Genomic DNA, 57,671 nt, shown 5'->3' with positions numbered 1-57,671 from the left:
ATACCGCGTTCGTGCGCGACCTTTATGGCCGCACCGGTGTTACCGTGCTGCCGGGCAGTTTCCTCGCGCGCGAAGCGCACGGCGTGAATCCCGGGCAGGGGCGCATCCGCCTGGCCCTGGTGGCGCCCCTGGCCGACTGCGTGCAGGCGGCCGAACGCATCGCCCATTTCGTACATACTTCCGTTTGATCAACCTTTTTTGAAAAGCTGAGCCGCTATGACTCTCGACCTGCAGACCACCATCGAAAAAGCCTGGGACGACCGGGCCAACCTGTCGCCTGTCGACGCCAGCGCCGAAGTGCGCGAAGCCGTCGAACACACGATCGACGGGCTGGACCTGGGCCGCCTGCGCGTGGCCGAGAAGATCAACGACGACTGGGTCGTGCACCAGTGGATCAAGAAGGCCGTGCTGCTGTCGTTCCGCCTGTACGACAACGCCATCATGGGCCAGGCCCCGCTGCAGTTCTACGACAAGGTGCCGCTCAAGTTCTCGGAATACGGCGACAACGCCTTCAAGCAGGGCGGCTACCGCGTGGTGCCGCCCGCCGTCGCCCGCCGCGGCGCCTTCATCGGCCGCAACGTGGTGCTGATGCCTTCGTACGTCAACATCGGCGCCTACGTCGATGAAGGCACCATGGTCGACACCTGGGCCACCGTCGGCTCGTGCGCCCAGATCGGCAAGAACGTCCACCTGTCCGGCGGCGTCGGCATCGGCGGCGTGCTCGAGCCGCTGCAGGCCAACCCCACCATCATCGAAGACAACTGCTTCATCGGCGCCCGCTCGGAAGTCGTGGAAGGCGTGATCGTCGAAGAGAACTCGGTGCTGGCCATGGGCGTGTACCTGTCGCAAAGCACCAAGATCTATGACCGCGCCACGGGTAAGGTCACCTACGGCCGCGTGCCGTCGGGTTCGGTGGTGGTGCCGGGCTCGCTGCCCTCGGCCGACGGCTCGCACAGCCTGGCCTGCGCCGTCATCGTCAAGCGTGTCGACGCGCAGACCCGCGCCAAGACCAGCATCAACGATCTGCTGAGGGCGTAATGGCGGCTTCGGTTCTGGATCTGGTCAAGGACCTGATCGCCCGTCCGTCGGTCACCCCGGCGGACGCCGATTGCCAGGCGACGCTGGCCGCGCGCCTGGCGCCGCTCGGCTTCACCTGCGAAACCATCGCCCAGGGCGGCGTCACCAACCTGTGGGCGCGCCGTGGCAGCACCGCGCCGCTGGTGGTCTTCGCCGGCCACACCGACGTGGTGCCCCCGGGCCCGCGCGAGAAGTGGGAAAGCGATCCGTTCGTGCCCACCGAGCGCGACGGCTACCTGTACGGCCGCGGCGCCGCCGACATGAAAAGCTCGATCGCGGCCTTCGTGGTGGCGGCCGAGGAATTCGTGGCGGCCAACCCGCGGCACGGCGGCTCGATCGCCCTGTTGATCACGTCGGACGAGGAAGGCCCGTCGATCGACGGCACCGCCATCGTCTGTGACGCGCTCAAGGCGCGTGGCGAGCAGATGGACTACTGCATCGTCGGCGAACCCACCTCGGGCGACGTGCTCGGCGACACCTGCAAGAACGGCCGCCGCGGCTCGCTGTCGGGCAAACTCACGGTCAAGGGCATCCAGGGCCACGTGGCCTACCCGCACCTGGCGCGCAACCCGGTGCACCAGCTGGCGCCGGCGCTGGCCGAGATCGTCGCGATCGAATGGGACCAGGGCAACGAATACTTCCCGCCGACCACGTTCCAGGTCTCGAACCTGAACTCGGGCACGGGCGCCACCAACGTGGTGCCGGGCGAGGCGGTGGCGCTGTTCAACTTCCGCTTCTCCACCGCCAGCACGCCGGAAGGCCTGAAGGCGCGGGTGCACGAAGTGCTGGACCGCCATTGCCTGGAATACACGCTGGACTGGGAACTGGGCGGCGAGCCCTTCCTGACCCCGCGCGGTTCGCTGACCGATGCGCTGGTCAAGGCCATCCGCGACGAGACCGGCGTGACAGCCGAGCTGTCGACCACCGGCGGCACGTCCGACGGCCGCTTCATCGCCAAGATCTGCCCGCAGGTCATCGAGTTTGGCCCCTGCAACGCCACGATCCACAAGGTCAACGAGCGTATCGAACTGGCCTCGCTGGATCCGCTGAAAAACATCTATCGGCGCACGCTGGAAAACCTTCTGCCCGCCGAATAAAAAGCCTCTCATGTATCAATCCGCCCGCCAAGAACTGCTGACCCTGCGCGACCTGATCCGCTACGGCGTATCGCGCCTGAACGCCGCCCAGGTGGCGCTGGGACACGGCAGCGACAACGCCTGGGACGAGACGGTCTATCTGGTCCTGCACGCGCTGCACCTGCCGCTGGACACGCTGGAGCCCTTTCTGGACGCCCGCGTGCTCACCGAGGAACGCAACCGCGTGCTGGAGCTGATCGACCGCCGCGTCACCGAGCGCGTGCCGGCCGCGTATCTCACCAACGAGGCCTGGCTGCGCGGGCATCGCTTCTACGTGGACGCGCGCGTCATCGTGCCGCGCTCGCCCATCGCGGAGCTGCTGGACGAAGGCCTGTCGCCCTGGGTGCAGGACGCGCAGGCCGTCGACAGCGTGCTGGACATGTGCACCGGCTCGGGCTGCCTGGCTATCCTGTCGGCGCTGGCCTTCCCCTATGCCCAGGTGGACGCCGTCGACGTGTCGCCCGGCGCGCTGGAAGTCGCCCGCCGCAACGTCGACGACTACGGCCTGGGTGATCGCCTCGCGCTGTACCAGAGCGATCTGTTCGACAGCCTGCCGGAACGCCAGTACGACGTCATCGTCTGCAACCCGCCCTACGTCAACAGCGGCTCGATGGACGTGCTGCCGCAGGAGTACCGCCACGAGCCACACCTGGCCCTGGCCGGTGGCGCCGACGGCATGGACCTGGTGCGCCGCATCCTGCAGGCGGCGCCGCGCTATCTGTCGAAGAACGGCGTGCTGGTGCTGGAAATCGGCCACGAGCGCGATTTCTTCGAAGCCGCCTTCCCTGAACTGTCGCCGGTGTGGCTGGATACGGAAGCAGCGTCCGACCAGTTGCTGCTGCTGACCCGCGAGCAGTTGACGACGTGATCCGCGCCTCTGGATTGACCCTGCGTCGCGGCACCAAGGTGCTGCTGGACGACGCCGAATTCGTGGTGCACCCGGGCGAACGCGTCGGCATCGTCGGCAAGAACGGCGCCGGCAAGTCGTCGCTGTTCGCGCTGCTGACCGGCGCGCTGGACCTGGACGCCGGTAACCTGGCGCTGCCGGCCGGCTGGCGCATCGCCGGCGTCGAACAGGAACTGCACGCCGACGACCGCCCCGCGCGCGAATTCGTCATCGACGGCGACACGCCGCTGCGCGCGCTGCAGGCGCGCCGCGCCGAACTCACCGACGACCAGGGCACGCAGATCGCCGAGGTCGAAGCGGCGCTGGTGGAGGCCGGCGCCTGGAGCGCGGCCTCGCGCGCCGAACAGCTGCTGGCCGGCCTGGGCTTCAAGCCGGCCGAATGGAGCCAGCCGGTGGCGAGCTTCTCCGGCGGCTGGCGCATGCGCCTGGCGCTGGCGCGAGCGCTGATGGCGCCGTCCGAACTGCTGCTGCTGGACGAGCCCACCAACCACCTGGACCTGGACGCCATGCTGTGGCTGGAGAAATGGCTGGCCGCCTATCCCGGCACCGTCATGCTGATCTCCCACGACACCGAGTTCCTGGACGCGGTGGCCAAGTCCATCCTGCATTTCGATCACGCCAAGCTGGTGCGCTACCGCGGCGGCTACGGCGACTTCCTGACGCAGCGCGCCGAGCGCCTGCGCCAGACCAACATCGCCTACGAACGCCAGACGCGCGAAGCCGCGCGCCTGCAGGGCTTCATTGACCGCTTCAAGGCCAAGGCCTCCAAGGCCAAGCAGGCCCAGAGCCGAGTCAAGGCGCTGGCCCGCATGCAGGTGCTGGCGCCGCTGCACGCCGAGGCCGGCATCGACATCCGCATTCCCTCGCCCGAGCAGGTGCCGGATCCGCTGCTGACGCTGGAGCACCTGTCGGCCGGCTACACCGACGCGGCCGGCAATGAGGTGCCGATCCTGCGCGACGTGACGCTGATGGTGCGCGCCGGCAGCCGCGTCGGCGTGCTGGGCGCCAACGGCGCCGGCAAGAGCACGCTGATCAAGACCCTGGCCGAGGAACTGCCGGTGCAGGCCGGCGAACGCCGCGCCTCGCGCGGGCTGGCGATCGGCTACTTCCACCAGCACCAGCTCGACATGCTGGACGTGGACAGCACGCCGCTGGCCCACCTGGCGCGGTTGTCGCCGGAAACGCGCGAGCAGGAATTGCGCAACTACCTGGGCGGCTTCGGCTTCTCGGGCGACACGGTCAACAGCAAGGTCGGGCCAATGTCGGGCGGCGAAAAGGCCCGCCTGGCCCTGTCGCTGATCGTCTGGCAGAAGCCCAACCTGCTGTTGCTGGACGAGCCCAGCAACCACCTGGACGTCGAGACGCGCGAGGCCCTGGCCGCCGCGCTGGCCGAGTTCGGCGGCAGCATGCTGCTGGTCTCGCACGATCGCCATCTGCTGCGCACCACCGTGGACAGCTTCTGGATCGTGGCCGACGGCGCCGTGCGCGAATTCGACGGCGACCTGGAGGACTATCGAGATTGGCTGGCGGCCCGCAACGCCGGCGAACGCGCCGAGGCCGCCCGCGAAAACGCCGAGAACGGCGAGGCCGTGATCGACCGCAAGGCGCAACGCCGGGCCGAGGCCGAGCAGCGTCAGCGCCTGTCGGCGCTGCGCAAGCCGCTGGAAGCCAAGCTCGCCAAGGTCGAGACCGAAATGGAGAAGCTGCGCGTCAAGCTGCAGGCGCTGGACGGCGTCATCGCCGATCCGGACCTGTATTCCGACGCGCGCCGCGCCGAACGCCAGAAGGTCATGGCCGAGCACGGCGAACATGGCAAGCGCCTGGAAACGCTGGAAGAACAGTGGCTCGAACTGCAGGGCTCGCTGGAAGAAATCGAGCAGGGCGAAGCCTGAGCCGCGGGTGGACGGCTGGCGCCGTCCGCCCTTTCCCTTGGGGCGCAACATTCAATAACAATAATAATTATCATTTATAATTTGTCGCGAATCTGACTCTATCTGGCGCGAGGCGTCAGCGACATGTCTTCGCTTACCGACGTATTCCTCCGGCATTACCGCGAAGTGCTGGGCTTTCTGGCCATGCGCACCGGCTCGCGCGACGTGGCCCAGGACTGCGCCCAGGACACCTGGATCAAGCTGGCCGAGTTCCAGGACAAGACTCTGCCGGACAACCACCGGGCCTATGTCTTCCGCGTGGCGGCCAACATCGCCACCGACTGGCATCGCCGCCGGGGACGCGAACTGACCCTGGCCGCCGACTATGCCGCCGCGCAACCGCCCGCCTTCGAGGCCGACACGCTGGAGGTGGCCTCGGCCAACCAACTGCTGCGGCGGCTCGAAATCGCCCTGCTGCGCCAGCCGCGCCGCAGCCTCGACGTCTTCGTCCTGCATCGCCACGAAGGCCTGACCTACCGCGCCATCGCCGAACGCTTCGCCATCTCGGTCAGCGCGGTCGAGAAACACATGATGCGCATCCTGCTGGCCTGCGACCGGGCGCTATCGGCGTGAGCAAGACTGCCGCCCGCGGCAACGTCACCTCCGCCGACGAGCAGGCCTCGCGCTGGGTCATCCGGCACAGCGGCCAGCCCCTGGACGCGCAGGCACAGGCGGAATTCGAAGCCTGGTACCACGCCGATCCCCGCCATGCGGCCGCCTTTGACCGCCTGGCGCGCGTGTGGCGCCGCATGGGCGAGATCGACCGTGGCAAGCTGGCGGCACGCCCGCCTCGCAAGCGCCGCACCCTGCTGACACTGGCCGTCGTCACCGCCACTGGCATGGCCTTCTATTCCCTGCGCGACTTCCAGCCCGGCGCCGACTACGCCAGCGGCACGCAACCGCTGCGCGTCGCCCTGCCCGACGGTTCCCGCGCGATCCTTGACGCGCATTCGGCCATCGCCGTGGACTTCGGGCCGGGCAAGCGTGAGGTGCGCCTGCTGTCTGGCCAGGCCCTGTTCGAAGCCACGCCCCGCGGCGCCGATGGCCCCGCCTTCACGGTCGTCACGGCCAACGCCAGCGCCACGGCCCTGGGCACGCGCTACACGGTCGCACGCGACGCCGACGCGACCCGCATCACCGTCTACACGCACCAGGTGGCGGTGCAATGCCTGGCCTGCGCCGACGCGCAAGCGCGGATCCTGGAACCCGGCCAACGCATCGCCGTCACCGCCGCCGGCATGGTCCTCGCCCCGGCGCCGCGCGAATCCGCGCCTGCCTGGAGCGAAGGGCTGCTGGCCTTCAACGACACCGCGCTGCCCGAGGCGGCCGCGCAGCTGGCGCGCTACACCGGCAAGCGCATCGTGGTGATGGGCGAGCTGGCGCGCGGCACCCGCGTCTCCGGCACGGCCGGCATCGCCGATCCCAAGCGCGCGCTCGATCTGCTGCTGGCGCAGACCAAGGTCCGCATCACCGACCTGCCCGGCCTGCTGATTCTGCGCTGAAGGCTTGCCCCCGGCAGGCTTGGCGGGACCGCGCAATCTCCATCGCAGACATCGCCGGTTCCGCAAGATCCTCTTTTCCCGCTTGTCCCGCGCTCTGTGCCGCTGCCTTCACGCGTCTTCAATCGTCGGTATTTTCAATTGGTAAATAAGAATCAATATAAATTATTCATCTATTTTGCAATGAGGAGTTGCGTCCTACGCGGCGTCCTACGGCTGACATCAACACAGCGTAGGACGTTTTCATGCCTTTCCCTCTTGACCGCAAACGCCGGCCCAGCGCCTCGGCCGTTCTTCTTTGCGTCATGCTGGTCGTTACCGCCCCCGTCGCCGCCCAGCCGCCCGCTGGCACCATCGCGTACGACATTCCATCGCAGGCGCTGGGCGACGCCCTGCTCACGCTCGGCCGCCAATCGGGCCTGGAGATCTCGTTCCCGCCGGCCGCCGTGGCGGGCAAGATGTCGCCCGCGCTGCGGGGCGAATATTCCGCCCTGCTGGCGCTGGACCGCCTGCTTGCCGGTTCCGGCCTGGCGCTGCGCGCCGACGGCCCGGGCCGCTACATCGTCTTCATCGACAAGCCCCATCCCTTCTCCACCTCGCGGCTGGAGCCGGTGCGGGTCTACGGCGAGCAGGCCGGCGAACGCATCTACAGCCAGGAAGAGATCGCAGAAACGCCGTCGTCCAACCGCGACCTGAGCACCCTGGTCGCCAGCCACCCGGCGGTGCGCACCAATCCGGGCGCCAGCGGCTCGCAGAACCGCGGCTCGCTCAACGTCGAGGACATCTCCTTTCACGGCGCCAGCCCCTACCAGAACCTGTTCCAGATCGACGGCATTGACGCCACCAACCGCGTCGACCCGGCCAGCAAGAACCTGAACCTGCAGGTCGGCAACGTGCCCAGCAATCCGCAGTCGTACTTCATCGACACCAGTCTGCTGGAAGCCGTGCGCGTGTACGACAGCTTCGTGCCGGTCGAATATGGCCGCTTCACCGGCGGCGTGGTGGATGCGCGGCTGCGCCGTTTTTCCGGCGAGAACCACTTTAAGTTCGACTACCGCTGGAACACCTCGAAGATGACGCGGCAGCAGGTGTCCGAGGGCGAGGAGAACAGTTGGGCGCGGGGCCAGCCGGGCTATTCCCCCGAATGGAAGAAGCGTTTCTACTCGGCCGTGGGCGATTTCGCCTTCAACGACAAAGCCGGCGTGGTGCTGGCCATGTCGCGCCGCGAATCCGACATCACGCGCTGGAACATGGGCGTGGACGACAAGGGCCAGCCGCAGCAAGGCCAGGACACCTACCGCGACCGCATCGACAACTTCCTGGGCAAGTTCAGCGTGCGCGCCAGCGCCGACACCACCGCCGACCTGACGCTCAAATACAGCGACCGCAGCGAAACCCTGTCCAGCTACCTGTTCCGCGACACCCGTTGGGACAACAACCACGGCGCCTACGGCCTGAGCGGCAACGTGGACCACCTGTTCCAGGGCGGCCGCGTCTCGCTGCAGGCCGGCTGGGACCATGCCACCAGCGATCGCCAGTCGGTCGGCGATGAACTGGTGACCTATCAACCCTACAGACTGCCGCAATACACCGCGGGCGGCTTCGGCAAGGAGCAGACACGGCAGGACACCTGGACCCTCAAGGGCCGCGTCGATCTCGACCCGGTACGCACCGGCATCTTCACCCACAGCCTCTACGCGGGCGCCGACCTGCAGCAGATCGACGCCGGCTTCAAGCGCTTCCAGGATTCGTATTCGTTCCGCCGCGCCTACAACAACAAGGGCACCTACCAGGACTTCAGCAAGGTCCACTACCTGCCCGGCACGGTCAACGTGAAATACAGCATGGCCAGCGTGTACCTGTCCGACCGCATCGAGTGGCAACGGTTGGCGCTGGATGCGGGCGTGCGCTACGACCGCGAGACCTTCCTGGGCAACACCAACCTGTCGCCGCGCACGCGCTTGGAATGGGACGTGCTGGGCTCGGGCGACACGCTGCTGAGCGCGGGCTGGTCGCGTTACTACGGCAGCGAGGTGCTGGAAACCGCGCTGGAAGCCGAACGCAGCCGCCTGCGCCGGCAGGTGCTCGACAGCAAGGGCAAGCCCGTGACCGACGGCGGCAAGGAATACTTCGTGGACTACCGCGGCCTGCGCATGCCCTACGACGACGAATGGGCAATCTCGCTGCGCCAGCGCATGGCGGGCATCGAGGGCCAGCTCAGCTACGTGCACCGCAATGGCCGCGACCAATGGACCAAGAGCGGCACGCAGGCCACAGGCTACACCTACAACAACGACGGCTTTTCCACCACCGACGGCGTCAGCCTGACGCTGCGCACGCTGGAGCCCTGGCGCCTGGGGCCGACGCGCTGGAACATGCAGGCATCGTGGAGCTGGCAGAAGCGCAAGACCAACGGCGACCTGGTCACGGGCTATACCGCCGATGCCCGCGATCCGGATGACCGGGTGATCTACAACGGCTCGGAGATCCGCGCCATCGACCTGCCGCCCAGCACCTTCTACCAGCCCCAGGTCGCTACGCTCACGCTGATCGGCGCCTACCCGCGCGCCGGCCTGACCTGGAGCAACAAGCTGAACTGGCGCAGCAAGCGCGACGCCACCATCTACGTCGGCGTCGACCCGCGGCCGGATTACCTGGACCGTTACGAGTCCGGCGAACTGCCGTCGTACTGGACCTGGGACACCAAGCTGGCATGGCAGCCGACCTTTGCGCGCAACCTGGAATTCACGGTGGAGGTGCTGAACCTGCTGAACCGCATGCCAGCGGTCACGGCCAGCAATCCCAACCTGAAGACCAACCGCAGCACGTTCCAGTCGGGACGCGAGCTGTGGCTGCAGGTGGGATATCGGTTCTGAAGCAAAGGCGAGACGGCGTACAGGCCTTCATCCGGTCTGACTTCGAAGGGTCGCATCGCCAATCCGCTGGCTTGGCGCTGAGGTACGCCGCCGTCCGCCGCGTCCTATGGCTGGTCTCCCTTCAGCCAAGGACGCTCGCATGCTCACCTCTTTCAATGGTCGAATCCGGCGCCATGCGCCCATCGCCGTCTTCTGCGCAGTGCTGGCCGTCGCCACGCCAGTCCAGGCCCGATCGCCCGATGTCGTCTCCTACGACATCCCGGCGCAAGCGCTGGGCGACGCCTTGCTGACGCTGGGCCGCCAATCGGGCCAGCAGATCTCATTCCCGCCTGCCGCCGTGGCCGGCAAGTTTGCGCCAGCCCTGCAAGGCGACTACTACACACTCCAGGCACTGAACCATATGCTGGCCGGTTCTGGCCTGGCGCCCCGCGCCGACGGACCGGGCCGCTACATCGTCTTCGTCGACCCGTCCAACCCATTCTCGGCCTCGCGGCTCGAACCGGTGCGGGTCTACGGGGAACAGGCCGGCGAGCGCATCTACGGGCGCGAGGAAATCGCCGCGGCGCCTTCTTCCAACCGGGACCTGAGTACGCTGGTGGCAACGCATCCGGCGGTGCGGACGAATCCAGGCGCGGCGGGATCGCGCAATCGCGGGTCGCTTGATGTCGAGGAAATCTCGTTTTTCGGCGCCAGCCCGTATCAGAATCTGTACCAGATCGACGGCATGGAGGCGACCAACCGGGTGGATCCTGCGAGCAAGAATCTCAACCTGAAGATCGGCAACGTCCCGAGCAATTCGCAGTCCTATTTCATCGACACCCGTTTGCTGGAGGAGGTCCATGTCCACGACAGCTTCGTGCCGGTGGAATATGGCCGTTTCACCGGCGGCGTGGTCGACGCGCGGCTGCGGCGCTTCTCTGGCAAGAACGAACTGAAGCTGGATTACCGCTGGAACACTTCCGGCATGACCCGGCAACGGGTCGCCCCCGGCGAAGAGAACAATTGGGCCCGGGGCCGGCCCGGCTTTTCGCCCCAATGGAAAAAGCAGTTCTACTCCGCCATCGGCGACATCGCGGTCAACGACAAGGCCGGCATGGTCCTGGCCATGTCGCAGCGGCAATCCCTGATCTCCCGCGCGGTCCTGGGCGTGGATGAAACGGGCAAGGGCCTTCTCTATAACCACAACAATTATCGCGACCGCATCGACAACTTCCTGGGCAAGTTCAGCGTACAGGCCAACGCCGATACCACCGCCGACCTCATCCTGAAATACAGCGACCGGCGCGAACGACTGGCCAGCGATCTGTTCCGCTACACCCATTGGGTCCATGATCATCGCGCCTATGGGTTGAGCGGCAACCTGGAGCACGTCTTCCAAGGCGGCCAGATCACCCTCAAGGCCGGCTGGGATCATGCCCTGAGCAATCGCCAATCGCCCGACAGCGAACTTGTGACCCATGTGGTATCGCCGCTACCCACTTACACCAGCGGCGGCTTTGGGCGCGAACAGACACAACAGGACACCTGGTCGATCAAGAGCCGCGTCGATCTCGATCCGCTGCGCACCGGCGCCTTCACGCACTCGGCCTATGCGGGCCTGGACCTCAGCCAGATCAATGCCGGATTCAAGCGCTTCCAGGACTCCTATTCCCTGAATCGCACCCACCACGCCGACGGCACGTACACGGACCGCAGCAAAACCCATCATCTCCCTGGCACCATCGATGTGAAATACCAAATAGAGAGCCTGTATATGGCCGATCGCATCGAATGGCGCGGATTGGCGCTGGACGCCGGCCTGCGCTACGACCACGAGCGCTTCCTGCACACCGGCAGCCTGGCGCCGCGCACCCGCCTGGATTGGGATATGTTCGGTTCGGGTAATACGCAGCTCAGCGCGGGCTGGTCCCGCTACTACGGCGCCGAAGTGCTGCAGACCGCGCTCTGGGCCGAGCGCCAGCGGCTGTCCCGCCTGGAGATCGACGGCAAGGGCAACCCCGTCGACCGTGGCGCCAGGCCCTATATGACGGAGTACGCGGGGTTGCGCATGCCCCATGACGACGAGTGGGCCATTTCGTTGCGCCAGCGCTTCGCCACCCTGGAAGGCAGGATCAATTACGTGCACCGCAACGGCCGGGATCAATGGACCCGGCGGCGCATCAGCAATGACGACCCCTACAGCTATCGCTACACCAACGATGGCGCCTCCATCACCGACAGCGTCTACCTGATGCTCGCGACCTTGGAGCCCTGGCGCCTCGACGCGACACGCTGGAACCTGGTGGCCACATGGAGCTGGCAGAAGCGCAAGACCAACAATGATCTGGTCGACGGCTACGACGGCGGCGCGCGCGATCCCGACGAGCGCGTCATCTACAACAACGCCGAGATTCGCGCCCTCGACTTGCCGCCCTCTTCCTTCTACCAGCCGCAGGTTGCCACATTGACCCTGATCGGCGCTTACCCGCGCGCCGGCATCACCTGGAGCAACATGCTGAACTGGCGCAGCCGGCGCGCGGCCACCATTTATGACGGCCGCGGCCCGGCGCCGGCGAACCTGGACCGCTACAAGTCAGGGGACATGGCGTCGTACTGGACCTGGGATACCAAGCTGACATGGCAGCCAAACGTCATCCCCAATCTGGAATTGACGGTTGAAGTGCTGAACCTGTTGAACCGCATGCCCGTTATCGCACCGAGCAATCCAAAAAGCAGAGTTGGTCCCGATGTCTATCAATCCGGACGTGAAATCTGGTTGCAGGCCGGCTACCGCTTCTGAGCCATAGCCAGCACACCTCAATCAACAAATGGAAATCCATATAGATTATTCATCGATCGCGCACTGAGGGAACGCCAGCGTGGATGCGTCCTACGTCTGACTTGAACGCGACCAGGAACGCACCGATGCCCTTGCGTGGCAAATCCAGGCACCGGCTGAACGCCGTGGCCACCCTGCTGTCCGCCGTTGCGCTGCCTCTGCTGCCGACGGCCCTGGCCGCCGCGGCGGGGCCGCCGCCCGACTCCCCGCCTGCCGGCATCGTCTCCGATGCCGCTTGCCACCCCTTGACGGGCTGGGATCTCGCCTGTCTGCGCGCACGCTATTCCGCCCCCGCTGCCTTCTGGCCCGCGCCCGCCATCGATGCCGGGGTGCGATGGAACGAATGGGCGCCCGTGCCGCCGGTCTCCCTCCCACCGCTGCAATGGACCGCCGCCAACCCCGGCCAGGCCGAACTGGCCGCCGACGTGGCGCGGCCGGCAATCGTGGCGTTGGGACAGATGCTGTTCTTCGATGCCCGCCTGTCGCGCAAGGGCCAAGTCTCCTGCGCCTCCTGCCACCAGCCGCAGCACGCCTTCACCGACGGCCTGCCGCTCGCGGTGGGCGAGGACAAGCTGATGGGCCGGCGCCGCTCCACGCCGCTATATGCCGCGCCGTTCGCGCCACGGCTGTTCTGGGATGGTCGCGCGGCCAGCCTGAAGGAGCAGGTAATGGGACCGCTACATGATCCACGGGAAATGAACCACGACGCCGCCGGGGCGGTGGCGCGGCTGCGGGAGACCGACATGTATCCCGCGCGCTTCCTGGACGCGTTCGGCGGCGCGACGGCGGTGTCTCCTCCAGCGACTGCATCGGCTTCATCAACAGTTGCGCCGGCTTCATCAGCGGCTGGCTCGACGACATCGGCATCGGCATCGGCATCGGCATCGGCATCGGCATCGGCGGCAATGATACCGGCAGCTCAAGCGCCTGCGGCATCGACCACGGCATCCGCCATCGACGCCGACCGCCTGGCGCGCGCACTGGCCGCCTACGTGGCGTCGCTGCGCCCCGAGAAGACGCGCTTCGATGAATTCCTGGCTGGCCGCGCCGATGCGCTGAACGATAACGAACTACTGGGCCTGCACCTGTTCCGCACGCAGGCGCGCTGCATGAACTGCCACAATGGCCCGTTGCTCACCGACCATCAGTTCCACAACATCGGCCTGTCGTTCTACGGCCGCCGCAACCAGGACCTGGGACGCTACGAGGCCACCCGCGATCCCGCCGACCTGGGCAGGTTCCGCACGCCGAGCCTGCGCAACGTGGCGCAAGCCGGCCCATGGATGCACAACGGCCTGTTCCCGGACCTGCGCGGGCTGCTGCGGATGTACAACGCTGGCATGGGCCGCGACGCCCCGCCGGCCGATCATCCCGACCCGTACGCGCCGCGCAAGTCGGAACACATCAAGCCGCTCGACCTGAGCCCGGCCGAGATCGACGCGCTGTTGGCGTTTCTGAAAGCCCTATAGCGGACGCCACCGGCTCCGCGTCGCAGGAACCACTTTCTGCCCGACAACAGAATCAGGTTGGGCGCAGGGCGCTTTTACGTCGAGGCGCGGCGCGGCCTCCCACGCGGCGGAAAATAGAATGGCCGCGGGTGAAGCCGCGGCCATGGAACTGCCGTTGCGCATGGTGACGGCGGCCAAGCAGGCCACCGGCCCCCCCACGCATCACGAGTAGGGACGCTCGCGCAACCGGGTGTGGTGATCGACCACCGTGTCGATCACTTCGCGCAGGATGGTTTCGGCCAGGGCCGGCGGCACGCCGGCCTCTTCGGCCAGGCGCCGGATGCGCTGGACCTGCTGGTCTTCGCGCACCGGATCCACCAGGTCCATGTCGTTGGCTTGCTTGAGCTCGCCGATCATGTCCGTGCAGCGAAAACGCACCCCCAACAGCAGGATGATCTGCTGGTCGATCTCGTCGACTTCGGCGCGCAACGATGCCAGTTCGGCTTTCGGGGAATCTTGATTGGCCATGTCTTTCAACCTTGAACGATATCCAGCTTGGCGATGCCCAGCGCCAGCGTCTTGGACCCGACATCGCGGAAATGGATTTCCGCCTGCGCGTCCTGCCCCGCGCCGCTCAGGCTGACGATGGTGCCGTCACCAAAACGGGCATGGTGCACGCCCTGCCCCACACGATACTGCTTGTCGCCGACGGTGACGCCGGAGGCCGTGCCGCGCGGTTGACGCGGCGCAATGGTGTTGGTTGGCTTGCGGCCGAAGGCGTCGCCGCGGTTGCCGTTCCAGCCGCCGCCGGCGCTCAGGGTCGGCGCCAGGCCGGCCTTGGGCGACAGCCACTTCAGGTGCTGCTCGGGGATTTCGTCGAGAAAGCGCGACCGCATGGCGTAGCGCGTCTGGCCATGCAGCATGCGGCTTTGCGCCAGACTGATGTACAGGCGCTGGCGCGCGCGGGTGATCGCCACGTACATGAGGCGGCGCTCTTCTTCCAGGCCGGACTGCTCCAGGATGCTGTTCTCGTGCGGGAACAGGCCTTCCTCGAGGCCGGTAATGAAGACGGCGTCGAACTCCAGGCCCTTGGCCGCGTGCACGGTCATGAGCTGCACGGCGTCCTGGCCCTGCTGGGCCTGGTTGTCGCCGGCTTCGAGCGCGGCGTGTGACAGGAAGGCCGCCAGCGGCGTCAGGCCGTCGGACACCACCGGCGCCGCATCGACCACGCCTGGCATCAGCGTGCTGGCGGTATCCTGCTGGGGCACCACGCCGGCGGGCATGCCGTCGTAGTTTTCCTCGGACGCGAACACCGCCGCGGCGGTGATCAGTTCGTTCAGGTTTTCGAGGCGCTCGGCGCCTTCGCGCTCGGCCTTGTAGTGCGCGTTCAGGCCGCTGGCCTCGAGCATGTGCTCGACCATTTCGGGCAGCGGCAGGTCGCGCGTTTCCTCGACCAGGCGATGGATGAGCTGGGCGAACTGGGCCAGGTTGGACCCGCCCTTGCCCGCCACCAGCGCCACCGCCGCGTACAGGCTGGAATCATGCGCGCGGGCCGCGTCGGCAAGCTGTTCCAGCGTGCGCGCGCCGATGCCGCGTGTGGGGAAGTTCACCACCCGCATCCACGAGGTGTCGTCGTGCGGATTGGCCATCAGGCGCAGGTAGGCGAGCGCGTGCTTGATTTCCTGGCGCTCGAAGAAGCGCAGGCCGCCATACACCTTGTAGGGAATGCCGGCCGAGAAGATGGCGTGCTCGATCACGCGCGACTGCGCGTTGCTGCGGTAGAGCACGGCGATCTCGCGCCGCAGGCTGCCTTCGTGGATCAGCGAACGGATCTCGTCGACGATCCATTGCGCTTCCATGCCGTCCGAGGGCTGTTCGATGACGCGCACCGGCTCGCCTTCGCCCTGGTCGGTCCAGAGGTTCTTGCCCAGGCGGCCGCTGTTGTGGCCGATGAGCGCATTGGCCGAATCCAGGATATGGCCATACGAGCGGTAGTTCTGCTCCAGGCGGATGACGGTGCCGTGCGCGTAGTCGCGCTCGAAGTCGGACATGTTGCCGACGTTGGCGCCGCGGAACGCGTAGATGGACTGGTCGTCGTCGCCCACGGCGAAGATCGCCGCGCCGCCGCCTGCCAGCAGCCGCAGCCACTTGTACTGCAGCGTGTTGGTGTCCTGGAACTCGTCGACCAGGATGTGGCGGAAGCGGCGCTGGTAGTGCTCGCGCACCGGCGCGTTGCGCGACAGCAGTTCGTAGGCGCGCAGCAGCAGCTCGGCGAAGTCGACCACGCCTTCGCGCTGGCACTGGGCTTCGTAGAGCTGGTAGATCTCGATCAGGCGGCGGCGGTGCGCGTCATAGGCTTCGACGTCGGCGGGACGCAGGCCCTCTTCCTTGGCGCCGTTGATGAAGCGCTGCACGTCGCGCGGCGGGTATTTTTCGTCGTCGACGCCATTGGCTTTCATCAGCCGCTTGATGGCGGCGAGCTGGTCGGTGACGTCGAGGATCTGGAAGGTCTGCGGCAGGCCGGCGTCGCGATGATGCGCGCGCAGCATGCGGTTGCACAGGCCGTGGAAGGTGCCGATCCAGAGGCCGCGCGTATCGATCGGCAGGATGGCCGACATGCGCGCCAGCATTTCGCGGGCGGCCTTGTTGGTGAACGTGACGGCCAGCAGCCCAAAAGGCGAGGCCTGGCCGGTTTGAATCAGCCAGGCCATGCGGGTGGTGAGTACCCGGGTCTTGCCGCTGCCCGCCCCGGCCAGGACCAGGGCGTGCTGCGGTTCTAACGTTACTGCGGCGCGTTGTTCAGGATTGAGCTTCTCTAGCATCATGCCGCGTAGCGGCGCAGACGTTGAGCGAATTGCTCGAGCCCGGCGATGCCGCTTTGCTGGGCGCGCTGGCACCAGGCCTGCAGGTCATGGAGGAGCTGTTCGCTGCTGGCGCTGGAGCTTTCCCAGATGCGGCCGAGTTCGCGGCGCATCTGCACCAGCGTCGACAGCGACTTGTTCTGGGCAATGGCCTTGTCCACGGCTTCGAGCTGTTCCGGTTGCAGGATGTCCTCGTTGCGGTGGATGGCGCGGCGCACCTTGTGCAGCTTGTTCCAGCCGCAGTCGGCGTTGCCGTCCTGGCGCGAGGCCTTCAGCTTGGCGAGTTCCTCGCGGGCGGCGCTCTTGATCACGTCCGCGTAGCGGGCCATGACTTCGTAGCGGTGCGTGATCACGCCCTGCAGCGTGCGCAGGTCGATGCCGGTCTTGGAATCATCCAGCTTGAGCTTGGGCGCGACCTTCTTGATCTTGGCCAGGCCCAGGAACTTCAGGATGTTGATGTAGCACCAGCCGATGTCGAATTCGTACCACTTGGCCGAGAACTTGGCCGACGTGCCGTGGGCGTGATGGTTGTTGTGCAGCTCTTCGCCGCCGATCACGATGCCCCAGGGGAACACGTTGGTGCTGGTGTCCGGGCTGTTGTAGTTGCGGTAGCCCCAGTAGTGGCCGATGCCGTTGACGACGCCGGCCGCCCAGAAGGGGATCCAGGCCATCTGCACCGCCCACACCGTGACGCCGATCGCGCCGAACAGGGCGATGTCGATGGCGAGCATGGTCAGCACGCCCCACAGGCTGTGCTTGCTGTAGACGTTGCGTTCGAGCCAGTCGTCAGGCGTGCCGTGGCCGAACTTGGCCATGGTTTCCTTGTTGTTGGATTCTTCGCGGTAGAGCTCGGCGCCGCGGAACAGCACCTTCCAGATGCCGAACAGGATGGGCGAATGGGGATCGCCTTCCTTTTCGCACTTGGCGTGGTGCTTGCGGTGGATGGCAACCCATTCCTTGGTGACCATGCCGGTCGTCATCCAGAGCCAGAAGCGGAAGAAGTGCATGACGGCCGGATGCAGATCCAGGCCCCGGTGCGCCTGGCTGCGGTGCAGGAAGACTGTGACGGACACAATGGTGATGTGCGTCATGACCAGGGTGAAAACGACGATCTGCCACCAAGTGGCTTGGGTCAGACCGCCGGCAATGAAGGAGAGGATGTAATCCATAAAGCTGTTATGAGCCTCGCTTGAAGAGTGCCTGAAGTTTAGCTTACCTTTGCCGCGTTATGACAACGCAGTTTCAAAATAGTTTTTGAGGGAAATCAAGGACTAAGCCCTGCTTTTGACCCGCTTTTGACCATTTGAAGGCAAGCCCGCGGCCGGGTCGGCGCCCCACCGGCAACGCCACTGGCGCCATCCGGGCGGGGAATCGTCGGCACATGGCCACTGGGTTTTGGCCGGCTATCGCCGTTAAAGTTCCTGTCAGGCTGGTCCGCTGCCTTGCAGTCGCCACGCGCCTGGCGCACACTTCGGTCCGCCGTCACCGTTACCACCGCCACACGATGTTCCGCAAAAAAACCCGTCCCTATTTTATCGCCACCCTGGCTGCCGCGATGGCGTCGCAGGCCGCGCCCGCTGGGGCCCAGTCGCTGAAAACCGGGGACATAGCCGTGCTGGCGTCCTATTACGAGATCCGCGGATCCGACTGCCTGGCCCTGCGCGCGCCCCGCGTCACCATCACGCTGCAGCCGCGGCTGGGTACCGCCAGCATCGTGCAGACGCGCGGCCAGTCCGGCAGTTCCGGACGTTGCGCATATAAGACAGTGCCAATCGCACAACTGGTTTATCAGGCCAACCAGCCCGGGTCCGATTCCCTGGCCTGGGAAGTGAAGTACCAGAACAAGACCATCGGCACCCGCCGCTACAGCGCCACGCTCGGCATCGCGCCGGCTCCTTGAACGAACCGGCGGCTTTCGCCGCGCCAGCCGGGCGCCGGCATCGGCCCATCGCCTGATCCGGCGCCAGCGCAGTCGGCCTCAAGACGGCCGGCCCCAAGGACCGGCCTCGCGTTCAGGCCACGGGCTTGTCCTGGTCGGAGGCGGCGGTGACGGGCGGCACCGCTTCGCCGTCCACGCTTTCGGTGGCCAGTGCGCCCTCTTCCGGCGGCGCCTCGGCGCCCAGGCCGGCATCGGTCTCGGCCGCCGCAACCGCCTTCTTGCGGCGCTCGAACACCGCGGCGAAGAAGCCATCGGTGCCGTGGACGTCCGGACGCAACTGGACGTAGGGCCCTTGCAGCTTCAGGCTCTCGCAACGGGCGGCCAGGATCTCGGCGGCGTCCAGGCGCTCGAAGTCCGGATGGCTGGCCAGGAAGCGTTCGGCCTGCACCTCGTTTTCCTCGGCGAGCAGACTGCAGGTGGCATACACCAGCCGGCCGCCGGGCGCCACGCAGCGCGCGGCGCTGTTGAGAATGCGCTCCTGCAACTGGCCCAATTCTGCCAGCGCCTCGGGATGCTGGCGCCATTTCAGGTCGGGATTGCGGCGCAGCGTGCCGATGCCGCTGCACGGCGCATCGACCAGCACGCGCTGAGCCTTGCCGGCCAGGCGCTTGACGCGGGTGTCGTTCTCGCTGTCGATCGCCACCGGCACCACGTTCGACAGGCCGCTGCGGGCAAAGCGCGGCTTGGCGCGCGCCAGGCGGGCGGCCGAGACGTCGAAGGCGTAGAGGCGGCCGGTCGAGCGCATCAACGCCCCCAGCAGCAGGGTCTTGCCGCCAGCGCCGGCGCAGAAGTCGATGACCATTTCGCCGCGGCGCGGCGCCACCAGCAAGGCCAGCAACTGGCTGCCTTCGTCCTGCACCTCGATGCTGCCATTCTCGAACTGCGGCCAGCGGTTGATGGCCGGACGGCCTTCCATGCGAATGCCCCAGGGCGAGTATGGCATGGCCACGGGTTCGTAGCGGCCGGCGCTTTGTTGCAGTTCAGCCAGCATGGCGTCGCGTTCGACCTTGAGCGGATTGACGCGCAGGTCCAGGCTGGCCTGGCGGTTGAGCGCTTCGATCAAGGTTTCGGGGCTTTCCATGGCGCCCAGGCGCTCGTCGAGCCAATCGGGGATGCTGCCGCGCACGGCGCGCGGCAGCGTCGCCAGGTCGATCTGCAGGACGCGCTGGAGCCATTCGGCTTCGGCCGGGTCCAGGCCTTCCTGCAGCGTTTCCTTGCCCAGAGTGGCGGCCAGGCCCAGGATGGCCAGGCGGCGCGAAGCCGGCCCCACGCCGCTTTCGCCGAACTGGCGGTAGCGGCGCAGGTGGCGCAGCACGTCGTAGACGGCTTCGGCCACTTCCGAGCGGTCGCGCGCGCCCAGGCCGGGATGACCACGCAGCCAGTGCGACAGGGCCGCATCGGCCGGGTAGGTCCATTGCAGGATCTCACCCAGCACGCGCTGCACCTGGTCGATGCGGCTGGCGGCATACGACAGGCGCGGCCGGTTGAATTGCGGCTTCTGCGGGGCGGCGTCACGCTGGCCCTGGCCTTCACGACGGTCGGAACCTTGGAAACGACGCTCGCCATCACGGCCTTCGCCACGCGGGGCGCCGTAGGACGGGCGCGAATCCGGGCGGCCCTGGCCTTCGCGGCGGTCCGAACCGAAGGAACCGCGCTCAGCGCCACGGCCTTCGCCGCGCGGGGCGCCGTAGGACGGGCGCGAATCCGGACGGCCAAAGCCTTCGCGGCGATCCGAACCGAAGGAACCGCGCTCACCGCCACGGCCTTCCCCGCGCGGAGCGCCGTAGGAAGGACGTGAATCCGGACGGCCGTAGCCTTCGCGGCGGTCCGAAGCAAAGGAACCCCGCTCACCACCACGGCCTTGGCCTTGGCCTTGACCTTCACGGCGGTCCGAGCCGTACGAGCCGCGCTCGCCACGCGGTGCGTCATAGGAAGGGCGCGGCGTCGGGCGGCCCGAGCCTTCGCGACGGTCGCCGCCGAAGGAACCGCGTTCGCCACGGCCCTCGCCGCGCGGCGCCTCATAGGAGGGGCGCGGGGCCGGACGGCTGTCGCGGCGCTCGTCGGGACGGCCTTCGCGGCCGCTGGCGGCGCGCTCGGGGCGTGGCGCGCGCTCCTGGGCGGCGCGGGCTTCACCCTTGGGGCGCGAGAAGAAAGAACGGCCGTCGCGCCCTTCAGTGGTGCGCGCGCCGGCGGCTGCCGGACGGGAACGCGGAGATTGAGGTTTGCTCATGGTGTATTCCAGTGGGGCGGACACATGCCGCCCGTTAAATGCGATTCAAGGGCCGTCGGCGGCCCGGCTGCGCGGCTGGCGTCGGCTCAGGCCGCCGCGGACCAGGTGAACAGGCGGTCAGGATCGCCCTGCACGTCCACCCGGTGGTCATTCGTCAGCGTAACCCGGCCCTCGGCCAGCCAACGCACGGCGGCTGGAAAAGCCCGGTGTTCGACCTCCAGTACGCGCTGGGCCAATTGCTCGGGCGTGTCGCCGGCCAGGACCGGCACGCAGCCCTGGGCGATGATGGGTCCGTGGTCCAGCACCGGCGTCACGAAATGCACGGTGCAACCATGCACGCGCACACCGGTGGCCAGCGCCTGGGCATGGGTATGCAAGCCAGGGAACGCCGGCAGCAGCGACGGATGGATATTGACCAGGCGGCCGCTGTAGCGGTTGACGAAGCCAGGCGTCAAAACCCGCATGAAACCCGCCAGGATGACGTAGTCCGGCGCATGCAGGTCGATTTCGGCGGCCAGCGCGGCGTCGAATGCTTCGCGGCTGGCGTAGTCCTTGTGGTACAGCGCCGCGGTGGCGATGCCCTGGGCGGCGGCCCATTCCAGCCCGGCGGCGTCGGGGCGGCTGGCGATCACGGCGGCGATGGTGGCCGGCCAGCCCTGTTGGCGACAGGCGTCGACCAGGGCCTGCATGTTGCTGCCGCGTCCCGAGATCAGGATGACGATGCGGCGCGTTGGTGTGGAGGTTTCCGGCAAGATGAGCAATCCAAATTGGGGATGACGAACAATCCCGTAACCCAAAATTGTAAACTCTCGCTCGTGAAACCACCGCTGCGCATCTACCGATCCCTTCCGCCGCTCGCCCAGCGCGCTCCCAGCGCGTTGACCATCGGCAATTTCGACGGCGTCCACCGCGGACACCAGGCCATGCTGGCGCGGGTCTGCCAGGTCGCGCGCGACCGGAACCTGACCCCGGCCGTGATGACCTTCGAACCCCACCCGCGCGAGTACTTCGCCACGCTCAACCAGCGGCCCGAGCTGGCGCCAACCCGCATTTCGGGGCTGCGCGACAAGCTGGCAGCGCTGGCGCGCTACGGCATTTCGCAAGTCGTGGTCGAGCGCTTCAACGCTCGCCTGGCCGAGATGTCGGCCAACGCCTTCATCGAGAACCTGCTGGTGCGCGGCTTGGACACCAAGTGGCTGCTGGTGGGCGAGGACTTCCGCTTCGGCCACAAGCGCAGCGGCGACATCGACCTGCTGCGCGAAGCCGGCCTGCGCCATGGCTTCGAGGTGCAGACCCTGGCCGACGTCACCGACCGCCACGGCCACCGCATTTCCAGTTCCGAGGTGCGCACCGCCCTGGCGGTGGGCGACCTGGACCGGGCCCGCCATCTGCTGGGCCACCCGTTCCATATCAGCGGCCACGTGATCCATGGCCAGAAGCTGGGCCGCACCCTGGGCTATCCGACCATGAACCTGCGGGTGGCCGAGCGCTGCGCGGCCCGTTCCGGCATCTACGTGGTGCAGGTCTACGGCCTGGCCGACCGCGCCCTGCCGGCGGTGGCCAGCCTGGGCGTGCGCCCGACCGTCGAGGACCGCGGACGCGTGCTGCTGGAAGCGCACCTGCTCGACGAGACCGTCAACGCATACGGTAAACTCGTGCGTGTCGAATTCCTGCAAAAGCTGCGGGACGAAGAAAAATTTCCTGACCTCCCTTCCCTGACTGCCGCCATCGCCGAAGACGCGCGAAACGCGCGCGCCTATTTTGCCGTTCATGGACTATAAAAAGACCCTCAACCTGCCCGATACCCCCTTCCCCATGCGGGGCGACCTCGCCAAGCGCGAGCCCGCCTGGATTGCGCAGTGGGAGGAAAACCACGTCTACCAGGCGATCCGCGCCGCCAGCCGCGGCCGTCCGCGCTTCGTGCTGCACGACGGCCCGCCCTACGCCAACGGTGACATCCACATCGGCCACGCGGTCAACAAGATCCTGAAGGACATCATCGTCAAGAGCCGCAACATGGCCGGCTATGACGCGCACTACGTGCCGGGCTGGGATTGCCACGGCATGCCGATCGAGATCCAGATCGAGAAGAAGTACGGCAAGCACCTGCCCGTGGCCGAAGTGCAGTCCAAGGCCCGCGCCTACGCGCTCGAGCAGATCGACCGCCAGCGCAAGGACTTCAAGCGCCTGGGCGTGCTGGGCGAGTGGGATCGTCCCTACATGACGATGAACTTCAGCAATGAAGCCGACGAGATCCGCGCCCTGGGCCGCATCCTGGACAAGGGCTACGTGTTCCGCGGCCTCAAGCCCGTGAACTGGTGTTTCGACTGTGGCTCGGCGCTGGCCGAGGCCGAGGTCGAATACGCCGACCGCGTCGACCCGGCGGTGGACGTGGCCTTCCCGTTCGCCGAGCACGACAGGCTGGCCAAGGCCTTCGGCGTGGACAAGGTCGACGACGGCGCCATCGTCATCTGGACCACCACGCCCTGGACCATCCCGTCCAACCAGGCGCTGAACCTGCATCCCGAAATCGAATACGCGCTGGTGCGCGTGTCGCCCGCCCCCAAGTTCGGCCCGCTGCTGCTGATCGCCCGCGACCGGGTCGAGGCCTGCCTGAAGGGCTGGAACCTGGAAGGCGAAGTCATCGCCACCGCCCCGGGCGCGGCGCTGTCGGGCATCGAGTTCCGCCATCCGCTGGCGCAGTTCGAAGCCGCCTACGACCGCAAGGCCCCGGTGTACCTGGGCGAGTACGTCACGGCTGACTCGGGCACCGGCGTGGTGCACTCGGCCCCCGCCTACGGTATCGAGGACTTCATCTCGTGCAAGGAGCACGGCATGAAGGACACCGATTTCATCAGCCCGGTCATGGGCGACGGCAAGTACGTCGACAGCCTGGCGCTGTTCGGCGGCCTGTCGATCTGGGACGCCAACCCCAAGATCGTCGAGGCCCTGAAGGAAGCCGGCGCGCTGATGCACGTCGAAAAGCACAAGCACAGCTACATGCACTGCTGGCGCCACAAGACGCCCATCATCTACCGCGCCACCAGCCAATGGTTCGCGGGCATGGACGTCAAGCCCAAGGACGGCGGCCCGACCCTGCGCGAATCGGCGCTGGCCGGCATCGACGCCACCGCCTTCTACCCGGCCTGGGGCCGCGCCCGCCTGCACGCCATGATCGCCAACCGTCCGGACTGGACCCTGTCGCGCCAGCGCCAGTGGGGCACGCCGATGGCCTTCTTCGTGCACAAGGAAACGGGCGCGCTGCATCCGCGCACCTCCGAATTGCTGGAACAGGTCGCGCAGCGCGTCGAGCAAGGCGGCATCGAGGCCTGGCAGACGCTGGACCCGCGCGAACTGCTGGGCGACGAGGCCGACCAGTACGAAAAGAACCGCGACACGCTGGACGTGTGGTTCGACTCGGGCAGCACCCACGCCACCGTGCTGGGCGGCAAGGACGGCGATTTCGCCGGCTCGCACGGCGCCGAACTGGGCTGGCCCGCCGACCTCTACCTGGAAGGCTCCGACCAGCACCGCGGCTGGTTCCATTCGTCGCTGCTGACCGGATGCATGCTGTATGGCCAGCCGCCCTACAAGGCCCTGCTGACGCACGGCTTCGTGGTGGACGGCCAGGGCCGCAAGATGAGCAAGTCGGTTGGCAACGTGATCGCGCCGCAGAAGGTCTCCGATTCGCTGGGCGCCGAAATCCTGCGCCTGTGGGTCGCCTCCACCGACTACTCGGGCGAGCTGTCGATCTCCGACGAGATCCTCAAGCGCGTGGTCGAAGGCTACCGCCGCATCCGCAACACGCTGCGCTTCCTGCTGGCCAACCTGGCCGACTTCGACGCCGTGTCGCAGTCCGTGCCCTACGGCGAGCTGCTCGAGATCGACCGCTACGCGCTGGCCATGACCGCGCAGATGCAGGCCGAGGTGCAGGGCCACTACGAGCGCTATGACTTCCACCCGGCGGTGTCGCGCCTGCAGACGTTCTGCTCGGAAGACCTGGGCGCGTTCTACCTGGACATCCTGAAGGATCGCCTGTACACCTCGAAGGTGGACAGCGTGGCCCGCCGCTCGGCCCAGACCGCGCTGCTGGACATCACTCAGACGCTGCTCAAGCTGATGGCGCCGATCCTGTCGTTCACGGCCGAGGAAGCCTGGAAGGAACTGGTCGGCTCGGCCCTGAAGCACCAGGCCGACGCCGCCCGTGTCACCATCTTCACCGAGGTCTACCACGCGCTGCCGCCGTTCGCGGACGCCGAGGCCCTGTCGTCCAAATGGGCGCGCCTGCGCGCCATCCGCGCCGAAGTCCAGCGCAAGCTGGAAGAAGTGCGCACGGCCGGCGACATCGGTTCGTCACTGCAGGCCGAGGTCGACCTGTACGCCAGCGGCGAAGACCGGCAATTGCTGGCCAGCCTGGGCGACGACCTGCGCTTCGTGCTGATCGTCTCGCGCGCCACCGTGCACGCCGGCGAAGGCGAGACGCGCATCGAGGTCACGCCGTCCAAGCACAAGAAGTGCGAGCGCTGCTGGCACTGGCGCCTGGACGTGGGCCAGGATCCGGATCACCCCGAGATCTGCGGCCGCTGCGTGTCCAACCTGTTCGGCTCGGGCGAAGCCCGCGACAAGGCCTGAGCATGGCCGGCCCGCAAGGCTCCGCCCCCGTGGCGTCCGCCGCCGCGGCCCCCGCACGGGTGGGCCGCTGGCTGGCCATCGCGCTGGCGATCGTCGTGATGGACCAATTGTCCAAGGTGTACTTCAACACCTCGTACCAGTATGGCGAACGCCTGAACCTGCTGCCGTTCTTCGATTTCACGCTGCTGTACAACCGCGGCGCGGCGTTCAGCTTCCTGGCGTCCGAGGAAGGCTGGCAGCGCTGGCTGTTCACCGGCCTGGGCATCGTCGCCGCGGTGGTCATCACCGTGATCCTGCGCCGCACCCGCGGCCAGCCGCGCTTCTGCCTGGCGCTGGCGATGATCCTGGGTGGCGCCATCGGCAACGTGATCGACCGGGTGGCGTATGGCCATGTGGTGGACTTCCTGCTGTTTTATTGGCGCGACTGGTACTACCCGGCCTTCAATGTGGCGGACATCGGCATCACCTGCGGCGCCGTACTGCTGGTGCTGGATGAGTTGCTGCGGGCCCGCAAGCGGCGCGCCTGACCCCTGTCTCCCGTCCCCCATCGAAACCCGGCCCCAGGCCGGGTTTTTTGCCTATTTGAGCCCCCCTGCACGCATCGCGAACGGCGCAATGCGGCAATGCGGAATAAAATCACTGTCCGTTCCCTGATTCGACGGCATCCAAACGCCGTCCGACGCCCATGCTCGACCTCGCCCGCAAACGCATCGTCCTCGGCCTGACCGGTGGCATCGCCTGCTACAAAATCGCCGAGCTGGTGCGGCGCATGACCGAACAAGGCGCCATCGTCGACGTGGTGATGACCGAGGCGGCCACGCACTTCATCACGCCCGTGACCATGCAGGCCCTGTCCGGCCGTCCGGTCTTCGTCGATGCCTGGGACCCGCGGGTGCCCAACAACATGGCGCACATCGATCTGACGCGCGGCGCCGACGCCGTGCTGATCGCGCCGGCCAGCACCGACTTCATGGCCAAGCTGGCCCACGGCATGGCCGACGACCTGCTGTCGACACTATGCGTGGCGCGCGCCTGCCCGCTGCTGGTGGCGCCGGCGATGAACCGCGAGATGTGGGCCAATCCGGCCACCCAGCGCAATGCGGCGCAACTGCGCGCCGACGGCATCACCATCCTGGGCCCGGCCGCCGGCGAGCAGGCCTGTGGCGAGACCGGCGATGGGCGCATGCTTGAAGCCCACGAGATCCTCACCGACCTGATCGCCTTCTTCCAGCCCAAGCTGCTGGCCGGCCGCCACGTACTGCTGACCGCCGGCCCCACCTCCGAGCCGGTCGACCCGGTGCGCGTGCTGAGCAACCGCTCGTCGGGCAAGACCGGCTACGCCCTGGCCCGCGCCGCGCGCGAAGCCGGCGCCCGCGTCACGCTGATCACCGGCGCCACCGCCCTGCCCGTGCCGCGCGGCGTCACCGCCCTGTCGGTGATGACGGCGCGGCAGATGCACGACGCCGTGATGGCCAGCGCCACCGACGCCGACATCTTCATCGCCGTGGCGGCAGTGGCCGACTGGCGCGTGAAGAATGTCAGCGACCAGAAGCTGAAGAAGACCAGCGAAGGCGGCGGCGCGCCGCAGATGGAATTCGAGCCCAACCCCGACATCCTGGCCGAAGTGGCCAAGCTGAAGGACGGGCCTTGGTGCGTGGGCTTTGCGGCAGAGACCGAGAAGCTGGCCGAACACGCCGAGGCCAAGCGCCAGCGCAAGGGCATTCCGCTACTGGTCGGCAACCTGGCGCACAAGGTGATGGACGCCGACACCACCGAACTGGTGCTGTTCGACGCGCAGGGCGCGCACCCGCTGCCGGCCGCCGACAAGCTGGACGCCGCGCGCCGCCTGATCGCCGAGATCGCGGCGCGGCTGCCGGCCTGACGCGAGCGCCTGCCGGCCCAATGAAAACGCCAGGCGCAGGCCTGGCGTTTTTTACTCGCGGCGCCGGCCGCATGCCGAGAACAGCGGGCGCGCGCTCATTGCGCGGGTCCAGGCTCGCGGCCGATGGTCTGCAGATGTCCCATCGAACCATAACGGCCTTGCAACGCATCCCATTCGGCGGCGTCGAAGAAGGTCAGGGCGCCCTGCCCGAACAGCTTGGCGACCTCGATGCAGAAACGCATTGCCACGTCGGCGTCGACCGCGTTGGTCACGCCGGTGGCGCAGCCGGGCACGGTGGTCTGCGCGGTCAGGGCCACCCCCACCACCGGCGCGCCGGTGGCGATGGCCGGCTGCATCAGTGAATTGACGTGCCACAGGCCGTTTTCGTAGGGAGTGATGTCCTGCGTGGTCAGCGGCAGCGTCAGGGGCAGTTCGCCGCTGACCCACTCCATTACGTCCAGCATGGTTTCCGGAATGCGCAGCAGGTAGCCCTGCCGGGCCACGGGCGTCAGCGCCACCCCGCGGCGGTTCACCAGGCGATTGCCGCGGGAAGTGTCGACCGAAAGGATCGCGTCCATGCGCGGATCGACTTCGTGCGCCATCATTTCGCGCATCGGGAAAGGAGAACGCATCATCGGCACGGGATGATGCGCACGGGTGCCGGCGCGTGGACAGATGTGGGTACGGATGCGCACCGTGCCGGGCAGCACATCGCCCTGACGCGCCATGGCCATGATCTTGAGCGCGGCGGCAATGGCGACCACCGCGCCGTCGCTGTCGGACACCAGGCCGGTAACGGCGGGACGCGCGCCGATGCCGCCCAGGCGACCGACGATGCCCAGTTGCGGCGCGTCGTCATCGACTCCCCGGATGACGATGGAGAGAAACTCGGTGGCGGCGCCATCACGCTCCAGCCGCGTGACCTCGACCTCGCAGTCGCCGGCCTCGCGCAGGCATTGCGCCACCGCCTCGCCCGTGACGCGGGCCGAGGACAGCAACTCGATGGCGTCGATGACCTGTTTCATGCCGGAAGCTCCAGCGGACCGGGCGTGAACACGCGCGGTTCGGCGCTGCCGATGAACAGCGGCGCATCGTGCGGACCGACCAGCGTAATGGTCTTGCCCCGCACGCGCAGCGCGGCGCCTTCGGGCAGGCCCAGCACCGGCATGGCTGGGTTCAGCGTGCAGAACTCGGCCAGGCGCTGCGCACGCGTTTCGCCGCGATGGCCGGGCGGGTGGGCGTTGGTGTAGTGCGGATTGATCTGGAAGGACAACAGGCCCAGCGCATCGAAGCCTTCGGGGTCGACGATCGGCATGTCATTGGTGGTGCAGATGCTGGGGCATGCCAGGTTGGACCCGGCGCTCCAGCCCAGGTAGGCGGCGCCTTCGCGCACGCGGCGCGCCACCACGCCCAGCAGGCCCTGGCGGCGCAACTGGCCAAGCAGGTTGAAGGTGTTGCCACCGCCGACGATGATGACGGCGGCCTGCTCCAGCGCGGCCAGCGGATCGGCAGCGCGGTGCAGCGGCTGGATGGCCAGGCCGGTGTCGGCCAGCGCCGTCGTCACCAGCGAGGTGTAGTCGTCCCAGCCGCGGGTGACACCGGCATACGGCACGAACACCGCCGGGGCGCCGGGCGGCAGGCCCGCGATCAGTTCGCGGATGTCGGGCAGCGCGTGCACCAGGTAGCCAGCGTCGCTGCTGGAATTGCTGAGAAGCAGAAGATTCATGAGTCAGGTTCCGTGGAATCGGTGAAATCGGGACGTCGCGCGGGCGCGGCCGGATCGGGCAATGCGGCCGGGCGGACGCGAAGTATCAGGCCAGCCAGTAGGGATCGTTCAACTCGCGGCCCAAGGCCGCGACGTGCCGCACCAGCGCCTCACGCAGCAGCGCCACGCGGGCGGCGTCGACCTGGAACGACACGAACGACAGACACAGGCCGCGCAGCTCTCCGCTGCCGGGGTCGCGCACCGCCGCCGCCACCGCGCCGATACCCGGCATGGCCTGGTCGATGACGATGCCGCACCGGTCGGCGCGGGTCTGCGCCACGCGCTGCGCCAGCTCGCCGACGGTGGCCGGGCAATCCTTGCCTTCCATCGGCAGCGGTCGCGCCGGATCGGCGCCATAGAGCGCATCGAACTCGTCCTGGGTCAGGCGCGACAGCAACGCCCGCCCCATCGCGGTGCCCGACGCGGCGCGGCGCGAGCCCGGCGGCGACAGCACCTGCACAGGGTGCGAACCGTTCAGGCGCTGCAGGACGACAGTTTCGCGCTGGTTCAGGGTGGACAGGTAAGCGGTCAGGCCGCTGTCGTCGGACAGGCGCGCCAGCACTTTGCGGCAGGCCTCGTCCAGCGGTGTCGCGGCCTGCCCGGCGCGCGCCACCTGCGCCAGCAGCGCGCCAGGACGATAGCGACGGGTGACCGTGTCCTGGTCCAGCAGGCCGTAATGCTGCATCTGGTTCAACAGGCGCGAGGCAGTGCTCTTGGGCATGGCCAGGCGCTGCGCCACGTCGGTGAAGCTCAGTTCCGCCGCGCCGCCCGCGTAAAGCGCCAGCACGCGCTGGACGCCATCGAGAATGCTCATCAATGTTCCATAAATCGGAACCAATGTTCCTTAATTTTGAACAAGAATAATGCAACGCCCGATTCCCGGTCAATACGCCATGGCGCCGGCGAACGCGTCAGCCGGAAGGCGCATTAATACCCCCGGCCAGGGCCCGGCTAGCGCGTGGCGGTCTGCGCCCATTGCGCCAGCGGCAACGGCGGCTGCGCATAGGGTATGCGGGCCAGCAGCAATTTCAATTCCGCCCAGCCGCCCCGCGCCCCCGGCCAGCGGGACGGCGTCACCGGCCGCCAGCCGCCGTCGGCGCCGCGCTCGGCCATCTTGAAGCGGAAGTTGTAGTGTCCTGCCATGCCCATGCGCAGGTCAGTCACCACCAAGGCATCGTCCAGCGCGTCGTAGCGCAGCCAATCGTCGGTGAACCAGCGCAGCCGCTGATGCAGCGGCACCGCGGCCAGCGCCTGGCCCAGTCCGGGATTGAGCGGCTGGCGCAGCCATTCCGGCGGATCGCGGTCGAACCAGCTACTGACTGCCTCGTAGTAATGACCATCGGGCGTCTTGGCGATGACCCGCCACAGCAGCGTATTGAGCGGCATCGGCACGGCGCGCAGCTCGCTCACGGCGATGCCCTGCGCCTGCATCGCCGTGCGTACCCGCTGCTCGGCGGCAATGCGGCCGGCCAGCCCGAATCCCAGATAGGCGGTGCTGAAGATCAGTGCCCCGGCCAGCAAGCGCCGGGCACGGCGTGTCATGCCCGCGATCACCGCATAGACCGCCGCCAGCAGCAACGGTACGGTATAGGCCGGATCGATGATGAAAATGGCCGACCAGCTCTCCGGTGTCGAGGGCAGCGGCCAGAACAATTGCGTGCCGTAGACGGTGAAGGCGTCCAGCACGGGATGCGTCACCAGGACCAGCCACAGTGTCAGGAACAGCCGCCCCGCGCTGTATGGCGCCTGCGGCCAATACTTGCGTATCAGCCAGGCCAGCAGCGCCGCCAGGCCGGTGAGCACGAAGATCGAATGCGAGAAGCCGCGGTGGTAGGTCATCAGCGACACCGGGTCCGGATAGCGCATCAGCACATCCAGATCCGGCACCGTCGCCAGCGCCCCGCCGTAGATCAGCGCCCGCCGGCCTTGCACGCGCCCCAGCAGCGCCCCCTGTATGCCCGCGCCCAGCACGGCCTGTGTAACCGAATCCATAGAACTCCGACGATAGCCTTCAGCGGACGGCGACGTTCACGCGCCGTCCATCATGCAGGCGTTAAGATACCCGATTGAATTCAGCTAATTTTCAACTTTCGCGCCATGGACCAATACATCGACAAGATCGGCGTGCTGATCGAGACCAACCAGGCCTGGGCCGGCCCCATCACCTTCCTGCTGACGCTGGGGGAATCGATGGTGCTGCTGGGGCTGTTCATTCCCGCCACGGCGCTGATGCTGCTCACCGGCGGCCTGATCGGCGCGGGCACGCTCGACCCGTGGAACATCATGGCCTGGGGCATCGCCGGCGCCATCGTCGGCGATGCGCTGTCATATGGCCTGGGCCGCTGGGCCGGCCCCAACGTACTGCGGCGCTGGCCGCTCAGGCAGCAGCGCACCGCCGTGGCGCGCGCCCGGCTGTTCTTCTACCGCTACGGCTTCGCCTCGGTGCTGATCGGGCGTTTCCTGGGCCCGATCCGCTCGACCATCCCGACCGTGGCGGGCGTCATGGGCATGGCCCAAGGCCGCTTCCAGATGGCCAACGTGCTGTCGGCGCTGCTGTGGATGCCGCTGATGCTGGCGCCCGGCTACATTACCGCGCGCAGCCTGGGCGCGGCCGAAAACGCCCAGCAGATCGCCATGATGATCGGCGCTGGCCTCTCGGTGCTGCTAGGATGCGGGCTTCTGGTCGCGATGATGCGCAAACGCCGGCAGCCGGCGCGGATCCGTCGCGGCAACTAGGGCCCCAGCGGAGAACAGCATGGCCATCGACATGGAGCCGAAAAACGGCGACTTCGCGCGCTACATCGAAAACCTGGCGCGCGCCGGCGGCGCCACACCTGGGCGGGTGCCGAGCAAGGCCGAGGCCAGGCGCCAGGCCGCGATGCCCGCGGCCGCGCCGATGCCCACGCCCGCCCCGGCACCCAGCCACGAGTCCCTGGACGACCTGACCTGGGGCAGGACGGCGCCGCCGCCGCTGCAATCGCGGCCCGCGGAGGCCATCCCCGACACCATCGCCCCCGGGCAGACCGATGCCGAGGCAGTCTCGCTGGCCAGGCGCGCGCGCCAGCGCAAGCAGGGCATCTTCCTGACCATTGCCGGCGCCGTGGCCGGCTGGGCGGCCGTCAATATTGCCTTCCGGGCGCTGCGCGCGCCGCGCTTCGACCTGGACGACTTCATGCCGGCAGTGTTCCTGGGTTTTTTCGCGCTGATGCTGTTCAAGGCGGCCGGCGGCGCGCGCGATCCGCGCAAGCGGCCGCTGGAAAAACTGCCGCCGTTCAAGGCCTCGTCGCACCGCAAGGACGGCTGACGCGCCGCGGTCGCGGCGGCAATGGTGCTAACATTTCCGCCGCCCTCGCACAGACCCATGAATACCGGAGTGAAAGTGAACAACGTTGTCGGATTGAACCAGGCCCAGGCGGCCACGATGCTGAAGCTGCAAGGCGACCTGAACAGCATGATCAATCCGGACTGGATCAACGGCGGCGCCCGCTTCCTGCGCGCCGCCTTCGTCGAATCGGCCGAGGCCCTGGAGCACTACGGCTGGAAGTGGTGGAAGAAGCAGACCATCGACCTGCCGCAGGTGCAGATGGAACTGGTCGACATCCTGCATTTCTACCTGTCGCATACCATCGTGCAGGCCCGCGGCGACGTCAATGCCGCTGCCGCCGCGCTGGTGGCCGACCTGGCCGGCCCGGCCTCGATCACGCTGGACGGCAAGAGCTACGCGCTGGCCAGCCTGGACGTGCCCGAACTGCTGGAACTGATCGGCGGCCTGGCAGTGTGCGGCCGCGCCAGCTTCAAGCTGCTCGAGCAGAGCATGACCGCCTGCGAGATGAGCTGGAACGATGCCTATACCCAGTACGTCTCCAAGAACGTGCTGAACATCTTCCGCCAACGCCACGGCTACAAGGAAGGCACCTACATCAAGATCTGGAACGGCGAAGAAGACAACGTGGTGCTGGCGCGCCTGCTGTCGCAGCACGACCCCGCCCGCGCCGACTTCGCGGACATCCTGCATCGCGAATTGGAAGCGGCCTATTCGCGCCTGTAGGCCCCAGTGCGCGCACCTGCCGCCCGTCCATGAAGAACGCCGCGTCACGCGGCGTTTTTCATGGACTGATTTGCGGCCGTCAGCGCTGGCCGAAGCGCGTCTCGCCGAACAGTTCCTTCAACTGGCGCGGCTGCGAACGCCAGTACTGGCGCGGCGCACTGACCTGGCCGCCCAGTTGCGCCGCGGCGTGCCAGGGCCAGCGCGGGTCATACAGCATGCCGCGCGCCAACGCCACCATGTCGGCCTGGCCTTGCGCCAGGATGTCCTCGGCCTGCTGCGCCTCGGTGATCAGGCCGACGGTGATGGTGGGCAGGCCGACCGCGCGCTTGAGGGCGTCGGCGAACGGCACCTGGTAGTTCGGCCCCACCGGGATCTTCTGCAGCGGCGACACGCCGCCGCTGGAGACGTCGATGAACTCACAGCCCAATTCCTTGAGCCGCAGCGCGAAGGCCTCGGTCTGCGCGGGGTCCCAGCCGCCCTTGACCCAGTCGGTGGCCGACACCCGCACGCCCAGCGCCACCGACGCCGGCGTCACCTCGCGCACCGCGCGGAACACTTCCAGCGGAAAGCGCATGCGGTTCTCCAGCGAACCGCCGTATTCGTCGTCGCGCTGGTTGGCCAGCGGCGACAGGAACTGGTGCAGCAGGTAGCCGTGGGCCGCGTGCAGCTCGATGGCGTCGAAACCCAGGCGGATGGCGCGGCGGGCGCTGTCGACGAACGCGTTGCGTACCCGCGCCAGGCCGGCGGCGTCCAGCGCGCGCGGCGCGGGCTCGGCGGCATTGTGGGGCAGCGCCGATGGCGCCCAGCCTTGCCAGCCGCCCTGCTCCGGCGGCACCAGTTGGCCGCCGTCCCAGGGCGCATGGCTGGACGCCTTGCGGCCGGCGTGTCCCAATTGGATACCGAGCTTGATGGGCGAGTAACGCCGTACTGCCTGCACCACGCGGCCGAGCGCGGCTTCGGTCTCGTCGGACCAGAGGCCCAGGTCGCCCGGGGAGATGCGGCCGTCGGCCTCGACCGCGGTGGCTTCGGTGAACAGCAGCGCCGCGCCCGACAGGGCCAGGTGGCCCAGGTGGATCATGTGCCAGTCGGTGGCTCGGCCCTCGTCGGCCGAGTATTCGCACATGGGCGCGATGACGATGCGGTTGGCCAATTCGACATTGCCGACTGACGTGGAACTGAAAAGATGACTCATGCGTAGGGCTCCGGGCGATGGACGCGGATGCACAGCATAGCGCCGGCCAGCGCCCGGCCCGCCAATCCCGACGCCCGCGTGGGGGCTTAAGGCGCTGCCCGCCTCATCTATTGCCCTTCGATCACGCTGTCCAGGAATTGCCGGGTACGCGCTTCCTTGGGCTCGCTGAACAGCGTCTGCGACGCGGCATCCTCGACAATGTTGCCGGCGTCGAAGAACAGCGTGCGGTCCGAACTGCGCTCGGCGAACTTCATCTGGTGCGTGACGATGATCATGGTCATGCTCTTGCGCGCGGACAGGTCGCGCAGGATCTGCAGGATCCCGCCCACCAGCTCCGGATCGAGCGCCGAAGTGACTTCGTCGAACAGCATGATCTCGGGACACATTGCCAGCGCGCGGGCGATGCCGACGCGCTGCTTCTGGCCGCCCGACAACTGCGCCGGATAGACGTCGAGCTTGTCGCCCAGGCCGACCATCTCCAGGTATTCCACCGCGCGCTCGCGCGCCTGGTCGCGCGGCAGGCCCAGCACATGCACCGGCGCCTCCATGGTGTTGCCCAGCGCTGTCATGTGCGGGAACAGATTGAAGTGCTGGAACACCATGCCGATCTTGCCGCGCACCTTGCGCAGGTGTTCGGAGTTGACACCCGCCGGGCGGCCCTGGGCGTCGGTCCACATCGATTCACCATCGATTTCGATGTCGCCGCTGGTCGGCTGGTCCAGCGTCATCAGGACGCGCAGCAGGGTCGACTTGCCCGAACCCGACGGCCCGATCACCGCGACGGTCTGGCCGGCCGGGATTTCCAGGTTGATGCCCTTGAGTACCTCCAGCTCGCCATAGCGCTTGTGCAGGTTCTTGATGGTGATGCTGGAACTCATCGTTTTCCTCCGTATCGTTGCAGGCGGGCCTCCAGGCCGCGCACGCCCCAGGCCGCGACCAGGCTCAACGCCAGGAACAGCGCGCCGACCAGGGTCAGGGGTTCGGTGTAGCGGAAGGTGGTTGAGCCGATTATCTTGCTCTGCTGCAGCAGTTCGACCACCGTGATCGCCGACAGCAGCGGCGTGTCCTTGAACATGGCCACCAGGTAATTGCCCAGCGCCGGCACCACCGGCGGAATCGCCTGCGGCAGCACCACGCCGACAGCGGTGCGCCACGGCGACATGTTCAGGGCCCGCGCCGCTTCAAGCTGGCCGCGCGGCACCGCCTCGATGCCGGCGCGGTAGACCTCGGCGCAATAGGTGGCGTAGTGCAGGCCGAGCGCCACGATGCCGGTCGCCAGCGGCGACATCTGCACCCCGGTCAAGGGCAACACGTAGAACAGGAAGTACATCTGCACCAGCAACGGCGTGCTGCGCACGAACTCGATGACGAAGGCCGTGGGCAGCGACAACAGCGCCAGGCGCGAACGCCGCAGCAGCGCCAGCGCCAGGCCCAGCGTCACGGCCACCAGCATGCCCAGCACCGTGGCCTGGATGGTGATGATCAGCGCCGAGCCCAGCGTGGGCAGGATCTCCAGGGCGAAGGACCAGTCGAATATCGGTTTCATCGGATCCGCACCCTCCGTTCAAGCAGGCGCACGCCGGCGGTGATCAGCAGCGCCACCGCGAAATAAAGCAGCAGCATGAGCGTGAAGATCTCGGTGGTGCGCAGGGTTTCGCTGCGCAGCAACTGGCCGCGGAAGGTCAGGTCGGTGATGGTGATGAGCGAAACCAGCGCGGTGTTCTTGAGCAGTTCGATCAGCAGGTTGCCGGCCGGCGGCAGCATCGCCGGGATGGCCTGGGGCAGCACGATGCGGCGCATGATCTGGCCGCGCGTCAGGTTCAGCGCCACGCCAGCCTCGCGTTGCCCCGGCGGCACCGCGCGGATGGCGCCGCGCACCACCTCCGCGCCGTAGGCGCCGGCGTTGAGCGCCAGCACCACGATGCCCACCAGCATGGCCGGCAGTTGCACGCCGAACAGCGGCAGCACGAAATAGAACCAGAACAATTGCACCAGCGCCGAAGTGCCGCGGAATACTTCGATGTAGATCGATGCCAGCCAGCGCGCCGGCCGCAATGTCGACAGGCGCCCGATGCCGGCAGCCAGCGCCAGCGGCACCGCCAGGACCACGGCGCCCGCCATGATCTCCAGCGTCACCATCAGCCCTTCCAGCAGCGGCGGCGCCAGCTCGGCGATATGTTCGGGAAGGAGTTGCATCGGCGCCCCCTACTGACCGGCGCAGAGCTTGGCCGCCGTGACCCCCTGGGGCAACTCATCCGGCGTGAAGCCGAACGGCGCCACCAATTGCTTGTGTTCGTCGGTGCCGATGAACTTGGCCAGTTCGGCATTGAAGGCATCGGCAAACGCCTTGTCTTCAGTGCGGAACGCATAGGCGCCATACCCGCGCACGCCCTTGCCGTCGATCACCGGGTCGGTGAACGGCTCGGCCTTCTCCAGGCCGCTGCCGGCATCGGTCTTGCCCATCAGGTCATTCACCGTCAGGGCGGTGGCGGCATAGGCGTCGGCGCGGCCGGCCTGCACCCCGGACAATGCGCTGACCGCGTCCGGGAACACCACGACCTGGCCTTGCGGCACCTTGACCTTGGCGGCGTATTCGGCCTCGATGGCACCCACCACCACGCCCAGCTTGGCGTCGGGGTTCTTGACCACGTCCTCGTAGCTATGCAGGTTCTTCGGGTTGCCCTGCTTGACCAGGAATGCCTGGCCCACGCCATAGGTGGGGTTCGAAAACGCCACCTGGCCGCAGCGTTCGGGCGTGACGTACATACCGGCCGCGATGATGTCGAAGCGCTTGGCCTGCAGGCCCGGGATCAGGGAGCCGAATTCGGTCAGCACGCCTTCGACCTCGTTGATCCCCATGCGCTTGAGCACCACCCGGGCGATTTCCACCGACTCGCCGGTGACCTTGGCCTCTTTGCTGTCCATGTAGGCAAACGGCGCCTCGTTGGCGTAACCGATGCGGATCTTGCCGGCGGCCTTGGCGGCCTCCAGCGTGCTGGCGCCAGCGACGGAGGCGTTATCGCCGGTGGAGGCGGTCTTGTCCGAACCGGAGTCGGAGCAGGCAGCCAACAGGCCCAGGCCCAGGGCCAGCACGACGCGGCGGGTGCGTTGGACGATCATGGTCTTTTTCTCCCAAATTTATTTCTAGGTACATGGCTTCGCTAAAAATGATACGACATTAAATCATTTCACCTCTAATGATATGAACGAAAAAAGCAGGCCGAAGCCTGCTTTTCCCTCACCCGGCCCTATGACGGGTGAGCACTCGTTACGAACCGTAGGGGACTATGTCGTCCCTATTTTTGCGCCGCCCCCGCGTAGGAGAACTTGCCATTGCGGACCACGCCCATGACGCGGGCGCGTTCATCGAAGCCCTGGTGATCGTCCTTGGAGATATTGAGCACGCCGTTGGGCACGACCAGGCCGCGGGTATTTTCCAGGACATCGCGCAACGCGGCGCGGAATTCCGGCGTACCGGGCCTGGCGCCGGTCTTGAGCGCGCGTGCCACGGCGGAATCCAGCAGCATCCAGGCGCCATAGGCGTCGCCGGCAAACTGCGTCAGGGTGTTGGCGCCGTACTGGCGCTCGTACTTGTCGGCGAAGTCCACCGCCACTTTCTTGACCGGATTCGCATCCGGCAATTCGCGCGCCACCACGCCCGGCCCGGTGGGGAACAGCGTGCCTTCGACGTCCTTGCCGCCGACCTGCAGGAATTCCAGCGTGCCGATGCCGTGGGTCTGGTAGATGGCGCCGGTGTAGCCGCGCTCCAGCAGCGTCTTCTGCGGCAGCGCCGACGGCGTGCCGGCGCCGGCGATCAGCACCGCGTCGGGCTTGGCCGCGATCACCTTCAGCACCTGCCCCACCACCGACGCATCGGTGCGCTGGAAGCGTTCCTGCGCAACGATCTTCAGGTCGTTGCCGGCGGCCGCCGAGAATTCCTTCCACCAACTGTCGCCATAGGAATCGGCGAAACCAATGAAGGCCACATTCTTGAAGCCCTTCTTCTTCATGTCCTCGACCAGTACGGTCGCCATCAGCGAGTCGTTCTGCGGCATCTTGAAGGCCCAGGCGCGCTTGGGATCGGACAGCGGCTCGACAATGACGCTGGAGGCCGCCAGCGCGATCATGGGCGTGCGCGTCTCGGCCAGCACGTCGAGGGCGGCCAGGGCCGCGGCGGTGGTATTGGGGCCGACGATGGCGTCGACCTTGTCTTCGGAGGTCAGCTTGCGCAGGTTCTTGACCGCGCGGCTGACGTCCGTGCCGTCATCGAGCACCACGTAGCGCGCCGGTTCGCCGCCCAGCGTGCTCGGCCACAGGCGGATGGCATTGTTGGTCTGGATGCCGATCGCCGCGGCCGGGCCGGTGGTGGAGACATCCACCCCGATCACGATCTCGGCATGGGCGGACAGGGCGGGAACGGCCAGCGCGACGGCGCAGGCATAGCGAAGAAAGAAACGGGACATGACGACGGCTTGGAGAAGGAAAAAACAGCGGATGCCGCTATTTTGCCTGACCGCCGCGGGCCTCGTAGACCAGGGCCGCCAGCGTCAGGTCTTCAAGGGCGCTGCCGACCGCCTTGAAAACCGTGATTTCCTCCGCGCCGGCGCGGCCCGGCGCGCGTCCCAGCACCAGATCCGTCAGGTTGCCGCGGATATCCTCGCGCGCCAGCACGCCGGCCTCGAACGCGGCCAGCAGGTCGCCGGCCTTGGTCGGCGCCTCGTCGGTATCCACGTAGACCGTGGTGCCGTCGAAGCAGGCCGTGTCGGTCTCGATCATGTCGGGCTTGAAGCTGCCGATCAGGTCCAGGTGGGTGCCGGGGCGCAGCCAGTCGCCGCGCACCAGCGGCACGGTCGACAGCGTCGCGCAACTGACGATATCGGCCTGGCGCACGGCCTGTTCCAGGTCCAGGGTGCTGCTGGCATCGAAACCCTGCTGGCGCAGCGCCGCGGCCAGCGCCTCGGCGCCGGCCGGACGCACATTCCAGACCCACACCTTGTCGATCGGCCGTACCGTGCGCATGGCCTGCGCCACCAGCCCGGCGATGCGGCCCGACCCCACGATGACCAGCACCCGCGCATCCTCGCGCGCCAGGTATGAGGCACCCAGCGCCGCCGCGCCGGCGGTGCGGAACACCGTCACCAGGTCACCGTCCACCTGCGCAAGCGGCACGCCGGTGCGGGCGCTGTACAGGTTGTAGGTGGCGTGCAGGCCCGGCAGCGACTGGCGCGTGTTCTCGGGAAAGATGTTGATGACCTTGACGCCGAAGTAACCCTGCTCGTTCCAGGCCGGCATGATCAGCGTGGTGCCGTGCGCGCCACCCGACTCGATGGCGTGGACGTGGCGCGGCGGCACGTGGGCGCCCTGGCGGAACGCCTTGCGCAAGGCCGGGATCGCCGCGTCGAACGACAATGCGCGGCGGGTTTGTTCGGTGTCGATCACTACCATCTGTATCCAATGCCTGTTCGGTTTGAGCCAGGGGGAAGTGTGACGGCGCCGCGCGGCGCTGACAAGGCGCCGCTAGCCGCGGTTACATCGGCTTGCCGGATGCGGGCGGCCGACAGGCGACGCCCCGCCACGCGCGCCGTATCATGGTCCATGCCCCTTCCGGCAACGCGCGCCGCCGCTGGCGAGCCGCGCGCTCCCTCAACCGGACGCGTCCGTCGCGGGCGCGTTCCCTCAACAGGAGTCACGCATGAAGAAAACCGCAACCGCCGCCTGGTCGGGCGATCTGAAGACGGGCAAGGGTACGATTTCCACTCAGAGCGGCGCACTCAAGAACCAGCCGTATGGATTCAACACGCGCTTTGGCGACACCCCCGGTACCAATCCCGAGGAACTGCTGGGCGCTGCCCATGCCGGCTGCTTCACCATGGCGCTGTCCAACATCCTGGGCGAAGCCGGTCTGACGGCGCAAAGCCTGGACACCAAGGCCGAGGTCACGCTCGACAAGGCCGACGACGGCTTCGCCATCACCGCCGTGCACCTGACCGTGGAAGCGGTGATTCCCGGCGCCAGCGCCCAGGCCTTCGAGGAGGCCGCGCGCAAGGCCGAAAAGGGCTGCCCGGTTTCCAAGGTGCTCAACGCCAGGATCACCATGGACGCCAAGCTCAAGTCCTGACCGGCCCCGGCAGGCCCGACCACGGGCGGCGCCATTGGCCCGCCCTATCCGAGGCTTGCCGAAAATCAATTTGACGGTCATGCCTGAGACATGGAAAATGAGAACCATTCTCAGGAACGAACATGACCCGATTCATCTACGCGATTTCTGGCGGCAAGGCGGCGTTCTCACATGACGCCCAGGTTTCGGCCAACCTGCGCCGGGTGGTCGGCTCCGGCATCCTGGTGGCGGTCGGCTATATCGACCCGGGCAACTGGGCCACCGACATCGCCGGGGGCAGCGGCTTCGGCTACGGTCTGCTGCTGGTCGTGATCGCCTCGGCCATCCTGGCGCTGGGCTTCCAGGTGCTGGTATCGCGCCTGGCCCTGGCCACCGGCGAAGACCTGGCCAGCCTCACCGCCCGCCACCTGTCGCCGCGCACTGCCAAGGCCGCCTGGCTGGCCGGTGAAGCCGCCATCCTGGCCACCGCGCTGGCCGAACTGATCGGCGGCGCGATTGCGCTGCGCCTGCTGTTCAACCTGCCGCTGCTGGGCGGCGTGGCCGTCACCGGCGTCGGCACCTTCGCCGTGCTGGCCCTGACGCGCGGCAACGCCGACCGTCACGAGCGCGTCATCGCCGTGCTGCTGTCGGTGGTGGCCGCGTCCTTCGTGTTCCTGCTGTTCAAGGCCAATCCGGCCTGGACCGACGTGGCCCATGGCATGACGCAGACCGGCCACGCGCTGCGCGACCCGCAAGGCTTCCTGATCGCGCTCGGCATCCTCGGCGCGACGCTGATGCCGCACAACCTCTACCTGCATTCCGGATCGCTGGCGCAACGCGCCCGCGCGCTGCCGGCCGGCGCCCGCGACCTGGCCATGCGCGTGGCCCGCAACGACACCCTGGTGTCGCTGGGCGTGGCCATGCTGATCAACTCCGCCATCATGATCGTCGCGGCGGCCTCGCTGTCCGGTTCAGGCATCATCGTCTCCAGCCTGGACGACGCCCACGCGGTGATCGGCCAGACCCTCGGCATCGGCGCCGCCGTCGTGTTCGCGGTGGCCTTGTACGCAGCCGGCCAAAGCTCCACCATCACCGGCGTGCTGGCCGGCCGCATCCTGTCGAGCGGTTTCCAGATCAACCGCGGCTGGTCCGACCGCCGCCGCGCGTTGGTTACGCGGCTGATCGCCGGCACCGTGGCCGCCGCCCTGCTGGCCTTCACCGGCGGCCAGGATCCCGACCAGTTGCTGGTGCTGAGCCAGGTCGTCCTGAGCCTGGCCCTGCCCTTCGCGTTGGGGCCGCTGGTGGTATTGGCCTGCCGCAAGCAGGTAATGGGCCGCCACGTCCTGCGCGGCGCCTGGGCCTGGGCGGCCGTGATCGCCACCGTTGGCATCATCCTGCTGGACGGCTACCTGCTGGTGGACATGGTGGTGTAAGCCTCACCATCCCGCGCCCTCGGCGCGAGGCATTCCTGGGCTGGATCATCGGCGCCGCGGCAGCCCCCGCCTGAAACCGGCCAGCCATGAAAAAACGCCAGCAATCACTGGCGTCTTTTCATGGCGTGGATCCGGCGCTCAACGGTGGGCGGAGGTCACCGGATGCTGGCGGCGGCCCGCGTCCATATCGTGCAGCACTTCACCGACAGCGCCGCCAAGGCGGCGCAGGCGCAGCTTGAGCCGACGCCAGCCCATGCGAGAGAACGGACCGGACAGGGTTTCCGCCTTGATGGCCTCGCGGATCAGCGACCGCTCCAGCGCATCCGACATACGGGCATTTTTCAACGCGGTATCGCTCATGATTCTCTCCTTGAGAAGGCGCGATGGGAACAGCACAAGTCCATCTTAGACCTGTGGTTGCTGCGTTGCAATAAAACTGCCTAGCATTATTTTTGCCGTTGCGAAATGGGTACAAACACCACCATTACGGTGCATCAGGCACCGCTTCCGGCACCATTACTGTGCATTGCACAAACCCTATCGACGCACAAGGTGGGCATCGATCAGCCTGTCGGCCATGTCAGCCACCCGCCCCGCCGGTCCGCCTTCGCCGAACAACTGGCTGGAGACGAAAGCCCCCTCGATCAGCAATAGCAGACCGTCGCCCAGCGCTTCGGCATCGGGCGCTCCCATGCCGGCTGCCATCGCCCTCAGGCGCTGGCGCAACTCCAGCTTGTGCGCGATCGCCACTTCGCGCGCCGGATGGCCCGCCTCGGGGTACTCGACCGCCGCGTTGGTCAGGCCGCAGCCCCGGTAGCCGCTTTGCACCGCCCGTACGCTCAAGCCTGACAGATAGGCGCGCAACTGCGCGCGCGGATCGCCCGGATGGGCATCGCAGGCGGCATTGAAACGCCCCCAGAACTCCGCGTCGTAGTCGCGCAGGTAGGTCGCCGCCAGCTCGTCCTTGGACGAGAAGCTGCGATAGAGACTGGGCTTGGTGACGCCGGCCTGGTTGACGATGGCGTCCACTCCCACCGCACGGATGCCGTCGCGGTAGAACATCTCGCGCGCCGTCTGGCGGATGCGGTCGGCCGCCAGCAACGGTTTGGCTGAAGCGTCGGCGGCCTTGCCGCCCGCGGGGGATTTACTGGCCATTCGAAAGACTCCTTGCTGAGACCGGCCGGCAAGGCCGGCCGCCCTGGAACAGGGTCGTCAAAAATATCTCTTGACGATGTTACTAACCGGTACGTACCATTCGCAAACCAAAATACGTACCGGTCAGTAACATGAGTATATCCCGACTCCCCATCCCCTTCCGCCGCGCCGGCCAGAAGTACGCCTTTGTCGTGATCGCGGTCGTGTTCCTGGCCCTGCTGGTATCGGCCGGCCTGCGCTCCTCGCCCAGCGTGCTGCTGGTGCCGCTGGAGGAAAACTTCGGCTGGAACCGCGGCACCACCTCGTTCGCCGCCGCCGTCGGCATCTTCCTGTACGGCCTGGTCGGGCCGTTCGCCGCGGCCGCGATGGAACGCTTCGGCCTGCGCCGCGTGCTGATCGCCGCCCTGTCGTTGATGGCCGCCTCCAGCGCCATCAGCGCCTATATGACCCAGCCGTGGCACCTGCTGATGACCTGGGGCGTGTTCTCGGGCATCGGCTCGGGCGCGGTCGCCGTCGTCATGGGCGCCACCGTGGTCAACCGCTGGTTCAGCAAGCACCGCGGCCTGATGATGGGCCTGCTGACGGCCAGCACCGCCACCGGCACGCTGATCTTCCTGCCGCTGCTGGCGGCGCTGGCGTCGTCGGGCGACTGGACCCGGGTGGTCTGGACCGTGGCCGGCGCCGCCGCCGCGCTGGTGCCGCTGGCCTGGTGGCTGGTGCCCGACCGTCCCGCCAGCGTCGGCCTGATGCCGTTCGGCAGCGATCCGCATGCGCCACCCGCGCCTGCGGCGCCGCGCACCGGCATGATCGCCGCCACCTTCGGCGCCCTGGCGCGCGCCGCCAGGACCCGCACCTTCTGGTTCCTGTTCGCCACCTTCTTCATCTGCGGCTTCACCACCAACGGCCTGGTCGGCACGCACCTGATCGCGCTCTGCGGCGACCATGGCATCCCCGAAGTGCAGGCGGCCGGCCTGCTGGCGGTAATGGGCATCTTCGACCTGTTCGGCACCACCGCCTCCGGCTGGCTGACCGACCGCTACGATCCGCGCAAGCTGCTGTTCGTCTACTACGGGCTGCGCGGACTGGCGCTGATCTACCTGCCGTATTCCGACTTTTCGTTCTACGGCCTGGCGATCTTCGCCGTGTTCTTCGGCCTGGACTGGATCGCCACCGTGCCGCCCACGCTGCGCCTGGCCACCGAAGCCTTCGGCGACCGCGAGGCGCCCATCGTGTTCGGCTGGATCGTCGCCGGCCACCAGCTGGGCGCGGCCAGCGCCGCCTGGATGGCGGGCGTGGTGCGCCAGTCGCAAGGCAGCTACCTGATGGCCTTCGTCGCGGCCGGCGCCACCGGCCTGATCGCCGCCGTCATCGCGCTGATGATCGGCCGCGAGCGGGTCGTGGCACAACCCGCGTAGTACGCCCCCGCGCGGCACAAAAAAAGCCCGGCCTGCCGGGCTTTTCATTGCGGCGAAAGGACAGGCCTAGGCCTCTTCCACTTCCCCCAGGTACGCGGCGCGCACCTTGGGATCGTGCAGCATGTCGGCGGCGGGACCCGACAGGGTGATCTCGCCGGACTCCATCACGTAGCCGCGGTGGCTGTTCTCCAGCGCCAGGCGGGCGTTCTGCTCGATCAGCAGGATCGTCACGCCTTCGCTGGCGATGGTGCGCACCACCTCGAAGACCTTTTCCACCATCAGCGGTGCCAGGCCCATCGAGGGCTCATCCAGCAGCAGCAGCCTGGGGCGCGCGATCATCGCGCGGCCCATCGCCACCATCTGCTGCTCGCCGCCCGAGAGCGTGCCGGCCGCCTGCCTGCGACGTTCGGCCAGGCGCGGAAACAGCGTGAACACCCGGTCGGTATCCTGCCGCACCTGCGCGGCGTCGCGCCGGATATACGCGCCCATCGCCAGGTTTTCCTCGATGGTGAGCTGGCCGAAGATGCCGCGGCCTTCGGGCACCATCACCAGTCCCTGGCGCACCAGCTCGTGCGATTTCCTGCCGCCGATGGACTGACCGCCATAGACCACTTCGCCGCCGGCCAGCGGCACCAGGCCGCAGATGGCGCGCAGGGTCGTGCTCTTGCCGGCGCCGTTGGCGCCGATCAGGCAGACCAGTTCGCCTTCATCCACCCGCAGGTCGATGCCGCGCACCGCGCGGATGCCGCCATAGGCGACCTGCAGGCCGCGCAGTTCCAGTAGGGGATTGCTTGCCGTCGTCATGCCGGGCGCTCCTGATGAATCAGCGGATCCTGGGCGGCGCCCGCGCCCAGATACGCTTCAATGACTTTCGGGTCGCGCTGCACCTGGGCGGGTTTGCCCATGGCCAGCACCTTGCCGTACTCCAATACCAGCACGCGATCGCACAGGCCCATGACCAGCTTCATGTCGTGTTCGATCAGCAGCACCGTGACGCCATCGCCGCGGATCTTCTCGATCAGCTTGCGCAGCACCACGGTTTCCGAGGCATTCATGCCGGCGGCCGGTTCGTCCAGCGCCAGCAGCTTGGGATCGGTGGCCAGCGCGCGCGCGATCTCCAGGCGCCGCTGGTCGCCGTAGGGCAGCGAACGCGCCACGTCGTTGGCGCGATGGCCGATGCCGACGTATTCCAGCAATTCCTGGGCGCGAGCCTCGATGGCGGCTTCCTCGGCGCGCGTGGCGCGGGTGCGGAACACCGCGCCCAGCACGCCGGCGCGGGTACGCATGTGGCGGCCGATCATCACGTTTTCGATCGCGCTCAGGTTGGCGAACAGGCGGATGTTCTGGAACGTGCGCGCCAGGCCTGCATGCGCCACCTCGTGCGGCTTCTTGCCCGACATGGACGCGCCGTTGAACGTACAACTGCCGTCTTCCGGAATGTAGAGGCCCGTGAGCACGTTGAACAGCGTCGTCTTGCCGGCGCCGTTGGGCCCGATCAGGCCGTAGATCTCGCCCTGCTCGATGTCGAAGCTGACGTCCGACAGCGCTTGCAGGCCGCCGAAGCGTTTGCCCAGTCCCTGGGCTTGCAGCAGTTTGCTCATGCCGCGCCTCCCTGGGCCTTGGTCGCCAGTTCACGCCGGCGCACGGCCGACGGCCACAGGCCGGCGGGGCGGAACAGCATCACGCACACCATCGCCAGGCCGAACAGCAGCATGCGGATGCCTTCCGGGTCCAGCACGACGGCGCCGAACAGCATCTGCTGCACCGGCTCGACCACCGCGCGCAGGAACTCGGGCAACGCGGCCAGGATCAGCGCGCCCAGGATCACGCCCGGGATGTGGCCCATGCCGCCCAGCACCACCATGCACAGGATCGAGATCGATTCCATCAGCGAGAAACTCTCCGGGCTGACAAAGCCCTGCATCGAGGCGAACAGCGCGCCCGCCACGCCGCCGAACGAAGCGCCCATGGCGAAGGCCAGCAGCTTGATGTTGCGCGTGTTGATGCCCATCGCCTTGGCCGCGATCTCGTCTTCGCGGATGGCTTCCCAGGCGCGGCCGATGCGCGAATTCTGCAGGCGCACGCACACCAGGATGATGATCAGCGTCAGCGCCAGCAGCAGGTAGTAGTACTTCTCCGGCCCGGTCACGCGCATGCCAAGCAGGCTCTCGGTGCGGCCGAAGGCGAACTCGCCCACCTTGAAGGTGTCGATGCGGTTGATGCCTTGCGGGCCGTTGGTGATGTTGACCGGCGCGTTCAGGTTGTTCAGGAAGATGCGGATGATCTCGCCGAAACCGAGCGTCACGATGGCCAGGTAGTCGCCGCGCAGCTTGAGCGTCGGCGCCCCCAGCAGCACCCCGAACAGGCACGCCACCGCCAGCGCGATCGGCAGGATCGCCCAGAACGGCAGGTGCAGGCCGAAGTGCGGCGAGGCCAGCAGCGCCCAGGTGTAGGCGCCCACCGCGTAGAACGCGATGTAGCCCAGATCGAGCAGGCCGGCGAAGCCCACCACGATGTTCAGGCCCAGCGACAGCATCACGTACAGCAACGCGAAGTTAAGAATGCGGACCCAGCTCTGGCCGGCCATGCCGAGCACGAACGGCAGCACCGCCAGCACAATGCCGATCAACGCGATGCCGATCAGGTTGCGGGTCGAGAACCCGCGGTTTTTCAGGGTGGTGCTCATGCGCGATCCCCCACGCGTTCGCCCAGCAGGCCGGACGGACGGAAAATCAGTACCAGCACCAGCACGAAGAACGCGAACACGTCCTGGTAATGGCTGCCCAGGAAGCCGCCGGTCAGGTCGCCGATGTAGCCGGCGCCCAGCGATTCGATGATGCCCAGCAAGAGGCCGCCCGCCATGGCGCCGACCAGATTGCCGATGCCGCCCAGCACCGCGGCCGTGAACGCCTTCAGGCCCAGCATGAAGCCCATGGTGTATTGCGACACGCCGTAATAGGTGGCGACCATCATGCCGGCCACGGCGGCCAGCGCCGAGCCGATCAGGAACGCCGCCGAGATCACGGTGTTGATGTTCACACCCATCAGGCCGGCCACTTCGCGGTTCTGCGCGGTGGCGCGCATGGCGGTGCCCAGGCGCGTCTTGTGCACCACCGCCAGCAGCCCGCCCATGATCAGCGCGGCGATCGCGACGATGGCGATCTGCAGCGTGCTCATGCGCGCGCCGAAGATCTCGAACACCTGCGGCGACAGCACCTGCGGGAAGTTCAGGTAGTTGCGGCCCCAGCCCATCATCGCCAGGTTCTGCAGGATGATGGACACGCCGATGGCGGTGATCAGGGCGGCCAGGCGCGGAGCGCGGCGCAGCGGTCGGTAGGCCACGCGCTCGGCAGTCCAGCCCACCGCCATGCACAGCGGCACCGACACCAGCAGGCCCAGGCCCAGCACCACGAAGGCGGATGCGGATGGGTCGCCGCCGACCAGCGAGATGGCGATCGTGGTCGCCGCCATCGCGCCGATCATGACGACGTCGCCATGCGCGAAGTTGATCAGCCCGATGATGCCGTACACCATGGTGTAGCCGAGGGCGACCAGGGCATAGACGCTGCCGAGCGTGATGCCGTTAATCAGTTGTTGAATGAAGATATCCATAGGGGCCGCGGAAAAAGCCTGGAAAAAAATCGCGCGAAATCGGGATGCGGCGCGGCCCCGGGGGCCGCTTTCGCGCAGATCGCCGCCGCGCCGGGCGGCGCGCGCGGGGTCAGGATTGGCCAAGGCCTGTGCACGCAAAAAGGAGCCTCGCACAGGCCCTGGACGCGGCGGCGCCGCGCCCAGGCCGGGTCAGGCGGCCTTAGTTGGCCTGGCTGACCATCGTTTCAACCATCTCCCACTTGCCGTTCTTGACTTCGTAGATGGTGACCGAGATTTCCTTCAGATCGCCGTTCTTGTCGTAGGCGATGTGCTCGCTGGTGGCGCCCTTGCGGTTCAGCTTGGCCAGTTCCGGCAGGTATTTCTCGGGCTTGGCCGAACCGGCGGCCTCGATGGCGCTGATCATGTTCCAGGCGCCGTCGTAAGCGTAAGGCGCGTAGACGCCGGGGGCTTTCTTGAAGCGGGCCTGATAGCGCTGCTCGAAGTCCTTGCCCGCGGCCATCTTGTCCAGCGGCACGCCGGCCAGCGAGGCATAGGTGCCGTCGGCGGCATCGCCGGCCAGTTTGATGAAGGTGTCGCTGCGGGTCATTTCGCCCGAAACCAGCGGCGCCTTCAGGCCGAGCGTGGCCAATTGGCGTTTCATCGGGCCGGATTGCGCATCCAGGCCGCCGTAGAAGATGGCGTCGGGCGCCGCGCCCTTGATGTTGGTCAGGATGGCCGTGAAGTCGTTGGCCTTGTCGGTCGTGTACTCGCGGCGCACCACCTCGCCCCCGGCGGCCTTGACGGCCTTCTCGACCTCGTCGGCCAGGCCTTGGCCGTAGGCGGTACGGTCGTCGATGATGGCGACCTTCTTGGCCTTCAGGCTCTGCACCATGAACTTGCCGACCGCGGCGCCCTGCTGCGTGTCGCTGGTCATCATGCGGAACGTGGTGTCGTAGCCCTGCTTGGTGTATTCGGGCGAGGTCGCCATGGCGATCTGCGGCAGGCCGGCTTCGTGGTAGACGCGCGACGCGGGAATCGTGGTGCCGGAGTTGAAGTGGCCCAGGATGCCGACAACGTCTTCATCGACCAATTGCTGCGCCACCTGCACGCCCACGCGCGGATCGGCCTGGTCGTCGCGCGACACCAGCACGAACTTGGCGGGCTGGCCGTCAACCTTGATGCCCTTCTTGTTGGCTTCTTCCAGGGCCAGGTTCAGGCCGTTCTGCATGTCCTCGCCGTAGTGCGACTGAGGACCGGTCAGGGGCGCGGCGAAGCCGAACTTGATATCGGCGGCCTGGGCGGCGGCGGCCATGCTGGCAGCGGCGATGCTGGCGGCGACAAGCTTCAAAGTGGTGCGAAACTTCATGGGAATCCTCCGGTATGTCGGATGTGGCTTTGTTATACCTGGGCTTTTGGGCCAGGTGATCTAATTGAGTGCGATTGCCGGGTTGCCACAATCGAACTTCAGGTGCGACCGGATTTTGCTTCCAGTGCAACCTCGCTAGATATTGGAGATAACCCTTGGTTGCCCAAGGGTTACCCCTCGGTCACGCTCAGCCGATGGTCATGAGGCTGGCGTTGCCGCCGGCCGCGGCCGTATTGACGCTGATGGAGCGCTCGGTCAGCAGGCGCTCCGGCACATAAGCGGCGCCGGACGCCAGGGCATCCGACGTCAGGCCGTGTACCGCCAGGATAGCGCCTGGACGCTGTGCGATGCGCTGATTCAGCGTGCGCAGGGCATCGCCATCGCCCTCGAACAGCACCGCCTGGTAATCGGCCTGGTCGACCTCGGCATCGGCCAGAATGCCGGCCTGGCCCTGCTGCTCGGCATCCAGCGTGGCCAGCAACGCGTGCGCCGCCGGCGTGTCGGCGAACCAGGCGTGGTTGCCCGTCAGGCGCGCCGCGGCCCACTGCGCGCGCGCGCCGGCCTCCGTGGCGGCCACGCAATAGACCGCGCCGCGCGGTTCGACCAGATAGGTGTTGGTCTCGCCCGTGGGGCCCGGCAACGCAATGCGCTGCGGCAGCGGCGCCGCCGCGTCCAGCGCCGGCGGCAGCCCTTCGGGGCGCGTGCCCAGCAGGCGGTACATATACAGCGGGCCGCCGGCCTTGGGACCGGTGCCCGACAGGCACTCGCCGCCGAACGGCTGCACGCCGACCACGGCGCCGACGATGTTGCGGTTGACGTAGACATTGCCGGCATGGACCTGGCCGGTCACGTGGGCAATGGTTTCGTCAATGCGGGTATGCACGCCGAAGGTCAGGCCATAGCCGGTGCCATTGATGGCATCCAGCAGCGCGTCCAGCTCGTCGCGGGCATAGCGCACCACGTGCAGCACCGGGCCGAACACTTCACGCGTCAATTCGCCGACGTGGTCGATCTCGATGATGGTGGGGGCCACGAAGGTGCCGTGGCGGCATTCGCCGTTCAACTCCACCTGGTCCACGCGGTGCCCTGCCGTGCGCATGGCGTCGATATGGCGCTGGATGTTGTTGCGCGCCTCGGTGTCGATGACCGGGCCGACGTCTACCGACAGGCGGTCGGGATTGCCCACGCTGAGCTCGCGCATGGCGCCGCGCAGCATGGTCAGGACGTGCTCGGCATTGTCTTCCTGCACGCACAGCACACGCAGCGCGGAACAGCGCTGGCCGGCCGAATCGAATGCGGAGCTGAGCACGTCGAACACCACTTGTTCGGCCAGCGCCGACGAGTCGACAACCATGGCGTTCTGGCCGCCGGTCTCGGCGATCAGCGGAATGGTGTGGCCATCATCGTCCAGGCGGTCGGCCAGCGTGCGCGCGATAATGCGCGCCACGTCGGTCGAGCCGGTGAACATGACGCCGCGCACGCCGGGGCTGGCCACCAGTTGCGCGCCCACGGTTTCGCCGCGGCCGGGCAACAACTGGACGGCGCCGGCGGGCACGCCGGCGGCGCGCAGGATCGCCACCGCCTGCGCCGCGATCAGCGGCGTCTGCTCGGCCGGCTTGGCCAGCACGGTATTGCCGGCGGCCAGCGCCGCCGCGACCTGGCCAGTGAAGATGGCCAGCGGGAAGTTCCACGGGCTGATGCACAGCACGGTGCCCAGCGGGCGGTGCGTGTCGTTGCTGAATTCACGGTCGGCCTGGTCGGCGTAATAGCGCAGGAAGTCCACTGCCTCGCGCACTTCGGCAATCGCGTTGGGCAGCGACTTGCCGGCCTCGCGCACGATCAGGCCCAGCAGGGTCTGCATCTGCTCTTCCAGCAATTGCGCGGCGCGGCGCAGGCATTGCGCGCGCTCGGCCACCGGGGTCGACTGCCAGATGGGCGCGGCATTGGCGGCGGCGCGCAGGGCGGCCTCGGCTTCCTCGCCATTGGCTTCGATGACATGGCCGACCACGTCGCGCAGGTTGGCAGGGTTGCGCACCTCGACGGCGCGCGCCGGATCCCAGGCGCCCTCGCCTTCGCCCAGCATGGGACCGGCGCGCCAGGGGGTGGCGGCGCTGGCCAGCAACGCGGCCGACAGCGAGCCCAGGCGGTGTTCGTTGCTCAGGTCCAGGCCGGCGGAATTGGCGCGCGCGCCCTGCTGCACGCTGCCATACAGTTCGCGTGGCAGCGGAATCTTCTCGTGCGGCGCGCCCAGCGGCACGATGCGCGAAGCGGCCTCGACCGGATCGGCCACCAGCGTCTCGACCGGGATGCTCTCGTCGCCGATCAGGTTGACGAAGGACGTATTGGCGCCGTTTTCCAGCAGACGGCGCACCAGGTAGGCCAGCAGCGTCTCGTGCGTGCCGACCGGCGCATAGATGCGGCAGGGGCGGTTCAGCTTGCCCTGCGCCAGCGGCCCGACCACTTCGTCATACAGCGGCTCGCCCATGCCGTGCAGGCACTGGAACTCATACTGGCCCGGGTAGTAGTTCTGCCCGGCCAACTGGTAGATCGCCGCCAGCGTATAGGCATTGTGGGTGGCGAACTGCGGATACACGGCCTCCGGGGCGCCCAGCAGCTTGCGGGCGCAGGCCAGGTAGGCCACGTCGGTATAGACCTTGCGGGTGTAGACCGGATAGCCCTCCAGGCCGTCGACCTGGGCGCGCTTGATCTCGCTGTCCCAGTAGGCGCCCTTGACCAGCCGCACCATCACGCGGTGGCGGCTGCGGCGGGCCAGGTCGATGACGTAATCGATCACGAACGGCGCGCGCTTCTGGTAGGCCTGGATGACGAAGCCGATGCCATTCCAGCCTTCCAGCTCGGGCGTGAAGCACAGCGCCTCCAGCAGGTCCAGCGAAATCTCCAGGCGGTCGGCTTCCTCGGCGTCGATGTTCAGGCCGATGTCGTAGCTTCGCGCCAGGATCGTCAGGGCCTTCATGCGCGGCAACAGCTCGGCCATGACGCGTTCGCGCTGGGCGCGCGAATAGCGCGGGTGCAACGCCGACAACTTGATGGAGATGCCCGGGCCCTCATAGATGCCGCGGCCGGCGGCGGCCTTGCCGATGGCATGGATGGCCTGTTCGTACGAGGCGTAATAGCGGTCGGCGTCCTCGGCGGTAGTGGCCGCTTCGCCCAGCATGTCGTATGAATAGCGGAAGCCGCGGCTTTCCATCTTGCGGTTGTTGGCCAGCGCTTCGGAAATGGTCTGGCCCGACACGAACTGCTCGCCCATCATGCGCATGGCCATGTTCACGCCCTTGCGCACCAGCGGCTCGCCGCCCTTGCCGATCAGGCGCGTCAGCGCCTTGGACAGCGACTGCTCGCTGCTCACGGCCACCAGCTTGCCGGTGATCATCAGGCCCCAGGTGGCGGCGTTGACGAACAGCGATTGCGAACCGCCCATATGCGATTTCCAGTCGCCGCGCGCGACCTTGTCGCGGATCAGCGCATCGCGCGTGGCGCGGTCGGGAATGCGCAGCAGCGCCTCGGCCAGGCACATCAGCGCCACGCCTTCCTGGCTGGACAGCGAGAACTCCTGGATCAGTCCCTCGACTCCGCCGCCGCTGCGCTTACCGCGCAGCTTCCTGACCAGGTCGGTGGCCATGGCGTGCACTTTTTCCAGGTTCGGCATGCGAGCCTGGCCCAGCAACAGCGGCACGCACTCCGACTCGGGACGGCGATAGGCCGCCGTGATGGCGGCGCGCAACACCGATTGCGGCTGCACATCCTGGCCGAACTCGTAGAACGGCGGCGTGGCGGCGGCCTGGTGCTCGCCGCCGTCTTCGTCGCCGCCTTCTTCACCCCCCAGGTGGGACATCTCGGCCGGCAGGTGGCCTCGCTCGATCTTGTCCAGGTAGGCGAGAATCGCCTGCTTATGCAGCCAGTGCGGCGTGCAATTGAGTTTTTGCGCGGCGGCCTTCAGGCGGTCGCGCAGCGCGTCATCGACCTTGACGCCGAGGGTGGTGCTGGCCATAAGAGATTGCTTCCTGTCGCATGGCAGAGGTCACACCGGGCCCACGGAGGAGCCCGGCATCGGTAGGACCGTATGCTAGTCAGGTTGCAACCGGCTTTGTATTAAGGTTAACCCTATGGTTAACCGATTGAGATCACGGCAGGTTTCCGCCAGCCCGCGCCGTTGCTCAAGCCCCGTCGGAACCGGCCAAAGGCGAGCACCCCAGCATCCGCACCGCGCCGCCGCTATCCGGCGTCTGGCCGCGAATGGCCGATGCCATCGCCCCCGCCAGAGCCGCCACTGCGCGCTGCTGCGCCGCGACCAGCGGGGGCACGCCGGTTTCGCTCACGGGTTCGGTGACGACGCTGCGACACAGCAACCCGCTGCCTTTGAGATTGACCGGACGCACCCGCCAGGTGACATCCAGTTGCGCCATGCGGCCCGATACCAGGTCGAAGCGCTGCACATCCGTCTGCACCCGCCACACCGGCGCAGCCGGGCCGGGCTTGACCACCTGCACGTCCAGCGCCCCCAGGTCATGCTTGAGCGCGTCGGACAGGGCGCCCCGAATCTCATCGCCCAGCGGCGAACTCCAGCGTTCGGAATACAGCGCCGCCACGCTGTCATCGCCGGTGCGCACCATCAATTGCGGCTGGTCGGCCTGGGAAGCGACATTGACGCCCTGCACTTCCAGCAGGAACGGCGCGGATGCGCGTGGCACGGCCGGCGCCTGCGGCGCGGGACCCTGCAGCGTGTAGTACCGCACCGGCGGCGACGAGGCGCAGGCGGCCAGCAACAAGGGCAGGGTCAGCGCCGCCAGGCCACGGCGGCGATTCGAAAAAGGATGGAAACGGAGTCGATTCATGGGTTCAGTTCCTGACCGGGCCGGCGCCGGGGATCGGGTCGTCGCCGCGCCCGCGCAGCAGCGATTCGGGGTTCGCCTGCAGGAAGTCGGCCAGCGCGCGCAACGAGCGCGCGGCGCGGCTCAATTCCTGCATGGCCTTCTCGGCGTTGACCGGCAACGACGCGTCCGACGCCAGCAGCGCATTCAGGCTGGCCATGGAGTCGCGCGCCTGCTTGAGCACGCCCTGGGCCTGCGGCGCCACCTGCTTGTCCAGGCGGTTCATCAGCTTGGAAGTGCTGGACAGCGTGGCGCGCAGGTCCTCGCCGATCTTGTCGAACGGGATTTTGTCGATCTTGGCCACGATATTGCTGACCTGCTGCTGCAACTGGTCGAGTTGTCCGGGCACCGTCGGGATGAGGGCCGGATTGGCCATCTTGAACTTCACCGGCTTGGCATTGGGGAAATCATCCAGCACCACGTACAACTGGCCGGTCAGCAGGTTGGCGGTGCGCAACTGGGCGCGCAGGCCATGCTTGATCATGATGCCAAGCAGGCGACCGCCGGCCTCGTCGCCATCCTGGATGGCGTGCTCGCGCACTTCTTCGTAGACCCGGCCCAGGCGCTCGGGATACAGCGTGGCATCAACCAGCGCGAAGAAGCGCTTGCTGACGGGATCGAAATCCATGGTGATCTGCGTGACGTTGCCGAGCGTGATGCCGGAGAAATCGATGGCGGCGCCCACCGCCAGCCCGCGGATCGACTGGTCGAAACGCATGCGGATCGGGAACGCTTCGCCGTCGGGGTTGGCCTTGGCCGCCGCTTCGGTCGAATACAGTTCGAAGTGCGTATCGGCCGCCGCCGGCGTGTTGGCATCGCGCGCGCTATAGACCGGCTCGAACGCCACGCCCCCCACCGCCATCGACACCAGCGATTGGGTGCGCACTTTCAGGCCTTCGGCGTTGACGCTGAAATCCACGCCGCTGGCGTTCCAGAAACGGGTGCCATTGGTGACGAACTTGTCGTTGGGCGCGTCCACGAAGACCTCGACATTGACCGCGTTGCCGGTCTTGTCGAGCGCATAGCCGATCACGCGACCCACGTTGATACGGCGAAAATACACCGGCGATCCGATGTCCAGCGAGCCCAGGTCCGAGGCCCTGAGCATGAAACGCTTGCCGGCGCGGTCATGCGTCACGGCCGGCGGCGTTTCCAGGCCGACGAAATGCAGCTTGGTGGCCTTGCTGGCGCTGTCCTTGCCCTCGACAGCGTCCACGCCGATATAGGCGCCGGACAACAGGGTGCCCAGCCCCGAGACGCCGCTGACGTCCAGCCGCGGACGCACCACCCAGAAATTGGTGCCCTCGCGCGCCAGGTCCGCTACGTCCTTGGACAGTTCCGCCTGCACCACCACCTTGCTGCGGTCCGCATTGAAGCCGATCGACTTGACCGTGCCGACGTTCACGTCCTTGTAGCGCAACTGGGTCTTGCCGACTTCCAGCCCTTCGGCGGTATTGAATTCGATCGACAGGTCGGGGCCGGCCTGCATCCAGGTCCGCACCACCAGCGAAAGGCCCATCAGCGCCGCGACCACGGGCACGAGCCAGATCCATGAAATCCGGCTCTTGCGCTTGCGCGAGATCGTGGGTGACGCGAACTGCTCTTCACCAGATCCAGGTGCTTGGTCGGACATCGGTTTTTCCTTTTCTTCTTGAAACGGCGCGCGGCATGCCGCCCGCGCCCCGCAATCGTGCTGGCATCAACCCGCCCGCGCGCCGGCGGCGGACGGGCGCGGCCGGCTATCGGCAGCGGCCGCCGCGGCGTCGTCCCCCGCGGCATCGTCCAGCTCACTCGTATTTTCCAGATCCCAACTGCGCCGCAGGTCAAAGCTCATGGCCGACAGCATGGTCAGGATGACGACTACGCCGAACGCCGCCGCGCCGGCTCCGGCGCTGATCTCCATCAGGCCCTGGAAATCGGCCAGCGCCGCCAGCAGGATCACCACGAACACGTCCAGCATGGACCATTGGCCGATGAATTCGACCATCTGGTACAGCCGGGTGCGCGGCCGCAAGTTGGTGGTGCTGCGCCATTGCTCGGTCAACAATAACAGGATCAAGGCCAGCAGCTTGGTCAGCGGCACCGCCACGCTGGCAATGAAGACGATCAGCGCGATGTCCCAGGAGCCCATGTCCCAGAGTTCCACCACCCCGCCCAGGATGGTATGGGCGCTGTCGCCAAGCACGGAACTGACCTTCATCACTGGCAGGACGTTGGCCGGAATGTAGAACACCACCGCCGCCAGCAGCAGCGCCCAGGTGCGCGCCAGATGGTCGGGCTTGCGGTAATGCACCACCGCGTGGCAGCGCACGCAATGGTGTTCCGCCTCGGCATCGTCGGCGCGTGGCAATGCCTGCACCTGGCCGCAGACATGGCAGCCGGTCAGCACCACGTCGGGCCCGGCCTCGGGCACGTGCACCGGCACCACCCCCGCGGTTTCGGCATAGCGCCACAACACGTGCGGCGTCAAGCGCCCGAGCATGGTCAGGAAGATCGTGAGCACGCCAAAGGCGAACAGGCCGACGCCAGGCGACACCGCGGCCATGCCGGCCAGCTTCACCACCGCCACCAGCACGCCCAGCAGGAACACCGGCACCATGCACCAGGGACGCAACAGGCCAAGCAATCGCATCGCGGGGCGCAAGCCCGCCGGCTCGGCGCCGCGCGAAAGCGGGCCCAGCACCCAGAGCAGCACCGCAAGCTGGAACAGCGGCAACGCAAAACCGGCCAGCCCGGTCATGATGGCCACGGTGTAATGCCCCTGGCGCCAGGTGATGCCGACGGCATCGAGCAGCGAAGCCTGCTGCACCATGCCCTGCACCGACATCGACGCGACCGGATAGGCGTTGGCAATGCCGAAGACGATCAGGGCGGCAATGGCCAGCGCCAGCCAATTGGACAAAGTAAGCCCGCTGTAGCGCCAGAGCGTGGCGCCGCAGCGGGCACAATTGGCGGTCTCGCCAGGTTCGAGAAGATGTCGGCGATAGATGCTGGCGCAGTGCTCGCACTCGATCAGCGGCTGGCTCTGCGCGCTACGCATAGGCAGGCCCTTACTCGACCAGCTCGACTTCCTGCTTGTCCGGCGCATCCGACGGCGGCTTGCCGTGGTCGTCGAAATCCAGCGTGACCTTGCCGGCTTCGTCCAGGTCCACCGTGACGGTGCCGCCATCGACCAGCTTGCCAAACAGCAGCTCGTCGGCCAGCGCGCGCCGGATGGTGTCCTGGATCAGGCGCTGCATGGGTCTTGCCCCCATCAGCGGATCGAAACCTTCCTTGGCCAGGTGCTCGCGCAGGGCCGTGGTGAACACGGCTTCGACGCGGCGCTCGTGCAGTTGGTCTTCGAGCTGCATCAGGAACTTGTCGACCACGCGCAGGATGATCTCGCGGTCCAGCGGCGCGAACGGGATGATCGCGTCGAGCCGGTTACGGAACTCGGGCGTGAACATGCGGCGGATTTCCGCCATTTCGTCGCCCACCACGCGGG

At 67.4% G+C, this 57,671-nt stretch carries 49 protein-coding genes (2 of these 49 cut by a window edge); 21 read left to right on the top strand and 28 right to left on the bottom strand.

The genetic code is table 11. The features are described 5' to 3' along the window. From dapC to AC6LKG_RS00445, 10 genes are all read left to right on the top strand, one after another. Window positions 1-188, top strand: partial view of a succinyldiaminopimelate transaminase gene (gene dapC, locus AC6LKG_RS00490; protein WP_498161896.1) — the 3' portion only. Its footprint begins 1,009 nt before the window's first position; the window shows 188 of its 1,197 coding nt (coding positions 1,010-1,197); the start codon falls outside the window, past its left edge; it ends in the stop codon at window positions 186-188. A 28-nt stretch (window positions 189-216) separates the two neighbouring features. Further along, window positions 217-1,038: a 2,3,4,5-tetrahydropyridine-2,6-dicarboxylate N-succinyltransferase gene (gene dapD / locus AC6LKG_RS00485; protein WP_006386215.1), complete on the top strand. Its 822-nt coding sequence runs from the start codon at window positions 217-219 to the stop codon at window positions 1,036-1,038. Beyond that, window positions 1,038-2,174: a succinyl-diaminopimelate desuccinylase gene (gene dapE, locus AC6LKG_RS00480; protein ID WP_498161894.1), complete on the top strand. Its 1,137-nt coding sequence runs from the start codon at window positions 1,038-1,040 to the stop codon at window positions 2,172-2,174. Before dapD ends, dapE begins: the two co-directional genes overlap by 1 nt. 10 nt (window positions 2,175-2,184) lie before the next feature. Then, the gene (gene prmB / locus AC6LKG_RS00475; protein ID WP_498161892.1) at window positions 2,185-3,081 is read left to right on the top strand and encodes a 50S ribosomal protein L3 N(5)-glutamine methyltransferase; all 897 of its coding nucleotides are present in this window, start codon (window positions 2,185-2,187) and stop codon (window positions 3,079-3,081) included. Beyond that, on the top strand, window positions 3,078-5,012 hold the full coding sequence (locus AC6LKG_RS00470) for an ABC-F family ATP-binding cassette domain-containing protein (protein ID WP_498161891.1): 1,935 nt from the start codon (window positions 3,078-3,080) through the stop codon (window positions 5,010-5,012). Before prmB ends, AC6LKG_RS00470 begins: the two co-directional genes overlap by 4 nt. 123 nt (window positions 5,013-5,135) lie before the next feature. Continuing rightward, a complete protein-coding gene (locus AC6LKG_RS00465; protein ID WP_498161890.1) occupies window positions 5,136-5,624 on the top strand; it encodes an RNA polymerase sigma factor in 489 nt (162 codons plus the stop codon). Then, on the top strand, window positions 5,621-6,553 hold the full coding sequence (locus AC6LKG_RS00460) for a FecR family protein (protein ID WP_498161888.1): 933 nt from the start codon (window positions 5,621-5,623) through the stop codon (window positions 6,551-6,553). The genes AC6LKG_RS00465 and AC6LKG_RS00460 overlap by 4 nt, the downstream gene beginning before the upstream one ends. Window positions 6,554-6,795: 242 nt before the next feature. Next, window positions 6,796-9,426, top strand: coding sequence for a TonB-dependent receptor plug domain-containing protein (locus tag AC6LKG_RS00455; RefSeq protein WP_498161887.1), 2,631 nt, complete (start codon window positions 6,796-6,798; stop codon window positions 9,424-9,426). Between the two features lie 139 nt (window positions 9,427-9,565). Then, window positions 9,566-12,205: a TonB-dependent receptor gene (locus AC6LKG_RS00450; RefSeq protein WP_498161886.1), complete on the top strand. Its 2,640-nt coding sequence runs from the start codon at window positions 9,566-9,568 to the stop codon at window positions 12,203-12,205. Window positions 12,206-12,330: 125 nt separating this feature from the next. After that, window positions 12,331-13,713 carry a cytochrome-c peroxidase gene (locus AC6LKG_RS00445; protein ID WP_498161884.1) on the top strand — a complete coding sequence of 461 codons (1,383 nt, stop codon included), beginning with the start codon at window positions 12,331-12,333 and terminating at the stop codon, window positions 13,711-13,713. 201 nt (window positions 13,714-13,914) lie between these two features. Here the strand turns inward: AC6LKG_RS00445 and AC6LKG_RS00440 are convergent, their stop codons facing one another. Genes AC6LKG_RS00440 through AC6LKG_RS00430 form a run of 3 tightly spaced genes read right to left on the bottom strand, consistent with a single transcriptional unit; the run spans window position 13,915 to window position 17,722 of the window. Continuing rightward, window positions 13,915-14,220: a chorismate mutase gene (locus AC6LKG_RS00440; protein WP_006384334.1), complete on the bottom strand. Its 306-nt coding sequence runs from the start codon at window positions 14,218-14,220 to the stop codon at window positions 13,915-13,917. A 5-nt stretch (window positions 14,221-14,225) separates the two neighbouring features. Then, complete coding sequence (locus tag AC6LKG_RS00435) at window positions 14,226-16,517, bottom strand: UvrD-helicase domain-containing protein (RefSeq protein ID WP_498161882.1); 2,292 nt, start codon at window positions 16,515-16,517, stop codon at window positions 14,226-14,228. Continuing rightward, entirely contained in the window at window positions 16,514-17,722 is a 1,209-nt protein-coding gene (locus tag AC6LKG_RS00430; RefSeq protein ID WP_498161880.1) for a DesA family fatty acid desaturase, read from the bottom strand. The genes AC6LKG_RS00435 and AC6LKG_RS00430 overlap by 4 nt, the downstream gene beginning before the upstream one ends. A gap of 212 nt (window positions 17,723-17,934) precedes the next feature. On the opposite strand from AC6LKG_RS00430, the gene AC6LKG_RS00425 reads away from it, so the two are divergent. Then, window positions 17,935-18,453: a hypothetical protein gene (locus AC6LKG_RS00425; RefSeq protein ID WP_498161879.1), complete on the top strand. Its 519-nt coding sequence runs from the start codon at window positions 17,935-17,937 to the stop codon at window positions 18,451-18,453. A 112-nt stretch (window positions 18,454-18,565) separates the two neighbouring features. On the opposite strand, the gene AC6LKG_RS00420 is transcribed toward AC6LKG_RS00425, so the two are convergent. Both AC6LKG_RS00420 and purN read right to left on the bottom strand, forming a co-directional pair. Further along, complete coding sequence (locus tag AC6LKG_RS00420; protein WP_498162127.1) at window positions 18,566-19,927, bottom strand: RsmB/NOP family class I SAM-dependent RNA methyltransferase; 1,362 nt, start codon at window positions 19,925-19,927, stop codon at window positions 18,566-18,568. 881 nt (window positions 19,928-20,808) lie between these two features. Beyond that, window positions 20,809-21,474, bottom strand: coding sequence for a phosphoribosylglycinamide formyltransferase (gene purN / locus AC6LKG_RS00415; RefSeq protein WP_498161877.1), 666 nt, complete (start codon window positions 21,472-21,474; stop codon window positions 20,809-20,811). Window positions 21,475-21,537: 63 nt separating this feature from the next. Between purN and AC6LKG_RS00410 the strand changes: the two genes are divergently transcribed. The 4 genes from AC6LKG_RS00410 to coaBC all read left to right on the top strand — a co-directional run bounded on the left by AC6LKG_RS00410 (window position 21,538) and on the right by coaBC (window position 27,236). Further along, window positions 21,538-22,503 (top strand): bifunctional riboflavin kinase/FAD synthetase, encoded by a 966-nt coding sequence (locus AC6LKG_RS00410; RefSeq protein WP_498161876.1) that lies wholly within the window; start codon window positions 21,538-21,540, stop codon window positions 22,501-22,503. Further along, window positions 22,493-25,354 carry an isoleucine--tRNA ligase gene (gene ileS / locus AC6LKG_RS00405; protein ID WP_498161874.1) on the top strand — a complete coding sequence of 954 codons (2,862 nt, stop codon included), beginning with the start codon at window positions 22,493-22,495 and terminating at the stop codon, window positions 25,352-25,354. Before AC6LKG_RS00410 ends, ileS begins: the two co-directional genes overlap by 11 nt. A 29-nt stretch (window positions 25,355-25,383) precedes the next feature. After that, window positions 25,384-25,881, top strand: a complete 498-nt coding sequence (gene lspA, locus AC6LKG_RS00400) for a signal peptidase II (RefSeq protein WP_498161872.1) — start codon at window positions 25,384-25,386, stop codon at window positions 25,879-25,881. A 158-nt stretch (window positions 25,882-26,039) separates the two neighbouring features. Beyond that, a complete protein-coding gene (gene coaBC, locus AC6LKG_RS00395; RefSeq protein WP_498161870.1) occupies window positions 26,040-27,236 on the top strand; it encodes a bifunctional phosphopantothenoylcysteine decarboxylase/phosphopantothenate--cysteine ligase CoaBC in 1,197 nt (398 codons plus the stop codon). Window positions 27,237-27,331: 95 nt separating this feature from the next. Here the strand turns inward: coaBC and AC6LKG_RS00390 are convergent, their stop codons facing one another. From AC6LKG_RS00390 to AC6LKG_RS00375, 4 genes are all read right to left on the bottom strand, one after another. Continuing rightward, entirely contained in the window at window positions 27,332-28,261 is a 930-nt protein-coding gene (locus AC6LKG_RS00390) for a DUF1177 domain-containing protein (RefSeq protein ID WP_498161869.1), read from the bottom strand. Next, window positions 28,258-28,962: a dipeptidase PepE gene (gene pepE, locus AC6LKG_RS00385; protein WP_498161868.1), complete on the bottom strand. Its 705-nt coding sequence runs from the start codon at window positions 28,960-28,962 to the stop codon at window positions 28,258-28,260. The genes AC6LKG_RS00390 and pepE overlap by 4 nt, the downstream gene beginning before the upstream one ends. A gap of 85 nt (window positions 28,963-29,047) precedes the next feature. Continuing rightward, window positions 29,048-29,815 carry an IclR family transcriptional regulator gene (locus tag AC6LKG_RS00380; RefSeq protein ID WP_498161866.1) on the bottom strand — a complete coding sequence of 256 codons (768 nt, stop codon included), beginning with the start codon at window positions 29,813-29,815 and terminating at the stop codon, window positions 29,048-29,050. 137 nt (window positions 29,816-29,952) lie between these two features. Next, window positions 29,953-30,993 carry a metal-dependent hydrolase gene (locus tag AC6LKG_RS00375; RefSeq protein WP_498161865.1) on the bottom strand — a complete coding sequence of 347 codons (1,041 nt, stop codon included), beginning with the start codon at window positions 30,991-30,993 and terminating at the stop codon, window positions 29,953-29,955. Between the two features lie 105 nt (window positions 30,994-31,098). Between AC6LKG_RS00375 and AC6LKG_RS00370 the strand changes: the two genes are divergently transcribed. Genes AC6LKG_RS00370 through AC6LKG_RS00360 form a run of 3 tightly spaced genes read left to right on the top strand, consistent with a single transcriptional unit; the run spans window position 31,099 to window position 33,049 of the window. Beyond that, complete coding sequence (locus tag AC6LKG_RS00370) at window positions 31,099-31,737, top strand: DedA family protein (protein ID WP_498161863.1); 639 nt, start codon at window positions 31,099-31,101, stop codon at window positions 31,735-31,737. A 19-nt stretch (window positions 31,738-31,756) separates the two neighbouring features. Beyond that, window positions 31,757-32,305, top strand: a complete 549-nt coding sequence (locus AC6LKG_RS00365) for a hypothetical protein (protein ID WP_498161862.1) — start codon at window positions 31,757-31,759, stop codon at window positions 32,303-32,305. A gap of 57 nt (window positions 32,306-32,362) precedes the next feature. Further along, entirely contained in the window at window positions 32,363-33,049 is a 687-nt protein-coding gene (locus AC6LKG_RS00360) for a dUTP diphosphatase (RefSeq protein ID WP_498161861.1), read from the top strand. Between the two features lie 79 nt (window positions 33,050-33,128). On the opposite strand, the gene AC6LKG_RS00355 is transcribed toward AC6LKG_RS00360, so the two are convergent. The 7 genes from AC6LKG_RS00355 to lhpI form a co-directional block, all read right to left on the bottom strand. Continuing rightward, a complete protein-coding gene (locus AC6LKG_RS00355; protein WP_498161860.1) occupies window positions 33,129-34,241 on the bottom strand; it encodes an NADH:flavin oxidoreductase/NADH oxidase in 1,113 nt (370 codons plus the stop codon). 107 nt (window positions 34,242-34,348) lie between these two features. Continuing rightward, window positions 34,349-35,119 carry an ectoine/hydroxyectoine ABC transporter ATP-binding protein EhuA gene (gene ehuA, locus AC6LKG_RS00350; protein ID WP_498161858.1) on the bottom strand — a complete coding sequence of 257 codons (771 nt, stop codon included), beginning with the start codon at window positions 35,117-35,119 and terminating at the stop codon, window positions 34,349-34,351. Continuing rightward, window positions 35,116-35,787 (bottom strand): ectoine/hydroxyectoine ABC transporter permease subunit EhuD, encoded by a 672-nt coding sequence (gene ehuD, locus AC6LKG_RS00345; RefSeq protein ID WP_498161856.1) that lies wholly within the window; start codon window positions 35,785-35,787, stop codon window positions 35,116-35,118. Before ehuD ends, ehuA begins: the two co-directional genes overlap by 4 nt. After that, window positions 35,784-36,437: an ectoine/hydroxyectoine ABC transporter permease subunit EhuC gene (ehuC, locus tag AC6LKG_RS00340; protein ID WP_498161854.1), complete on the bottom strand. Its 654-nt coding sequence runs from the start codon at window positions 36,435-36,437 to the stop codon at window positions 35,784-35,786. Before ehuC ends, ehuD begins: the two co-directional genes overlap by 4 nt. 9 nt (window positions 36,438-36,446) lie before the next feature. After that, window positions 36,447-37,361, bottom strand: a complete 915-nt coding sequence (ehuB, locus tag AC6LKG_RS00335) for an ectoine/hydroxyectoine ABC transporter substrate-binding protein EhuB (protein WP_498161852.1) — start codon at window positions 37,359-37,361, stop codon at window positions 36,447-36,449. 176 nt (window positions 37,362-37,537) lie between these two features. Beyond that, on the bottom strand, window positions 37,538-38,704 hold the full coding sequence (locus tag AC6LKG_RS00330) for an ABC transporter substrate-binding protein (RefSeq protein WP_498161851.1): 1,167 nt from the start codon (window positions 38,702-38,704) through the stop codon (window positions 37,538-37,540). A 37-nt stretch (window positions 38,705-38,741) separates the two neighbouring features. Further along, window positions 38,742-39,686 (bottom strand): bifunctional Delta(1)-pyrroline-2-carboxylate/Delta(1)-piperideine-2-carboxylate reductase, encoded by a 945-nt coding sequence (gene lhpI, locus AC6LKG_RS00325; RefSeq protein ID WP_498161849.1) that lies wholly within the window; start codon window positions 39,684-39,686, stop codon window positions 38,742-38,744. Window positions 39,687-39,933: 247 nt separating this feature from the next. On the opposite strand from lhpI, the gene AC6LKG_RS00320 reads away from it, so the two are divergent. Beyond that, the gene (locus AC6LKG_RS00320; RefSeq protein ID WP_498161847.1) at window positions 39,934-40,359 is read left to right on the top strand and encodes an OsmC family protein; all 426 of its coding nucleotides are present in this window, start codon (window positions 39,934-39,936) and stop codon (window positions 40,357-40,359) included. A gap of 122 nt (window positions 40,360-40,481) precedes the next feature. Next, a complete protein-coding gene (locus AC6LKG_RS00315; protein ID WP_498161845.1) occupies window positions 40,482-41,771 on the top strand; it encodes an Nramp family divalent metal transporter in 1,290 nt (429 codons plus the stop codon). 138 nt (window positions 41,772-41,909) lie between these two features. Here the strand turns inward: AC6LKG_RS00315 and AC6LKG_RS00310 are convergent, their stop codons facing one another. Then, window positions 41,910-42,131 carry an XRE family transcriptional regulator gene (locus AC6LKG_RS00310; RefSeq protein WP_498161844.1) on the bottom strand — a complete coding sequence of 74 codons (222 nt, stop codon included), beginning with the start codon at window positions 42,129-42,131 and terminating at the stop codon, window positions 41,910-41,912. Window positions 42,132-42,308: 177 nt separating this feature from the next. Next, a complete protein-coding gene (locus tag AC6LKG_RS00305; RefSeq protein WP_498161842.1) occupies window positions 42,309-42,926 on the bottom strand; it encodes a TetR/AcrR family transcriptional regulator in 618 nt (205 codons plus the stop codon). 131 nt (window positions 42,927-43,057) lie between these two features. Between AC6LKG_RS00305 and AC6LKG_RS00300 the strand changes: the two genes are divergently transcribed. Next, on the top strand, window positions 43,058-44,341 hold the full coding sequence (locus AC6LKG_RS00300) for an MFS transporter (protein WP_498161840.1): 1,284 nt from the start codon (window positions 43,058-43,060) through the stop codon (window positions 44,339-44,341). Between the two features lie 66 nt (window positions 44,342-44,407). Here the strand turns inward: AC6LKG_RS00300 and AC6LKG_RS00295 are convergent, their stop codons facing one another. The 10 genes from AC6LKG_RS00295 to clpA form a co-directional block, all read right to left on the bottom strand. Further along, entirely contained in the window at window positions 44,408-45,145 is a 738-nt protein-coding gene (locus AC6LKG_RS00295) for an ABC transporter ATP-binding protein (RefSeq protein WP_498161839.1), read from the bottom strand. Further along, a complete protein-coding gene (locus AC6LKG_RS00290) occupies window positions 45,142-45,942 on the bottom strand; it encodes an ABC transporter ATP-binding protein (protein ID WP_498161838.1) in 801 nt (266 codons plus the stop codon). The genes AC6LKG_RS00295 and AC6LKG_RS00290 overlap by 4 nt, the downstream gene beginning before the upstream one ends. Continuing rightward, a complete protein-coding gene (locus AC6LKG_RS00285) occupies window positions 45,939-47,027 on the bottom strand; it encodes an ABC transporter permease subunit (protein ID WP_498161837.1) in 1,089 nt (362 codons plus the stop codon). The genes AC6LKG_RS00290 and AC6LKG_RS00285 overlap by 4 nt, the downstream gene beginning before the upstream one ends. Next, window positions 47,024-47,875, bottom strand: coding sequence for a branched-chain amino acid ABC transporter permease (locus AC6LKG_RS00280; protein WP_498162126.1), 852 nt, complete (start codon window positions 47,873-47,875; stop codon window positions 47,024-47,026). Before AC6LKG_RS00280 ends, AC6LKG_RS00285 begins: the two co-directional genes overlap by 4 nt. Window positions 47,876-48,152: 277 nt before the next feature. After that, entirely contained in the window at window positions 48,153-49,298 is a 1,146-nt protein-coding gene (locus AC6LKG_RS00275) for a branched-chain amino acid ABC transporter substrate-binding protein (protein WP_498161836.1), read from the bottom strand. Between the two features lie 187 nt (window positions 49,299-49,485). Beyond that, window positions 49,486-53,307: a trifunctional transcriptional regulator/proline dehydrogenase/L-glutamate gamma-semialdehyde dehydrogenase gene (gene putA / locus AC6LKG_RS00270; protein ID WP_498161835.1), complete on the bottom strand. Its 3,822-nt coding sequence runs from the start codon at window positions 53,305-53,307 to the stop codon at window positions 49,486-49,488. Between the two features lie 166 nt (window positions 53,308-53,473). Further along, the gene (locus AC6LKG_RS00265; protein ID WP_498161834.1) at window positions 53,474-54,151 is read right to left on the bottom strand and encodes a PqiC family protein; all 678 of its coding nucleotides are present in this window, start codon (window positions 54,149-54,151) and stop codon (window positions 53,474-53,476) included. Window positions 54,152-54,155: 4 nt separating this feature from the next. Continuing rightward, entirely contained in the window at window positions 54,156-55,820 is a 1,665-nt protein-coding gene (locus tag AC6LKG_RS00260; protein WP_498161833.1) for a PqiB family protein, read from the bottom strand. Window positions 55,821-55,886: 66 nt separating this feature from the next. After that, a complete protein-coding gene (locus tag AC6LKG_RS00255; RefSeq protein ID WP_498161832.1) occupies window positions 55,887-57,227 on the bottom strand; it encodes a paraquat-inducible protein A in 1,341 nt (446 codons plus the stop codon). A gap of 10 nt (window positions 57,228-57,237) precedes the next feature. Next, window positions 57,238-57,671, bottom strand: the 3' portion of a protein-coding gene (gene clpA, locus AC6LKG_RS00250) for an ATP-dependent Clp protease ATP-binding subunit ClpA (RefSeq protein WP_498161830.1). Its footprint extends 1,876 nt past the window's final position; only the last 434 of its 2,310 coding nucleotides appear in the window; the start codon falls outside the window, past its right edge; the stop codon is at window positions 57,238-57,240.

Source organism: Achromobacter sp. 46006, assembly GCF_059761975.1.
Note: the sequence above shows the minus strand (reverse complement) of the source record. Positions and strands in the feature narration are given on the sequence as shown.

Bases quoted from the DNA above. Each gene is read 5' to 3' on its own strand.
- AC6LKG_RS00260 (WP_498161833.1), bottom strand. From the start codon at position 55,820: ATGTCCGACCAAGCACCTGGATCTGGTGAAGAGCAGTTCGCGTCACCC.
- ehuB (WP_498161852.1), bottom strand. From the start codon at position 37,361: ATGATCGTCCAACGCACCCGCCGCGTCGTGCTGGCCCTGGGCCTGGGC.
- AC6LKG_RS00440 (WP_006384334.1), bottom strand. From the start codon at position 14,220: ATGGCCAATCAAGATTCCCCGAAAGCCGAACTGGCATCGTTGCGCGCC.
- AC6LKG_RS00300 (WP_498161840.1), top strand. From the start codon at position 43,058: ATGAGTATATCCCGACTCCCCATCCCCTTCCGCCGCGCCGGCCAGAAG.
- AC6LKG_RS00380 (WP_498161866.1), bottom strand. From the start codon at position 29,815: ATGAGCATTCTCGATGGCGTCCAGCGCGTGCTGGCGCTTTACGCGGGC.
- AC6LKG_RS00295 (WP_498161839.1), bottom strand. From the start codon at position 45,145: ATGACGACGGCAAGCAATCCCCTACTGGAACTGCGCGGCCTGCAGGTC.
- AC6LKG_RS00275 (WP_498161836.1), bottom strand. From the start codon at position 49,298: ATGAAGTTTCGCACCACTTTGAAGCTTGTCGCCGCCAGCATCGCCGCT.
- AC6LKG_RS00375 (WP_498161865.1), bottom strand. From the start codon at position 30,993: ATGGATTCGGTTACACAGGCCGTGCTGGGCGCGGGCATACAGGGGGCG.
- putA (WP_498161835.1), bottom strand. From the start codon at position 53,307: ATGGCCAGCACCACCCTCGGCGTCAAGGTCGATGACGCGCTGCGCGAC.
- ileS (WP_498161874.1), top strand. From the start codon at position 22,493: ATGGACTATAAAAAGACCCTCAACCTGCCCGATACCCCCTTCCCCATG.
- pepE (WP_498161868.1), bottom strand. From the start codon at position 28,962: ATGAATCTTCTGCTTCTCAGCAATTCCAGCAGCGACGCTGGCTACCTG.
- lhpI (WP_498161849.1), bottom strand. From the start codon at position 39,686: ATGGTAGTGATCGACACCGAACAAACCCGCCGCGCATTGTCGTTCGAC.
- AC6LKG_RS00330 (WP_498161851.1), bottom strand. From the start codon at position 38,704: ATGTCCCGTTTCTTTCTTCGCTATGCCTGCGCCGTCGCGCTGGCCGTT.
- AC6LKG_RS00285 (WP_498161837.1), bottom strand. From the start codon at position 47,027: ATGAGCACCACCCTGAAAAACCGCGGGTTCTCGACCCGCAACCTGATC.
- AC6LKG_RS00365 (WP_498161862.1), top strand. From the start codon at position 31,757: ATGGCCATCGACATGGAGCCGAAAAACGGCGACTTCGCGCGCTACATC.
- prmB (WP_498161892.1), top strand. From the start codon at position 2,185: ATGTATCAATCCGCCCGCCAAGAACTGCTGACCCTGCGCGACCTGATC.
- coaBC (WP_498161870.1), top strand. From the start codon at position 26,040: ATGCTCGACCTCGCCCGCAAACGCATCGTCCTCGGCCTGACCGGTGGC.
- AC6LKG_RS00360 (WP_498161861.1), top strand. From the start codon at position 32,363: ATGAATACCGGAGTGAAAGTGAACAACGTTGTCGGATTGAACCAGGCC.
- ehuD (WP_498161856.1), bottom strand. From the start codon at position 35,787: ATGAAACCGATATTCGACTGGTCCTTCGCCCTGGAGATCCTGCCCACG.
- AC6LKG_RS00425 (WP_498161879.1), top strand. From the start codon at position 17,935: ATGGCCACTGGGTTTTGGCCGGCTATCGCCGTTAAAGTTCCTGTCAGG.
- ehuC (WP_498161854.1), bottom strand. From the start codon at position 36,437: ATGCAACTCCTTCCCGAACATATCGCCGAGCTGGCGCCGCCGCTGCTG.
- AC6LKG_RS00255 (WP_498161832.1), bottom strand. From the start codon at position 57,227: ATGCGTAGCGCGCAGAGCCAGCCGCTGATCGAGTGCGAGCACTGCGCC.
- AC6LKG_RS00430 (WP_498161880.1), bottom strand. From the start codon at position 17,722: ATGGATTACATCCTCTCCTTCATTGCCGGCGGTCTGACCCAAGCCACT.
- AC6LKG_RS00320 (WP_498161847.1), top strand. From the start codon at position 39,934: ATGAAGAAAACCGCAACCGCCGCCTGGTCGGGCGATCTGAAGACGGGC.
- AC6LKG_RS00465 (WP_498161890.1), top strand. From the start codon at position 5,136: ATGTCTTCGCTTACCGACGTATTCCTCCGGCATTACCGCGAAGTGCTG.
- AC6LKG_RS00280 (WP_498162126.1), bottom strand. From the start codon at position 47,875: ATGGTGTACGGCATCATCGGGCTGATCAACTTCGCGCATGGCGACGTC.
- AC6LKG_RS00390 (WP_498161869.1), bottom strand. From the start codon at position 28,261: ATGAAACAGGTCATCGACGCCATCGAGTTGCTGTCCTCGGCCCGCGTC.
- dapD (WP_006386215.1), top strand. From the start codon at position 217: ATGACTCTCGACCTGCAGACCACCATCGAAAAAGCCTGGGACGACCGG.
- AC6LKG_RS00305 (WP_498161842.1), bottom strand. From the start codon at position 42,926: ATGGCCAGTAAATCCCCCGCGGGCGGCAAGGCCGCCGACGCTTCAGCC.
- AC6LKG_RS00265 (WP_498161834.1), bottom strand. From the start codon at position 54,151: ATGAATCGACTCCGTTTCCATCCTTTTTCGAATCGCCGCCGTGGCCTG.
- AC6LKG_RS00455 (WP_498161887.1), top strand. From the start codon at position 6,796: ATGCCTTTCCCTCTTGACCGCAAACGCCGGCCCAGCGCCTCGGCCGTT.
- AC6LKG_RS00310 (WP_498161844.1), bottom strand. From the start codon at position 42,131: ATGAGCGATACCGCGTTGAAAAATGCCCGTATGTCGGATGCGCTGGAG.
- AC6LKG_RS00290 (WP_498161838.1), bottom strand. From the start codon at position 45,942: ATGAGCAAACTGCTGCAAGCCCAGGGACTGGGCAAACGCTTCGGCGGC.
- ehuA (WP_498161858.1), bottom strand. From the start codon at position 35,119: ATGAGTTCCAGCATCACCATCAAGAACCTGCACAAGCGCTATGGCGAG.
- AC6LKG_RS00450 (WP_498161886.1), top strand. From the start codon at position 9,566: ATGCTCACCTCTTTCAATGGTCGAATCCGGCGCCATGCGCCCATCGCC.
- AC6LKG_RS00435 (WP_498161882.1), bottom strand. From the start codon at position 16,517: ATGATGCTAGAGAAGCTCAATCCTGAACAACGCGCCGCAGTAACGTTA.
- AC6LKG_RS00315 (WP_498161845.1), top strand. From the start codon at position 40,482: ATGACCCGATTCATCTACGCGATTTCTGGCGGCAAGGCGGCGTTCTCA.
- dapE (WP_498161894.1), top strand. From the start codon at position 1,038: ATGGCGGCTTCGGTTCTGGATCTGGTCAAGGACCTGATCGCCCGTCCG.
- AC6LKG_RS00445 (WP_498161884.1), top strand. From the start codon at position 12,331: ATGCCCTTGCGTGGCAAATCCAGGCACCGGCTGAACGCCGTGGCCACC.
- AC6LKG_RS00355 (WP_498161860.1), bottom strand. From the start codon at position 34,241: ATGAGTCATCTTTTCAGTTCCACGTCAGTCGGCAATGTCGAATTGGCC.
- AC6LKG_RS00370 (WP_498161863.1), top strand. From the start codon at position 31,099: ATGGACCAATACATCGACAAGATCGGCGTGCTGATCGAGACCAACCAG.